The organism is Microvirga makkahensis, assembly GCF_009830105.1.
GTDB lineage: Bacteria > Pseudomonadota > Alphaproteobacteria > Rhizobiales > Beijerinckiaceae > Microvirga > Microvirga makkahensis.
This window is the reverse complement of sequence record NZ_WURB01000033.1, coordinates 1-40745: the sequence shown is the minus strand read 5'-3', so window position 1 is coordinate 40745 and position 40745 is coordinate 1. Positions and strand designations below refer to the sequence as shown.

Genomic DNA, 40745 nt, shown 5'->3' with positions numbered 1-40745 from the left:
GAACATGATCGAGACGGGCAAGCTCAGCCCTCAAAAGCTCGTCGGCAGGAGGATCAGTCTGGAAGAGGCGCCCGCGGCCCTCATGAACATGGACCGTTTCGAGGGGATCGGCATCAGCGTCATCACGCAGTTCTGACGACGGGGTTCGCACGGTTCATGCCGGAACCGCGCGAGCCATGCTGAGACTATTGCTTCGGCAGCGCATAGGCGATCACGTAGTCGCCCGCCTTCGTTCCGAGCGATCCGTGCCCGCCGGCCACGACGAGGAGATATTGCCGCCCGTCCTCGCCGGTGTAGGTCATCGGCGTCGCCTGGCCGCCCGCAGGCAGGCGGTCCTCCCACAACTGCCTGCCGTTCGAGACGTCGTAGGCGCGCACGTAGTAATCGATGGTGCCCGAGAGGAACGCCACGCCGCCCGCGGTCATGATCGGCCCGCCGAGATTGGGCACGCCGAGCGGGAGCGGCAGCGGCACGGGTGAGGCGTCGCGGGTCGTGCCGTTCTTGTGCTGCCAGATGATCTGGCCCGTGGTGAGATCGGCGGCGGCCACATAGCCCCATGGCGGCGCCTGGCACGGAATGCCGAGCGGCGACGTGAAGGCATAGAGCTTCACCGCGAAGGGAGCGCCGAAATTCTCGTTCAGCGCAGGCAGGCTGCTCTCCGGACGCTCCTCGCCCTGCACATACAGGGTCGTGTCGTCCTGCCGCGGAACGAGTTGCGACACGAAGGCGAGATAGGCCGGCGTCGTGAACGCGATCTGACGCTCCGGATCGACCGCGATACTGCCCCAGTTGAAGACGCCGAAATTGCCGGGATAAACCAGAGTTCCCTGCAATGACGGCGGCGTGTAGCGGCCCTCGTAGCGCAGCTGCTTGAAAGCGATGCGGCAGGCGAGCTGATCGAACAGCGTCGCGCCCCACATGTCGCTCTCCTTCAACGGCGGAGGATCGAAGGACAGGGCGGAGACCGGCTGCGTCGGCGCGGTCCTGTCTCCTTCAGCCGCGCCCTGCGGCGCGGGCTTTTCGGTGACCGGGAGAATGGGCTGGCCGCTGCGCCGGTCGAGCACATAGAGTTCGCCCTGCTTCGTCGGCTGCACGAGCGCGGGCACGTTCTGCCCGCCGACGGTCAGGGTGACGAGACTCGGCTGCGAGGGCACGTCGTAATCCCACAAATCGTGATGCACGGTCTGGAAGACCCAGCGCAATTGCCCCGTCGCGATGTCGAGCGCCACCACGGACGACGAGAACCGGTCCACGTTCTCGCTGCGGTTGCCGCCCCATTGGTCCGGCGGCTGGTTGCCGAGCGGCACGTAGATCATGCCGAGTTCCTCGTCGACGCTGGAGATGGTCCAGCTGTTCGGCGAGTTCGGCACATAGGTCTCGTCGGGTCCGATCGGCGCGGTGACGTCGGGATTGCCGGAATCCCAGTTCCACACGAGAGCGCCGGTATTCACGTCGAAGGCGCGGATGACGCCGGACTGCTCGTTGGTCGACACGTTGTCGAGAACCGTTCCGCCGACGATGATCAGGCCCCGCGCCACCACGGGCGGCGACGTGGAATAATACGCACCCGGCTTCACGTTCGGCATGTTGCGCCAGAGATTGATCTGTCCCGTGCCGCCGCCGAAATTCGCGCAGACGGCGCCGTTTTCGGGATTGATGGCGATGAGGCGTCCATCGGCGGTCGGCATGAAGAGCTTCGCGTCGCACTCCGGCGCAGTCTGCGTGCTCGCGGTCGCGGCCACCGGCAGGTCCGGCACGGGCTCGGCCGCCGCCGTCCGAGGAGCCGGCGGCGCGGCCGGAGCGGCCGCCGTCGCCCCGTTGCCGGGATAGTAGGACAGCCCGCGGCAGGTGAGATGCTGAAGCGCCAGCTCGCCGCGCACCTGAGGCTCGTACCGCCAGATCTGCTGGCCCGTCGTGGCGTCGAGAGCGATGACGTCCTGGTGCGGCGTGCACAGGAACAGCCTGTTGCCGATCTTCAGCGGCGTCACCTGGAACGTGGTCTCCTCAGGATCTCCCGGCTGCCCGCGCATGTCGCCGGTGCGATAGGTCCAGGCGACTTCGAGATTGCCCACATTGGCGGGGGTGATCTGGTTCAGCGGCGAGTAGCGCTGACCGTAGCCGGTCCGTCCGTAGGCGTGCCATTCGCCGGCGGGAACGCCGAGCGCGTCGGGGGAAACCCGCGCCCGCGCCTCGGGCGCGGTGCCTTCGATGGTGTGAGGATCGGTGAACCAGGAGGCGATGGCCACCACAAGAGCAACACCGAGGATCGCGCTCAGGGGCAGGCCTGCGCCGCGAAAAGCCGATACGCGTGGCGGAGCGGCGCGAGCGGCGGAAGGAGGATTGTCGGATCCCGCCCTTAAGGCCCGCCTGACCCAGGGCGTCAGCAGGAAGAGGCCGATCAGGAAGACCACGCCTCCCCGCGCGCCGAGGGGCCACCAGTCGAGGCCGACCTCCCACAGAGCCCAGATCAGGGTGCCGGCCACGACGATCGCGAAGACCCACAGGGCCGCCGGGCGCGCGGTGACGAGAAGATAGGCGGTGAGAAGAAAGCCCAAACCTGCAAGGAGATAGTACCAGGATCCTCCGAGGACGATCAGCCAGAGGCCGCCCGCTCCCAGCGCCAAGCCCATCAGTGCGATCACGATACCCGTTCCGAGCAGAACAGGACTCCAGGACATCTTGTTCATGAGGGTCCTCCGACAGGCATCGGGCACCCCGCTAACGCTAGCTCATAGGAATTGTTCACCTACATCCGAGTTCTTCCGAAGGAGTTGAGTACGCTGCGGGACTAGAATCCGCCCGCGCCCGACACAGCTATGCTTCCTGTGCCAGCCTGCCTTGCAACGAAATCCTGGAGGAATCCATGGCCTACCAACCCGCAGCCGACCGCTATGACGGGATGATCTACAATCGTTGCGGCCGAAGCGGTTTGACCCTGCCGGCGATCTCGCTGGGGCTCTGGCACAATTTCGGAGAGGACAAATCGGCTGCCACCGCGCGGGAGATCTGCCGGACGGCCTTCGACCTCGGGATCACCCATTTCGACCTCGCCAACAATTACGGCCCGCCTCCCGGGTCCGCCGAGACCCTGTTCGGCGAGATCCTGCGCAGCGACTTTCATGGGCTGCGCGACGAACTCGTGATCTCCACCAAGGCGGGCTACCGCATGTGGCCGGGACCGTACGGCGAATGGGGTAGCCGCAAGTATCTCCTCTCCAGCCTCGACCAGAGCCTCAGGCGCATGGGGCTCGACTATGTCGACATCTTCTACTCGCACCGGTTCGATCCGGAGACGCCGCTGGAAGAAACCATGATGGCACTGGACTCCGCCGTGCGGCAGGGCAAGGCGCTCTATGTGGGCCTTTCCTCCTATAACAGTCAGCGCACGCGCGAAGCTCTTGCCATTCTGCGCGAACTGAAGACGCCCTGCATCATCCACCAGCCGAGCTATTCCATGCTCAACCGCTGGATCGAGGAGGATGGGCTTCTCGATACGCTCGACGATCTCGGCATGGGATCCATCGTGTTCTCCCCCCTGGCGCAGGGCATGCTGACCACCAAATATCTCGGCGGCATCCCGGAGAGCAGCAGAGCGGCCGCAGGAAAGTCTCTCCGAACGAGTTTCCTGAGCGAGGATAATCTCTCCCGCATCCGCAGCCTCAACGACATCGCGGGACGGCGCGGGCAGACGCTCGCACAGATGGCCCTGGCCTGGGTGCTGCGCGGAGGACGCGTCACCTCCGCCCTCATTGGGGCCAGCCGTCCCGAGCAGGTGGTCGATTGCGTCGGCGCGCTGAAGAACCTGTCGTTCACCCCTGACGAACTCACCGAGATCGACCGCCATGCGACGGAGGGCGGCCTCAACATCTGGGCCGCATCCTCGGAACGCCCCGGCCCGTCCCGCTAGCGCGATCCCCGAGGACGCAGCCGCCGGTCCTTGCGCAGCGCGCGGACACCATGATCGTTCCTTGTTCAGCGAGTGACCCGCGGCAAGGCATTCCCGAGGCTCGGCTTCGTTGCCGCTGACGGCAGGCGAAGTACCATCGGGATGTTCACGGCAGCCATGGTCATGGGACCTGGTCATGGGAGAGGACCCACGCGGCCGGGGCGGCAACCGGGAATTGTCATCGCTTCGTCATTCGAGGTGCATAAGTCTCAGGCGCGGGGGCAAACCGGGATGGGCTTCACGGAAGGTCTGACGTTCACCCCTCCCCCACACCCGAGAGATGAAGGGGAGCACGACAGCGGATGAATCTCGACGAGCCGACCTCCTGCCCCAAATGGTTTCCGATCCTGCTTCTGGGCATGGGGGCCTTGGGTGCCTTTGCGCGCCTGATCCTGGTCTAGAGAATCGGGCGTGAAATGTGGATTTGCACTCTTGGGTCCGATTCGATGGTCCCACCTTGGATGAGCGCACCGCTGAGAGCGGACCCGAACGGGCAATAGCGCTCTCGCGCCTGTGGATAACCGGCCCGGCAGCCGCGTTGGCCTAAAGTCCTAATCGGGATATCCGGAAGGGGCATTGGAAAATGGTTAACGCAACGTTAAGACCAAGCGTGGCGTTAACCATTTCAACAGGTCGGGTCCATGGGCTCTTGCAGCCAGATTGCCAATCGCAGGCAAGCCAGGCGCTTTCGCGCGCAGCACCTCGCCAAGATCGTGCTGGGCCCCGATTCCATGATCTCCTGCCACGTCGAGGATATCTCCGCCGGCGGCGCCAAGATCGCCCTCGATCAGCATCTGCACCTGCCTGAGGATTTCGAACTCTTCATCGCCGCTCACGACCTCCAGGTTCACCGGGCACGGCTGTGCTGGCGCAATCACAATTCTCTCGGCGTTTCCTTTATCCGTTCATCCGATCAGCCCGGGCAATGGCGCTCCCTTCCGCACCCTGCGGCCCAGCTCCGCACCACGTTTCAGGACGAGTTCGACAAGGTGCGGGTCGTGATCGAGCGTGAGGAGAAGGATGTACGCGTTCGCACTCTTCGGGGCGCCGCCTGATTCCGGAGCGCCCGCTCGGCCGTCCCTTCAACGCCGCCCAAACAGGCGCTCGATATCACTGAGCTTCAGCTCCACATAGGTGGGTCGTCCGTGATTGCACTGTCCGGAGAGGGGCGTGGCCTCCATCTCGCGCAGCAGCGCATTCATCTCTTCAGGCCTCATGCGGCGCCCGGCACGGATGGAGCCGTGGCAGGACATGCGCGAGAGCACGGCATCGAGCCGCTCCTCCAGCGGATTGGCGGCTCCCTGCCCCCATTCGGCCAGCGCATCCGCCACGTCCTGCACCAGCGCCTTGATGCGTCCGCCGGCAAGCGCTGCCGGCACTTCGCGCACCAGCAGCGCGCCGTGGCCGAAAGGCTCGACGACGAGACCTAAGCTTTCGAGCGTGGAGGCTTCCGCAAGCACGCGATCCGCATCGACGGGATCGAGATCGACCACCTCGGGGATCAAGAGCAACTGGCGCGCGATGCCGGACGACGCGCGCTCGCGCTTCAGGCGCTCGTAGACGAGGCGCTCATGCGCGGCATGCTGATCGACGATGACGATGCCGTCCTGTGTCTGCGTGACGATGTAGGTGCCGTGCAGCTGCGCGCGCGCCGCGCCGAGAGGAGCGGCCTCCATCTCCGGCTCGATCTCGGTGAGCGTGGCGCGGCTGTCGGCGGAGGGTGCCGCGAGATCGGGCAGGCTCGCCTGCGCCTCCGCCAGGCCGGAAGCGGCTGAGTGGACGCTCGAGGCGGGATCGAGCGGAGCCTGCCAGTTGGTGAAACCGCCCGACGGGCGAATGACGGAAGGCCGGTGATGGCCGTACGCCGGGCGTGACGACAGCACGCCTTGCGGGCGCAGGCTCTCCAGCGTGCGCGTGCCCACCGTCGAGGAGGCGCGCATGCCGAAGCGGGTGATCGCTTCCTTGATCGCCGCCACCACGAAGCCGCGCACGAAGGCGGGATCGCGGAAGCGCACTTCCGTTTTGGCGGGATGCACGTTCACGTCGACCGCGCGTGGATCGAGATCGATCATCATGGCGAGAACCGGGTGACGGTCGGAGGCCATCACGTCCGCATAGGCGCCGCGCACCGCGCCGAGCAGGAGCTTGTCGCGCACGGGCCGTCCGTTCACCACGAAATGAACCGAGGCGGACGTGCCGCGATGATAAGTCGGAAGGCTCGCGAAACCGGTGAGCCGCACGCCCTCGCGCTCCACGCCGATCGCCATGGCGTTCTCGTTGAAGTCGGAGCCGAGGACCCGCGAGATGCGGCGCAGGAATCCATGCTCGCCGGGCTCCTCCGGCGGATGCGTGAAGGACGTGATGTGCTCGCCGGACAAAGTGAAGCGCACGGTCGGATGCGCGATCGCGAGGCGCTTCACGATCTCCGCCACCGCCTGCGCCTCGGAGCGGTCGCTCTTGAGGAACTTCAGGCGCGCGGGCGTGGCTGCGAACAGGTCCGTCACCTCCACCCGCGTCCCCTTGGGCGCGGAGACGGGCCGCACGGGATGCTTCACGCCGCCCTCGACCACGATCATCGAGCCGGTCTCCGCATCCTTCGTGCGCGTCGTGATGCATAAGCGCGCCACCGCGCCGATGGACGGCAGGGCCTCGCCGCGGAAGCCCAGCGTGCTGATGGAGAACAGGTCGCCGTCCGGCAGCTTGGAGGTGGCGTGGCGCTCGACCGCGAGTTCCAGATCCTCCGGCGTCATGCCCTGCCCGTCGTCGACGATGCGGATCAGGCGGCGGCCGCCCGCCTCCACGGTGATCTCGATGGAATTGGCGCCCGCGTCGACGGCGTTCTCGACGAGCTCCTTCACGGCCGCCGCCGGGCGCTCGACAACCTCGCCCGCGGCAATGCGGTCGACGAGAATGGGATCGAGACGGCGGACGAGCATGTGGCGCTCTCTCGTTCGAGGATTCGAGATTGATCAAGATAGAGGCTGGCTACTGCCCCTGCCAGCGGCCGCGACGCTATTCCCGCACCCGTCCACCGTCGTTCCGGGGTCGGTAAGAGGATCCGGTGCGCCCCGTTCCGACATGGCCGGACTGTCCCGGCCATCCATGTCCTTGAACCACCACGCCACAAAGACGTGGATCCCCGGGGCAAGCCCGGGGATGACGAAGGAGGGCACGGGCCATGACGACAAGGAATACGTGCCGTTACCCCTGCGCCAGGTATTGCTTGGCGAGGACCTTGCCCTCTTCCACGGCCGGCTGGTCGAACGGATCGACGCCGAGCGCATAGCCGGTGAGGATGGTCTCCAGCATGAAGTGCATCAGCAATTCGCCCACGGCGCGCTCGTCGAGCTTCTCGATGTGGATGCGCCGGGTCGGGCGGCTGTTCCTGGCGAGCGTATCGGCCGTGGCGCGGCCCTGCGCCGCCACGAGATCGCCGATGTGCTTGCCCCCGAAAGCGGCCTCGCCGGCGCGCTTGGCGAGTTTCTCGTCCATGAGCGGCCCCTGCCCCGCGACGCCCGTGGTCAGCACGGTGAAAAGCTTGTCGTTGGGGCCCGCGAGATAGAGCTGGAGCTGGCTGTGCTGATCGACCGGGCCGATGGCGGCCACGGGCTGGGTGCCCTTGCCGTCCTTGCCGATGCTCTCGGCCCAGAGCTGCACCCACCAGCGGGTGAAGCGCTCCAGGCGGTCGGCATAGGCCATGGTGACGGCGATGCCTTTGCCCTCCCTGGCGGCAGCCACGTTGAGAGCGGCGCCGAGGGCGGCCGGCGCGTCCGCGGCGGATCTGCCGTTGCGGAATGGTTCGTAAGCCTCCGCCGCGCCCTGCCGGATGGCCGCGACGTCGAGGCCCAGGACGGCGGCGGGCAGAAGGCCCACATTGGTGAGCACGGAATAGCGTCCGCCGACACCCGTGTGATGCTCCAGGAAGCGAACGCCCTCGGGTTCGAGAAGATCACGAAGAGCGTTCCTGCCGCCGTCCTTGCGCGGTTCGGACAGGCCGAGGAACATGTCCTTGGGCAGGGCCTTCAAGCCCGCCTTGTTGAGGGCGGAGAGCACCGCGATCGTCTGCATCAGGGTCTCGCCCGTGCCGCCGGACTTCGAGATCGACACGAAGCGGGTCGAGGACAGCGGCAGCTTGTGCAGCACGCGATCGAAGGTGATCGGGTCGAGGTTGTCAAGGAAGTGAACCCGTGGGCTCTCCGTGAAGCGGCCGGCCCCCGGCACGGCGAAATCCTTGAGCTGAGCCAGAGTCTGCCCGCCGAGGCTCGATCCGCCGGTGCCGAGAAACACCACATCCGTCGCATCCAGGCGCAGCCAGGCGGCCGCCTCCTTGATGGACGGGAGGTCGTCGGTGGCGCGCGTCATGTGGAGCAGCGGCAGGCGACCGGACGAGTCGTCGTCCGAGAGGCGTGCCATGGCCTCGCGCACAGCCTCCAGGGACGCCTCGAACGCCCGCTGCGAAAGACCGCCCTCCCCGATGGTGGTTTCCAGAGCGAGATCGATCGATTGCTGTAAGGCCATACGGGAACTCCAACTCGTTTCATGAAGATGGAGGAACTGTAGGGCAGAGAGCGGGTGGCGGCTAGAGGATGAGAGAATGATCCCATCTGCGCGCCCCTGATATGAAAAGGGAGCCCGTGGGCTCCCTTTTCTCGTATCCTGCTCGGGTGGGCTTAGAGCATCGTGCGGAGCGGAAACCCGGATCCGCTCTCTCGTGCGATGCGCTAGAGCCCCGTCGGCCGTCCTGCGATGACGGTCAGCATCCTGCCGTCGCCGAAGATGCGTTCCGCGGCCGTGCGGATGTCGTTCTGCGTGACGGCGGCGACCAGGGCATTGCGGCGTCCGATATAATCGATCCCGAGCCCCTCGAAGGCGATCTGCGCCAGGGTGTGCGCGATCTTGGTGGAGGTGTCGAAGCCGAGCGCATAGGAGCCGATGAGATAGTCCTTCGCCTTCTGCAGCTCCTCGTCGGAAGGGCCCTCTTCCTTGAGGCGCGCCATCTCGCCTGCGATCACGTCGAGACATTCCGTCACGCGCTCGTTCTTGGTGGCAGTGTAGCCCCAGGTCATGGAAGCTGCGCGATAGCTCACGAGGGAGGTGCCGACGCTGTAGGCGAGGCCGCGCTTCTCGCGCACTTCCTGGAAGAGCCGCGAGGTGAAGGAGCCGCCGCCGAAGATGTGATTGAGCACATAGGCCGGAATGAAGCCGGGGTCGCGCCATGCGATGCCCGGCGTGCCGAAGCGGATGACGGATTGCGGAACGTCGAGATCGACGACGATGCGCGAGCCGATCTTCTGCAGCGCCGCCGTCTCGACGGCGGCGAGCGGCTTCGCCTCGGGCAGAGAGCCGAAGACCTTGTCGAGCAGCACCGACAGACCATCGGCCGAGATGGCGCCGACGACCGCGATCTTCACCCGCCCGCGCGCGATCAGGCTGCGATGCATGGCAACGAGGTCGTCACGGGTGATCGCAGCCACGCTCTCGGGCGTGCCCGAAGTTGGGCTGCCATAGGGATGGCCTGCGAAACCTTCCTCGAAGAAGCGGCGCGTGGCCATGACGCCGGGATCGTTCTGCTGGTAGCGCAGGCCCGCGATGGTCTGGGCGCGCACGCGCTCGATCGCATCCTGGTCGAAGCGCGGCTCGGCCAGGGCGAGACGGAGCAGTTCGAAGGCTTCGTCCGCATGTTTGACGAGCGTCTTCAGCGAGCCGCCGATGGCATCGTTGCCCGCGTTGAAGGACAACTCGATGGCACGCGCGGCCAGACGCTCCTGGAAGGCGTCGGAATCGTAATCCCCCGCACCCTCGTCGAGCAGGCGCGCCAGCATCTGCGCGACGCCGGGCTTGGTCTTGGGATCATGCGCAGAGCCACCTTCGAAGATGAAGGACGCTGCGATCAGCGGCACCACGTCGGATTCCACGTGCCAGGCCTCGACGCTCTTTGCGGTCGTCAGGGCCTTCACGGTCGTGGGGGACGAGGACAGGGTTTCAACGGAAGCGGTCATCTTTACCTCGAATCTCAAGCAGGCGGTCAAGAAGCCGACTTCTGCAGATAGCCCGTCACCGAGCGACGGGGGACGAGATAGCGCTCTGTGACGGAGGCTAGATCCTCCTTGAGCACGGTTTCGATCTCCACCGGCCAACGCCGTACGTCCTCGATCGTCTCGCCGATGGCGAGCGCCGAACCGTAGATGCGCGCAAGCGACGACTGGCTGTCGGTGGAATAGATCGTCTCGGCCACGAGGCGCGTCTTGGCGCGCTCGATGGAATCGGCATCCAGCGCCTCGGCGGAAATGGTTTTGAGCACCGCATCCACCGCCTCTTCGAGGGCGGACAGCGAGACGCCCTCGGCCGGAACCGCGTAGACGCAGAAACGCGTGTCCTCCATGGAGGAGGACATGTACCACGCTCCCGCATTCACGGCGATGCCGCGCTCCATCACGAGCTTGCGGTACAGGTACGACGTCGGGCCGCCGCCGATCACCTCGGCGAGAAGCTCGAGGGCATAGCAGTCACGCTGCGTAGCCGTGCGGCAGGAAGGCACGAGGTAGAGCCGCTGCAACGTGGGCTGCTCCACCTTGGGATCGGCCACCGTGATATGGCGCGCGGCCACGGGCTCGGGCTCACGCGGACGCAGGCGCACCGGGCGCTTGCCCTGCGACGGGATGCGGCCATAGGTGGTATCGGCCAGGCGGCGCACCTCGTCGGCCGTCACGTCGCCGGCGACCACCAGAATGCCGTTCTCGGGCGTATAGAAACGCTTGTAGTAGTCGAGAGCATGCTCGCGGTTGAGGGTCTCGATCTCGTGCATCCAGCCGATGATCGGAATGCCATAGGGATGATGCACGAAGAGCGAAGCGGCCATGGCTTCGGACAGCTGAGCCGAGGGATCGGTCTCGACCCGCATGCGGCGTTCTTCCAGCACGACGTCGCGCTCGGGGCCGATCACGGATTCCTCGAGCAGCAGATTGGTCATCCGGTCCGACTCGAACTCCATCATGACCTTCAAGTTTTCGCGCGCGACACGCTGAAAGTATGCCGTGTAGTCGAACGAGGTGAAGGCGTTCTCCTGGCCGCCGAGACCGGATACCACCTTCGAGAACTCGCCCGCGGGATGCTTCTCGGTCCCCTTGAACATCAGATGCTCGAGAAAGTGCGCGATGCCCGACTGGCCGATCGGATCATCCGCGGAGCCGTTGCGGTACCACATCATGTGCGTGACGACGGGAGCGCGGTGATCGGGGATCACCACCACGTCGAGACCGTTGTCGAGCGTGAACGAGGACAGGTTCGGGCCGCTGCCTTCCGTGCGCCCGAAGGACGAGGCGTCGGCTCTGAGGATGGGCTTGGAGGCAGTCTTCATGACGGTTCAACCTTGGAAGCATCAAATCGTTTCGTAGGGCACGCCCTAGGGGGATAGTCGAATTGGGCGAGCACGCAAGCGAGGCAGAGCACCTTTTGGTGCGACATGGTCTGCGTTTGGGGGCGCGAACAGGCTTGGCCTTGTCAGGCCCCTGGAACGTTTTCAGGCGAAGCGGGGGGAGCCCGTTCGCCTGAAAGGTAGAGAGAGCGCGCTGGCACTGCGCTATTGCCTGCGCTGCTGCTGTTGCTGGATGAAGGCCTGCGGACTGTCGGGATTACCGGTCGGCTTCGGGTCGGCGGACATCCTGAGAGGCGCGCCGGGGGCGGCCTTCAAAAGATTCTGCGGCGGATCGCTCAGGTAGCGGCGCTCCAGGCCATCGCCCTCGAGCTCGACCTTCTTGCTCGTTGAGAACGAACGCAGCTCGTCCGGCGTCATGCGGCTGTTATTCGTGGTCCAGCCCCCCACGGGTTGCGGAAGCGAATCCCGGCTGTTCGGGTTGCGGCCGGCACGGATCTCGTCGATGGAGAGGCGCTTGCCTTCGCTGAGCTTGGAAAGCTCGGTTTCCGAGGCAGGCGTCCTGGCCTCTCTGGCCGCCTTGCGGCGGGCCGCCACATCCGGATCCCTGGGCCAGTTGACGCTGTTCGCCTCGGCGCTGTTGGGAGCGGCGGGCGGCGGCAGATCCATGCTGGGCGGCAGCACGAGGGGCGCGCGCTCGTTGTAGATGATCGGCTCTTTGTCCTTGGGGATGATGCCGATGCTGCCGAGCAGGCTCTTCACGGCCTCGCCTTCCTGCGCCGAGGCGGAGGATGCGGCGAACAGGAGCGCGACAGCGCCCGCGAGGCCAAAGATTCTCATTCCCTTCATGGCACACCCACCATTGTTTCTCATTATGCCTGGAACGCCTGATCGCTTTTTAGGGCGAACATAAGGCAGCTTGTCCGGCAGCTCGGAGCTTAGCGGCCCCTTCGCGCTTCCAGCACGAAGGAGTCATAAAGCAATCCAATCACCCCCGCAACGATGGCCGCGTCCGCGACATTGAACACGTACCAGGACCAGTCCCCGACATGGAACTGGATGAAATCGAACACCGCCCCGTAGGCCAGCCGGTCGATCACATTACCGATAGCCCCGCCCACGATCAGCCCGAGGGACGTCGCCAGGAGCTTGGCCCCGGTGCGGCGAATCCAGATGGACAGGCCGATGGAGGCCAGGATCGAGACGACGATCAGGACCCAGCGCCCCAGGTCCCCATCCTGTTGGAAGAGGCCGTAGGAGATGCCCCTGTTCCAGACCACGATCAGGTTGATGAAGGGAGCGAATTCCACCGGCTCCTTCAGAGGCAGATCGTAGACGAAGAGGGTGTAGAGCTTGGTCGCCTGGTCGAGGATCAGGGTGATCAGGGCCGCGGAGAATCCGAGGATCGCAGCTGCCGAGAAGCCGTTCCGGGCCGGGCGGGCCTTCGCTCCCTCCCTGGAAGCGCGGGGCTTGCCCGCAGCGCGCGGGCGCTGCGGAGCCTTTTCGGGGGCATTGGGGCCGGGGACAGGCGCCCGGGAGCCTTCGCCTCTGATCATTCCGCAGCCGCCTTCAGCCGGTCCCATTCGCGAAGGGCCGCCGCATCGCGGGGCGTCACGTCCGGATAATCCGGATCGCTGCCCACCTCGGGCGTGACCTTCCAGGAGCGGGCGCATTTGCGGCCCATGGCGAGTTCGGGCACCACGGCAACGCCCTTCACGTCCTCGAGACGGAAAGCCTCCGCGGGTCCCTCGCCCTGCACCACCCGGATGGCCGAGGTGATGCAGATTTCGGCCATGTCGAGCCCCTGAACGGACTTGAAGAGGCCCTCGTCGGCGATGTGCACGACGGGAGCGGCTTCAAGGCTCGCGCCGATGCGCTTTTGCGCGCGCTCGATTTCCAGCGCGCCGGTGACGACGCGGCGCACGCGGCGCACCTTGGCCCAGCGCTCGGCGAGCGCATCGTTGCGCCAACCGGCCGGCACTTCAGGGAAGGTTTCGAGATGGACGGATTCCGCGTTCGGGAAGCGCGCGAGCCAGGCCTCCTCCGCCGTGAACGCCAGGATCGGGGCGATCCAGGTCACCACGCAGCGGAAGGTCTGGTCGATGACGGTCAGCGCGCTCTTGCGCGCGACGCTCGAGATCGGATCGCAGTAGAGCGTGTCCTTGCGCACGTCGAAGTAGAACGCCGACAGATCCGTGGTCATGAAGGAGTTGAGCAGCGCGACCACGCGCTTGTAGTCGTAGCTCGCATAGGCCTCGCGCATCTCGCCGTCGAGTTCCACGAGGCGATGAAGAACGAAGCGCTCCAGCTCGGGCATGGCGTCGAACGCCACCTTGTCCGTCTCGCGGAAGTGCGCGAGCGAGCCCAGCATCCAGCGGATCGTGTTGCGCAGCTTGCGATAGGTCTCGGCGGTCGTCTTGATGATCTCGGGACCGATGCGCTGATCGTCCCAGTAATCCACCGAGGCCGTCCACAGCCGCAGGATATCGGCGCCGTATTCCTTGATGACGGCCTGCGGCGCGACCGTGTTGCCCAGCGACTTCGACATCTTGCGGCCCTGCTCGTCGAGCGTGAAGCCGTGCGTGACGACGATGTCGTAAGGCGGGCGGCCGCGCGTGCCGCAGCTTTCCAGAAGCGACGAATGGAACCAGCCGCGGTGCTGGTCCGAGCCTTCGAGGTACATGACCCGGTCCGGGCCGCCGTCCACCTTGCGTCTCACCTGCAGGTCGGGGCGCCTCTCGAGCGCGAAGGCGTGCGTGCAGCCGGAGTCGAACCACACGTCGAGGATGTCCTCGATCTTCTCGTAGTCGCTCAGATCGTAACCGCCCGCCTTCAGGAAGCGCGAGCCGTCATCCGCGTACCATGCGTCGGCGCCCTCCTTCTCGAAGGCCTCGGCGATGGCCTCATTGACCCGTTCGTCCTTCAGGATCTCGTTGGTGCCCTTCTTCACGAAGACGGCGATCGGCACGCCCCAGGCGCGCTGGCGCGAGACCACCCAATCGGGACGGTTGGCGATCATGCCGGTGATGCGGTTCTCGCCGGATTCCGGTACCCACTGCACGCTCTCGATGCCGCGCAGGGCGCGCTGGCGGAGCGTATCGCCCTTGTCATCCAGCGGCTTGTCCATCGAGATGAACCATTGCGGCGTGTTGCGGAAGATGAGCGGGCCCTTCGAGCGCCAGGAATGCGGGTACTGATGCTTCAGGCGGCCGCGCGCGATCAGCGCGCCGGCCTCCACGAGCTTCCTGATCACCGCCTCGTTGGCGCCCGCATCCTTGCCCTTGTCGTCATAGATGCGCTCGCCCGCGAAAAACGGAATGTTGGGGAAGTAGGACGAGTCCGGCGCCACTGTGTGCGGCACCTCCCGGGTGCCGCAGGCCGCGAACACGTCGCGATGTTTCACGTAAGTATTGTAGTCGTCCGCGCCATGGCCTGGCGCGGTATGGACGAAGCCCGTGCCGGCATCGTCGGTCACGTAATCGGCAGGCAGCATCGGCACCGGGTAGTCCCAGAAGCCGTCCGCGCCGTCGAGACCGCGGAACGGATGCGCGCAGCGCTCGATCATCACCGGCAGCACGTCCTTCACGCGCTCGTACGCGGCAACGCGGGCCGCCGCGAACACGTCGGCGGCGAGCTTGTCGGCGAGAACGAAACGGTCGCCCGCCTTCGCCCAGTTGTCCTCGGCGGCTTCAGTGACCTTGTAGAGGCCGTAGGCGATGTTCTCGCCATAGGCGATGGCGCGGTTCGCCGGGATCGTCCAGGGAGTCGTCGTCCAAATGACCACCGACGCGCCGTCGAGATCGCCGTCGAGGGTGTTGGTGATCCTGAACTTCACCCAGATCGTGGTGGAGGTCTTCTCGTGATACTCCACCTCGGCTTCGGCGAGTGCGGTCCTCTCGACGGAGGACCACATGACCGGCTTCGAGCCGCGGTAGAGCTGATCGCTCGTCGCAAACTTGATGATCTCGCGGGCGATCTGGGCCTCCGCGTCATAGGACATGGTGAGGTAGGGGTGCTCCCAGTCGCCGCCGACGCCGAGGCGCTTGAACTCCTCGCGCTGCACGTCGATCCATTTCTCCGCGAACGCCCGGCACTCCCGGCGGAACTCGACAATCGGCACCTCGTCCTTGTTCTTGCCCTTGGCGCGATACTCCTCCTCGATCTTCCACTCGATGGGCAGGCCGTGGCAGTCCCAGCCCGGCACGTAATTGGAGTCGAAACCCAACATCCCCTGCGAGCGGACGATCAGGTCCTTCAGGATCTTGTTGAGGGCATGGCCGATATGGATGTTGCCGTTGGCATAGGGAGGGCCGTCGTGCAGCACGAAGCGGGTGCGGCCCTTCTGGACCTCGCGCAGACGCTCGTAGAGCTTCATCTCGTTCCAGCGCTGGAGGAACTGGGGCTCGCGCTGAGGGAGGCCCGCCCGCATGGGAAAGTCGGTCTGCGGCAGGAAGAGGGTTTCGGAATAGTCGCGAGCGGCGCTCTCAGGTCTGTCGGTCATGACGGTCAATCGATCCAAGCGGCCCCCGATGGGGGGCTCCATTCAGGCTGTGTTTGAGGCGAACGGCAGAGATCCCGGACCTTCGCGGGTCACGCGAGGGCCGGGCCGATAATTCGCGAAGGCCGGAAACGGGCCGGAGCTTGAGCCTGAAAATCCATGGGCATGGGAGCCTTTTAGCAGCGCCGGGCCGGATAATAAAGCGTGGTGATTCAGGCGCCCCCTGCCTATGTAAGGAACCAGACCCCACCCGCCGTTAGGAGTGACCCATGGCAGAGATGACCACCACGGAAGGCAAGCGCTCCCGCGCCGGCTTCGACCTGACGCCCCCCTCCCCCGAGGAGTTCCGCAGGCTCGTGGACGATCTCGACGACGAAGAGCGGCGCGTTCTCCTGGAGCATGGAACCGAGCGCCCCTTCTGCGGCGTCTTCAACGAGGCCAAGGAGAAGGGCACCTATTGCTGCCGCCTCTGCGGCCTGCCCCTGTTCAAGTCGGGCACCAAGTTCGAATCCGGCACCGGATGGCCGAGCTTCTTCGACCCCATCGACCGCGCCCACATCGCCTTCGTGCGCGATACGAGCTACGGCATGATCCGCACCGAGATCCGCTGCGCCCGCTGCGAGGGGCACCTGGGCCACGTGTTCCCGGACGGCCCTCCCCCCACCGGCGAGCGCTATTGCATGAATTCGGTGTCCATGCGCTTCGTCGCGGAAGGCGACCCGCTGCCGGACGATCTCGGCCGGGGCGCGCCCGAGGGCGAGGTCGTGGCCTCCTAAAGTGGCCTGGAAGCCGTTAAGACCTCTCTTGCCGCCATAGCCGGCCTCATGCCGGCCATCCCGCCCCTGAGAAGCGCAAAGATTGACTGATCGGGATCACCGGCCCTGTGCCGGTGACGACGCGGGAATGTCATCCCCGGCCTTGGATGCCGCTGGGATGACACCATTGAACCTACCCTATCATCGAGGGGGACCGGTCGGCCCTCAGCATCCGCTTGGCCTCCTCCGAATCCCGGTCCATCTGCGCGATCAGCGCCTCGATCCCGTCGAAGCGCTCCTCGCCGCGGATCCAGCCGACGAACTCCACGTCGAAGGTCCGGCCGTAGAGATCGTCCTTGAAATCGAAAAGATGCGTTTCGAGCAGCGGCGCGCCGTTGTCGAAGGTCGGGCGGCGGCCGAAGCTGGCGACGCCGTCGACCGGCTGCCCGTTCACGAAAGCGCGGACCGCATAAATCCCGTGCCGCAGCCGGCCATCGTCCGGCAGGCGCATGTTGGCCGTCGGGTAGCCGAGTTCCCTGCCCCGCTTGTCTCCGTGTCGCACCTGCGCATGGACGAACCAGCGATAGCCCAGGAGCCTGTTGGCGGTCGCGACGTCGCCCCCCTCCAGGGCCGCGCGGATGGCGCTGGAGGAAACGGGCTGCGTGCCCTCCACGATGGCGGGAGCGATGAGGCAGTCGAGCCCCAGCCCGCGGCACAGCTCACGCATCCTTTCCGGATTCCCCTCGCGCCCGCGCCCGAAATGGAAATCGTGGCCGATGACGACACCCGAAAGCTCGAGATCCCGCTTCAGGAGGCTCACGAACTCCTCGGCGCCGAGAGACGCGAGCCTTCCATCGAAGCGGAGGACGAAGGCACCGGTGAGCCCCAGGCGCGCGAAGATCTTGAGCTTCACCGGTTCGGGTGTCAGGCGAAACAGCGGCTTGTCCGGCTGGAAGAAGCTGCGCGGATGCGGCTCGAAGGTGAGAGCGGCGGCGGGCCTCCCGGAGCCCAGGGCCATGTCGAGCAGATGCCGGTGCCCGCGATGCACCCCGTCGAAATTGCCGATCGCCGCCACGGCCCCCTTGAGGCTCCGGGGCACGGGCTCGCCATCGCGGCGGACCACGAAGGAGGACGGCACCGGGGCGAGAGGTTGAACGGAAGGCATGAAGCGGGTCTCTACCTCAACCGGTTGCGGGGTCAAGGGAGGCGCTCACGCCTCCCAGGCGAGCATGTCCATGAGGGCGGTGGGGGTCACGGGCTGGCGATCCGCCCAGTCCTGCACGTGATCGGAAACGAGGTCGCCCTCGTGAAGCCCGAGTTCCTTCGCGTGGATGCCGCGAGCGATGAGCAGGGAGTCGATGCCGAAGCCGACCGCCCCCGCGATATCGGTGCGGATCGCGTCGCCTACGGCCAGCACCCGCTCCTTGGGGATGGAGCGCCCGCCGAGCTGGGACGCGATGGCGAGCGCCCTCTCATAGACCGGGGCATGCGGCTTGCCCGCATAGAACACCATGCCGCCCATCTCCTCGTACGCGAGGGCGATCGTGCCCGCGCATGGCAGGATCATATGGCCGCGCTCCACGATGAGATCGGGATTGGCGCAGACCATGAGCAGGTCGCGGCGGCGCATGGCCTCCAGACGGGAGCGGTAATCCTCCACCGTCTCGTTCTCGTCGTCGTCGAAGCCGGAGCAGACCACGTAATCCGCCTCCTCGATCCTACCGAAGCGCACATCGAGGCCGTCGTACATCCCCATGTCCCGGGGCGGACCGATGTGATTCACGACCTTGTCGATCCGCTCCTCGATGGCCAGACGCGTCAGGTCGCCCGAGGTGACGATGGCATCATAGGCCGTGCGCGGAACCTTGAAGCGGTCGAGCTGCGCACCGACCGCCGCGCCGGGGCGCGGAGCGTTCGAGACGAGGACGACGCGCCCTCCTTTCGCGCGAAACCGCGTGAGCGCATCGCCTGCCGTCTCGTAGGCCGTGACGCCGTTGTGCAGCACACCCCAGACGTCGCACAGGATGAGGTCGTAATTCTCCGCAAGAGGTTTCAGACCCTCGACGAGAGCGGGACGGGAAGAGGCTGCCATGGGATCTCGCTGCTGGTGGAACCGGGCGGGTAGGCCCTTGCGCCGTGCAAGTCAACCGGTCGTGTTCATCCGGTGCGTCGCAGGAGGGGCCGCGCGCCTTCCGGCGCGGCCGGCCGGCCGGCCGCGCCCAGCACCTCGGATCTCACCGCGCGCGGCGCGGCGAACACGAACCCTTGGGCCAGCGGCACGCCGATCTCGGCCAGGACCGGCACCATGTCCTCGTTCTCCACGTGTTCAGCCACGAGCCTGATGCCCTCGCGGCGCAGGGCCGAGGCCAGATCGCGCACACCCAGCTCCGGGTTCAGGTGATGGCTGTCGTCGTGCCCGGCCGCAACCAGAAGGTCGGCCGGCAGCTTCACGAAGCGTATGCCGAGAGCGGCGAGTTCGCGGGGCTCGAGGCCGAGATCCGTTGCGGAATCGAGGGAGAGCGGCACGCCCTTGTCGCGCAGGACGCCCAGGGCCTCCTTCGCGTCGGGGTCGAGCTCGCGCCAGCATTCCTGCGGGAATTCGAGCACGACTTTGCCCAGGGTTTCGGGCGCCGAATCCATGACGCCCGTCAGCGACCACAGAAAGCCCGGCTCCCGGACGGAATGGGGCGTCAGGTTCACTCCGACGATGGCCTCGCTGCCCTTGGTGATGAGGTGGTAGGCCACCGCCATGGCGCGGTTCAGGACGCGACGGTCGAGCTCCGGAGCGCGCCCCAGACGTTCGAGAGTGCCGACGAACTCGGACGGGCCGAGGAGCGTGCCGTCCGCCAGACGCAGGCGCGCCAGAGCCTCGTAAAACCGGATCTTACGCTGGGGCAGCGACACGATGGGCTGAAGATGCAGCTCGATTCCGTCCGCCTCGAAAGCCTGCATGATCAGCCGCATCCGGCGGATCTCGTCCTCGGGCCTGCGGCGCGCGGGCTGCTGGGTGGGCCTGCTCGCGGCGGAAGGCGGAAGGGCGGTCTGAGGCAGCAGAACGGGTGCCATCCTCTCCTGCGCGGCCTCCTCCTGCTTCTCCTCCCCAGGCTCTGAAGCAGGCTTCAGGCGGCCCTTCAGCTCGGCCATGTCGCGGTTCTGGGTAGCGACGTTCTTCGCCAGTTCGCGCACCACGCCTCCGAGGAGCCCCACGGTCCCCGTCACCTCGGCCATGGTCGTGCGCAGGGCGGGCGCGGCTGCAGGAGCCGCCTGCAAAAGCTCTTCGAGTTTGAGGAGACGCTCGCCCATGAGGGTCAGCTCCTCCCTCGCGAGCTGAGTGGTCATCGACGCCTCACTGGCCTTCCTCCAGGCGAGAACGAGGCCCGCGGAAGCCGCGATGCCGAGGAAGGTCACGACCGGCACCATGGCCGAGACGGGCAGAATCCCGACGGCTGCTCCGGTCATGGCAAGGCTCGCAAGCGCAAGAGCGAACAATTTCGCCCTCAGCTCCTTATCAATCTGGACCTTGTCGGTCACCATGGGTGCCCCCGCTCCCCTGGTTTTGCGCAAACCGGCGAATCAGTATTGCAACAACGTTTTACAGGCGGAGAATCGCGCCACAAGAGTCCCTTCACAAGAATAGACAACTTTTCCGCTCTGCTGTTGCAGAACTCCCACGACTCTGAAAGGAAGTCCCGATGGAAGAACCTCGCAAGGACCTGCTGATGCAGGTGGACGGCATGACCTGTCAGGGCTGCGTCAACGCGGTCACCAAGGCTATCCAGCGAGTCGATCCCAACGCCCGGGTCGACGTGGATCTGGACCATGGCCGCGTTCATGTCGTCACCCATGCGCAAAGCGTCGAGGTTGCCCGCGCCCTCGATGCGGCGGGTTACGAAGCTCATGCCATGACAGGCTGATGCGGGGCTTGCGGCAGCTCCGCGGCTCTGACCAAAGTTCCTTTGCGGCCTTCGGAAGCGGCTGATAGGCTCCGCGCCGCCAGCTTCGTTCGAGGACTAACATGACCGCTCAGACGCCGAGAGCCGCCAACGACATCTCATCGCCGAACGACATGGAAGCCTGGTGGCTTCCGTTCACGGCCAACCGCTCCTTCAAGCGGCGCCCCCGCATGATCGCCCGTGCGAAAGACATGTACTACTACACGCCCGACGGGCGGGAGGTGATCGACGGCGCGGCCGGCCTCTGGTGCTGCAATGCGGGCCACAACCGGGACGAGATCACCGCCGCCATCCAGGCTCAGGCGCAGGAGCTCGACTATTCGCCCGCCTTCCAGTTCGGCCATGGCAAGGGCTTCGCCATCGCCTCCCGCATCGCCCAGCTCGCCCCGGGGGATCTCAACCACGTCTTCTTCTGCAACTCGGGCTCCGAGGCGGTGGACACGGCCCTCAAGATCGCCCTCGCCTATTGGAACGTGCGCGGACAGGGCAGCAAGACGCGCCTGATCGGGCGCGAGCGCGGCTATCACGGCGTCGGCTTCGGCGGCATCTCGGTCGGCGGCATCGTCAAGAACCGCCAGTTCTTCGGCACCCTGCTGGCGGGCGTCGACCACCTGCCCCACACCTACAACCGCGAACAGCAGGCCTTCACGAAGGGCGAGCCCGAATGGGGGGCCCATCTCGCGGACGAGCTCGAGCGGATCGTCGCCCTGCACGACGCCTCCACCACCGCGGCCGTGATCGTCGAGCCGATGGCCGGCTCCACCGGCGTCATTCCCGCGCCCAAGGGCTACCTGCAGCGCCTGCGCCAGATCTGCGACAAGTACGGCCTCCTGCTCATCTTCGATGAAGTGATCACGGGCTTCGGCCGTCTCGGCACAGCCTTCGCCGCCGAACGCTACGGGGTCGTCCCGGACATCGTCACCTTCGCGAAAGGCGTGAATTCCGGCACCGTGCCCATGGGCGGCGTGGTCGTGCGTGAAGGGCTCTACGATACCTTCATGCAGGGTCCCGAGCACATGATCGAGCTGTTCCACGGCTATACCTATTCCGGCCACCCGCTCGCCTGCGCCGCGGCCCTCGCCGCCCAGGACATCTACCGGGACGAGAAGCTGTTCGAGCGGGCGAAGGCTCTGGAGCCGGTCTGGGCCGATGCGATCCATTCGCTGAAAGGTCAGCCGAACGTGCTCGACATCCGCACCGTCGGCCTCGTGGGCGCCATCGACCTCGCCTCGCGCCCGGACGCGGTCGGCGCCCGGGCCTTCGAGGCCATGGACCGCGCCTTCAACGAATACGGCCTGATGATGCGCGTCACCGGCGACACCATCGCCCTCTCCCCACCCCTTATCGTCACCGAAGAGCAGATCGGCGAGATCGTCGACAAGCTCGCTAAGGTGATCAGGGCGGTCGCGTAGGAAACGCAACGGGATCGGCCTCGAGACGTTCGCCGAGAATGCGGCTGCCTCCCGGGGCCTTTCTCATTCGCCGCGCCAGGCCGACCGGGTCCTCGTCATCAGGGCCTCAGGCCTCACTCGAAACGGCTGACCTGCTTCATCGTTCTCGAGCCCCCGGAAACCCGGGTGAACGATCCGCAATTCGGACAGGCGGGAGCAAGCCGAGGAGTTCCTCGGCCGGCTGCGGCCTGCCGAGGCCGTATCCCTGTCCTCTCTGGCACCCCAACTGCCGCAGGGCGTCGATCTGTTCCTGCGTTTCCAGTCCCTCGGCGACGACCCCCATGTCCAGACTGGCGGCCATGGCGATCACGGCCTGAACGATGGCCACCGCCTCCCTGTCGCGGGGCACGCCGAGAATGAAGGAGCGATCGATCTTGATCGTGTCGATGGGGAATTTTCGGAGATAGCTGAGAGACGAGTAGCCGGTGCCGAAATCATCGAGCGCAAAGCTTATTCCGAGGGTCTTGAGCCTGCTCATGATGGCCTGGACGGGGGCGTTCTCCCGAATGAGGAGAGACTCGGTGATCTCGAGTTCCAGCCGTTGCGCCGAAAGGCCGGATCGGGCGAGAGCGGCGGCGACGATCTTGGTCATATCGCCGCGCGAGAATTGAGCCGGAGACACGTTGACGGCAAGTTTCACCGTCCCTGGCCAACGGGCGACCTCCTCGCATGCGCGGTGCAGAACCCACTCGCCGAGGGTATCCATCAGGCCGATTTCTTCCGCCACCGGGATGAACTCGCCGGGAGGAACGAAGCCGCGTTCGGGGTGGCGCCACCGCATGAGCGCTTCGACGCCGATGAGCATGCCGCCGGCGAGGTCGAACTGGGGCTGATAGAACACCTGGAACTGCTGGCCCGCCAGCGCATCCCAAAGCTCGACCTCCAGCTTCTGGCGCGCCTGGAGAGCCGCATCCATCGAGGCCTCATGGAAGCAGTGGGAGCCGCCCCCGGCCCTTTTCGCACGATGGAGGGCCGTATCGACATTCTTCATGATGATGGCGGGGTCGCGCTCGGCCTCGCCGAGCATCGTGATGCCGACGCTCGCGCCTACCGAGAGCCGCTTGCCGTCGACCTGATAGGGATCGCTGAGATGCTCGACGAGGTGCTGCGCCATCAGCTCAAGCTCGTCGATCCCCACCGGTCCCAGCCAGAGCGCGGCGAATTCGTCTCCGCCGAAACGCGCCAGCAGATGCGGCGGGGGCAGCAGTTCCTGGCTGCGGCGGGCGACGGCCTTCAGCAGCAGGTCTCCCATGCCGTATCCGAACGTGTCGTTGACGATGTTGAACCGGTCGAGATCGAAGAAGAGAACCGCACCGGAGCCCTCCCGGTCGAGGAGGTCCCCGAGTGCCTCCATGAAGTGATCGCGGTTCGGCAAACCCGTCAGCGTGTCGTATCGGGCAAGGTATTCCAGACGCTTTTCCGCAAGCCTGCGATCCGTGATGTCCCTGAAGCTGAGGCACACGATGAAGCGATCTGCGGAGGCAAGGCCATCCGCGGTCACGCCGCCGGACAGGCGGGAGGGCGTTACCATGTACTCGATCACGCGCTCGCTCGATCCGCTCCCGCGCAAGGACATCTCACACAGCGCCCCCTCCTCCCATAATCCCTGGGAGCAGGCCGACACGGCTTCGCGCATGGGGATCGCCAGTTCCGCCGGCACGAGGTCCTTGACGAGGTGCCCCTTCCAATGGCGACGCTCGCCCGGCTTCAGGATCTTGGCTGCGGCACGGCTGACGGCCTGGATATGGCCCTCGTCGTCCGCGACAACGATGCCCTCGAAGCTGTCCATGATGACCTGATCGAGCACCGCTTGCGCATGAAGCTTCTCCATGTTCGCGACGAGGAGGAGAATCCGGCGCAGATCGATTTCCTGTCCGATTGTCAGCATCGCGTAGCCGAGAACAGCGACATGCCAAGCCGAAGTATCCAGGATAATGGGGCGCCAAGCCTGCAGGACGAAGGCGCCTGCTTCGGCGAAGGCGGCCGCGAGGGCGAGTCCGAGGAGGACGATACGCCACTTGCGCCGCCGCACCGCGAACATGAGGAGTGCCATCAGCGCGAGCCCGGCCACGGTCACGGTCCGATCCGTTGCTTTCAGCGCCCGCCCCTGCAGGACCGTCTCCGTGCCGATCGCCTGAAGAAGCGTCCCGGAAATGAACCCATGCTTCGGCACTTGAAAGAAATCGCGCAGCTCGATCGCGGTGGCGCCGACGATGACCTTTTTTCCTTGCAGCCGCCGGGCCTCGATACGCCCCTGCAGGAGGTCGACCACAGAAATCCGGTCGATCTTCTGAGCCGCGATGCCGAAATCGACGAGGAAGGTTGCCGTCGTGGGCAAAACGCCACCGTACAGGGCCGCCACGGACGGCAGGATCTCGCCGCCGATGGCGTTTCCATAGGAGTAACGCCGCACATATCCGTCGGAATCCGGCTCTATGTTGACGCTGGCAAGCCAGGAATGCGCCCGGAACCGATCGAGCGGGCGGTTGGCAACGATGCCGTCATCCCGGAAGCCCGCCGCCCGCTTCTGGTTGAAGGCCGCCATGACGACGGTGCTTCGCGCATGGCGCAGCGCCTCCTCCAGAGCGCTGTCATCGATTTCGTTCGAAGGCGTGCTGAAATCGACGTCAATCGCGATCTCGGACGGGTTCAGGCGATCGATCGATCCGATCAGGTCCGCATGGATGCGCCTGGGCCAAGGCCACACGCCGAGTTCCGCGATGCTCTTCGCGTCGATCTCGACCAGCACGATCGCGCCGGTGGGGGGCCGGGACAAAGCCGAGAAGCGGATCTCGGTCAGCGCATCCCCTAGCGGCTTGAGGATTCCTGCGTGATGAAGCCATCCGGCGAGGAGCCCGATGATGCAGATGGCGAGGGCATGTCGGGGCACGAACGTCTCTCAGGACCGAGGATCAGGAGCGCGCGACCGCCGGCGGGACGATCGGCCAGCCTGAACGGGATCGTCCCTTAATGGCGCCCTCCTCTCCCATGGCCGCCGTTCCCGCCATTGCCGCTGTTGCCGGACCCGTTGCCGTTGCCGCCTTTACCACCGCTGTTGCCTCCTTTGCCGCCGGCTCCGTTCCCGCCTGCATTGCCCTTCCCGGCTCCCCCCGCATTGCCGCCGCCCGTGCCGTTGTCGCTCTTACCGCCACCGGTATTGCCGCCCTGGTCGCCACCGCCCTGGTCGCCACCGCCCTTGTCGCCACCGCTCCTGCCGCCCCCTTTTCCGTCGCTGCTCTGGCTGCCCTTGTCGTCGGCATTGCCCTTCGCGGAACCGTCACGCCGTCCGGTCCTTTCCGTGTCGGCGCGGGAGCGCCTGGGTGCACCGTGATGGGACATGACCTCATCTTTCCTGCTCCTCCCTGTGATCTGAAGCCCCTTCTGGTCGGATGGATTGAGCTTAGCCCTCTGGCCTGCGGCGATGTCGGCGGTCGAACCGGTCCTGAGATCGGACACCTCGACGAGCCCACGATCGACTTGGACGTCTGCGCTGCGGGCGGATACCGACACCGTGAAGCGGGTTCCCTTGACGATGGCGGCGAGAAAGGGCGTTTCGACGGAGAAATGCCTGACGTTGCGCTCCTCGACCTCGTACTCCGCCCGTCCCTTCGGCTGCCGGATGGACGTCGTTCCGAAGAATGACGAATGCCGTGACGAGATGGTCGAGTTGGGATTGACCATGATCGCCTCCGCGCCGCGCTCCAGCTTGGCGCGGGCGTTATGCCCTGTCGAGAAGGTCGCCCCGTCCGGAAGCGTCATCCCCCTGACGGCCCGCATCGCCGGGGCATTCGGCGCCTTCACCCACGCGTCTCCGGACACCTTGGCGATGGTCCAGTCGCTCGCCAGAACGGGAGAGACCGAGAGGAGCAAGGCGACGAGCAGCGAGATTCGAGACAGCACCGGAAAGCTCACGAAAGTTGGCGACAGACGGGATCCCGGGCAAGGATCCGACATAATGATCTTATAACATTGCGTACATGGCGCGGGTATCTTTGTCGATAGGCCGTTCGGCCGGATCGGGCAGCCAAGGCCCTCAAGGCGGCAGGCTGAGGCGCCGGGGCTTTCGGCTTCTTCAGAGCCGGAGTTGACCCTCGTGCCCTCACCAAGCATAATGTTGTTTCGTCACCGGCCGCGACCTCCCATGATCCTCAGCATCAAAGAGCGGGAATTCTCCAAATCCGATCTCGGGATGCTGCTTCTCGCCATCCACTGCCTCGCCGTTCTCGGCTTTTTCTTGATCGGCTCCGGAGCGATATGGCTGCGCGCCTCGGGACCGGCGAAGTTTCGGATCTTCTCCGTGCCGTCGGGATCGATGATCCCCAACTTCAATCCAGGGGATTTGATCATTGGAGCCATGTATTCATGGCAGAACCCCAAACCGCGGCGGGGAGACGTCGTCTTTTACCCCAGGAGAGGACAGCCGCATTCCCTTGTCTATGTGTCGCGCATGGTCGGACTTCCCGGAGACCGGGTCCAAGTCATTTCCGGTCGCCTCCACATCAATGGCGTCGCGGTGCCGCGGGAACAGGTGGGAGTTTATCCGACTCTCGATGAACTTGGACGGCCGACTTCCGCTCCGCGCTATGCGGAAAGCCTGCCTGAGGGGAGCGGCCGCTTTGTCATCGAGGTGAAAGGGAACAAGGGCTCTTTCGATAAGACGAGAGCCTTCCGCGTTCCGAAGGGAGAAGTTTTCGTGATGGGCGACAATCGGGACAACTCCTCCGATAGCCGCGACAGCAGCCTCGGAACCGTGCCGATATCCCACATTCTGGGGCACCCGGTTGTCATCGTGGGGCCAACAGCCTCAGCCGGATCGGGTCCGCTCCGCGCTAGATGGCAACCAACCCTTGCCCCTCTTGTCCGCACGGGTTAGGACGCAGCACGTTTTCTCTGTAACGGCTGCTGTTTGAACCCATGTCCAAGGCCGACAAGATCAAGGCCCGCGCGCCGCGCGGCTTTGCCGACCGCACTCCCGCCGATCTTTCCGCCACCGAGCGCATGCTGGCGGCGATCCGCGAATCCTATGAACTCTACGGCTTCGAAGGCGTCGAGACGCCCTTCGTCGAGTACACGGACGCGCTCGGCAAGTTCCTCCCCGATCAGGACCGTCCCAACGAGGGCGTATTCTCCTTCCAGGACGACGACGAGCAATGGCTGTCGCTGCGCTACGACCTGACGGCGCCCCTCGCCCGCTATGTCGCCGAGAACTTCGACGCGTTGCCGAAGCCTTACCGCAGCTATCGGGTGGGCTGGGTGTTCCGCAATGAGAAGCCGGGCCCGGGCCGCTTCCGCCAGTTCATGCAGTTCGACGCCGACACCGTGGGCGCGGCCTCCGTCGCGGCGGATGCGGAAATCTGCATGATGGCGGCCGACACGCTGGAGAAGCTCGGCCTCAAGCGCGGCGATTACGTGATCAAGGTCAATAACCGCAAGGTTCTCGATGGCGTGCTCGAGGCCATCGGCCTCGGCGGCGAGGACCAGGCCGGCCAGCGCCTCACGGTGCTTCGCGCCATCGACAAGCTCGACCGCCTCGGCCCCGAGGGCGTGAGCCAGCTGCTGGGCGCCGGCCGAAAGGACGAGAGCGGCGACTTCACGAAGGGCGCGGAGCTGTCTCCCGACGCCATCGAGCGCGTGCTCGCCTTCACCGCGGCCAAGGGCGCGGACAATGCCGGAACGGTCGAGAACCTGCGAAAGGTCGTGGGCTCCTCCGCGCGCGGGCTCGAAGGTGCGGACGAGCTTGCCGAGATCGCGGCGCTCGTGGCGGCCTCCGGCTACGAGGACCGCGTCATCATCGATCCGGCCGTCGTGCGCGGGCTCGAGTACTACACCGGCCCGGTCTACGAGGCGGAATTGACCTTCCAGGTCCAGGACGAGGACGGGCGCCCGGTCCGCTTCGGCTCCGTGGGCGGCGGCGGGCGCTACGATGGCCTCGTGGGCCGCTTCCGCTCCGAGCCGGTTCCGGCCACCGGCTTCTCCATCGGCGTGTCGCGCCTGCTCTCGGCCCTGCAGATGATCAAGAGCCCCATCGTCTCGGGCTCCGAGCAGCCCGGCCCGGTGGTGGTGCTCGTCATGGACAGGGACCAGGTCGCCGCCTATCAGCGCATGGTCTCGGCCCTGCGCCAGGCCGGCATCCGTGCCGAGCTCTATCTCGGCTCCTCGGGCATGAAGGCCCAGATGAAATACGCCGACCGTCGCAAGAGCCCCTGCGTGATCATCCAGGGCTCCAACGAGCGCGAGCGCGGCGAGGTTGAGATCAAGGACCTCATCGAGGGCGCCAAGGCGGCCGAGGCCATCGCCTCCAACGCCGAATGGAAGGCGGCCCGCCCGGCTCAGGTATCGGTGTCCGAGGACAAACTCGTGGAAGCCGTCCGCGATGTTTTGAGCCGGCATTTCGGGTAAACCCCGAGCCCCCGGGAACCCTGTCGCTTTTCCTGGGGTTGTCTTCTGAAGCTTGACTATCAGGAGACCCCTATGGCGAAGGCCAAAGACAAAGAGAAGAAGAGCGGCAAGAAGAGTACGGGCACGAAGCGGGCGAAAAGCGCCAAGAAATCGGGCCTGATGGATCTGATCAACACGGATCTCGGCCGCGAGATCCTGGCGGATGCCCTGATCGCCGCCGCCGGGGCGGCGGCCGCCACCCTGACCAAGACCCGCACCGCCAAGAAGGCCGGCGCCGCCGTGGCCGATGCGGGCTCGCAGGGTGTGGATCTCACGCAGACCGCCGCCGGCGCCGTCGCGGGCGTCGTGACCGAGGCAGCGCGCCATTTCCTGCCCGCCAGCCTCACCGGCGGGGCGGCCGACGAGGACGAGGGCGGCAAGGGCAAGAAGGTGAAATACGTCCACCGCTCCAGCGACCACAGCAAGCGCAAGACTTCGAAGGCCAAGGGCGACACCGCACAGAAGGAGTGATCGCTTCTCTCCTTCCCCGGGACGACGCTCTCCCTCCTCACGTCCTGCCCCTTTGTCATCCCCGGCCTTGTGCCGGGGGTCCACGTCTTCATGACGTGACGCCTTCAGGATGGGGATGGTTGGGACAAGCCACGCCATGACGGAAGGAGCCCCTTTTACTGACCGTCCTCGTCATCACCGGCCTCGTGCCGGGGATCCCGATCCGCGGAGCGCCATGCCCGCCCGATCGGGGCGGTCGGGACGAGACAGGGCCATGCCGCCTTCTCCAATCCATCCCTTCATTCACCCTTCCCGCTGAAAACGGTCGCCTTCCCGGCCCGGCGTTGCTAGAGAGCATGCCGGAAAAAGGATTAGGCGACGCCAGTGACGGAGACGGATGCCATTGTTGCGCTGATCGCGCTTTTCGAGCGCGAGGGCTATGCGCGTGTCGAACCGCCGGTTCTGCAACCTGCGGATGTGTTCATCGACCTCTCGGGCGAAGATATCCGGCGGCGCATGTTCGTGACGCAGGACGCCTCTGGCGCGGAACTGTGCCTGAGGCCCGAATACACGATTCCCGTCTGTCTCCAGCATCTCGCCCACCGCGGGGCGCAGCCCTCCGGCTATGCCTATGGCGGCCCGGTCTTCCGCATGCGTCCCAACGAGAGCGGCGAGTTTCTGCAGGCCGGCCTCGAATCCATCGGCCGCGGAGACATCGCGGCGGCCGACGCGGAAATCCTCGGGCTTGCTCTCGAAGGCCTCGGCCTCATCGGCGCCCCCACTCCCACCGTGAAACTCGGCGATATGGGCCTGCTCCATGCTCTCATCGACGGCTTAGGGATCGCGCCCGCCGCGAAGCGCCGCGTGATCCGGACCATCGTGTCCGGACAGGACCTGGCGAGCCTTTCCGAAGCGGACGGTCCGGGCAACCAGGAACATGCGGGCCTGCTCGCGGCCATCGAGGGGCAGGCGCCCCAGGCGGCCAAGGCCTTCGTGGAAGACATCCTCTCCATCGCCGGCATCGCTAGTGTCGGCGGACGCAGCCCCGGCGAAATCGCGGAGCGCTTCCTCGCCCGCGCGGCCAATCGCACTGTTCTCTCGAACGATGCCTGGCAGGTGCTGGAGCGCTATCTCGCGATTCAGGGCGATCCGGACCAGGCGGCGGAAGCCGTGAGAGTTCTCGCCAAGGAGACGGGGCTCGACCTGAACGCGGCGGTCGGCCTCTTCGAGGAGCGCACCGGTTTCATGGCCGCGCGCGGGCTCGATGTCGGCGCCTTCTCGTTCGCGGCCACCTTCGCCCGCAATCTCGACTACTACACGGGCTTCATCTTCGAGGTGCAGGACCCGCGCCGCAGCGACGGCAAGCCTGTCGTGGGCGGCGGCCGCTACGACCGGCTGCTGGAGCACCTTGGAGCGGACAGCCCGATCCCGGCGGTGGGCTGCTCCTTCTGGCTCGACCGCATCGTGGGGAGGCCCTGATGACCGATTCCCCTCTCATCCTGGCGGTGCCTTCCAAGGGCCGCCTGCAGGAGAACGCGGCTGCGTTCTTCGCCCGCTCGGGCCTGGTCTTCTCCCAATCGCGCGGGGCGCGTGACTATCGCGGCACACTGAAAGGTGTGCCCGACGTGGAGGTGGCGTTTCTCTCGGCCTCCGAGATCGTGACGCAACTCGCCACGGGCGCGGTGCATCTCGGCATCACCGGCGAGGACCTGATCCGCGAGCAGATCGCCGATGCGGACGAGGCGGTGGAGCTGCTCACCCCGCTCGGCTTCGGCCACGCCAACGTGGTGGTGGCCGTGCCGCAGGCCTGGATCGACGTGCGCACAATGGCCGACCTCGACGAGGTCGCGGCCGACCTGCGGGCCCGCCACGGCCGCAAGATGCGGGTCGCCACGAAATACGTGAACCTCACCCGCCGCTTCTTCGCCGAGAAGGGCATCGCGGATTACCGCATCGTCGAAAGCTTAGGGGCCACGGAAGGCGCGCCGGGTGCGGGGTCGGCGGAGCTGATCGTGGACATCACCACCACCGGCGCCACGCTCGCGGCCAATGCCCTGAAGATCCTCGACGACGGCATCATGCTGCGTTCCGAGGCCAATCTCGTGGCCTCCGCGCGCGCGCCCTGGTCGGCCAGTGCCCGCGCGGCCGCCACCGCGGTGCTCACGCGCATCGCGGCGGAGGAAGAGGCGCGGGAGACCCGCGAGATCCGAGCGAGCCTCGATCCGGCCAAGGTTTCGTCCCTGACGGCCCTTGCACGGGATTTCGACGCCACATTGCCCTACGGCCATGCGCTCGGCCGCGAGGTCGTTCTCCATTGCCGCACCGCGGCGATGTTCGATATCGTGGCGGCCTTGCAGGGGATCGGAGCGCAGGACATCACCATCCGCACGTTCGATTATCTGTTCCGCCCCACAAACGCTCTGACGGAGCGGCTTCTGAGACGGATCGGCTGATCGTTCCGGCAGGCCTTTCCGGCGAAGAGCCTCTTCATCGAGGCTTCAGCATCCCTGTGGCAAATGCGGCCACAGGACAAGATCACTCAAGGCGTTGCCCTTAAGGTCAAGGCCTCTTATGGTTCCGGCGTTTTTACGATGAAGAGGTTCCGATGAACGCCCTTCGACTTGCAGCACTTCTGGCGGCCTTCGCCACTGTTTCCGTGGCCCACCTTCCCGTGGCCGATGCCCAGACGGCGGCAACTCTCGGCCGGCCCGCCGGTCCGACCCGTCAGGTGGATCCCAAGGTTCCGCAGCCGGGCGCCCAGGGCAAGATCTTCCCTCTCGGCTCTTCCTGGGTGGCCGTGAGCCTGAACGGCAAGCCCTTCACCGGCGAGCGCCCGAGTTTCCGGCTCGACGACCAGCTGCGCGCCACCGGCTTTTCAGGTTGCAACACCTATTCCACCACGGCCTACCCTCTGCGCGAGCAGGGCCTGGCCGTGGCGCCCTTCGCCGTGACGAAGAAGACCTGCGACAAGGCCGCCATGGCGACCGAGCAAGCCTTTCTCATGGCCTTGCGCACCTCCGGGAAGTGGGACATCCAGGGCCGCAACCTGATCATCAAGAGCCAGACCGGCGAACTCGTTCTCGAGCGCTCACTCTAGGAAAAGGCTCTGATCCTTCATGAAAATGGCCGGCGATGCGCCGGCCTTTTTCATGTTGCGATCCTGCTTCCCGCTCCGCCTCGAACGCCGCTCCCACCGTCATCACCGGCCTCGTGCCGGTGATGACGGTTATTCGCTACACGGCATTTTTCGACGCGGGATGGCCGGGACGAGGGAACTGCGTCAGCCTTGGGCGACGCCGGCGCTACTCGGCCGGCTGAGGCTGCATCATGTCGACAGGGGTCGAGAGACCGTTCTCCGCCCGCTTCAGATCGATGCGCCGGTCATGATAGTCCAGCAGCGTCGAGCGGTGGCCGATGGAGACCACCGTGGTCTGCGGCAGCTTCTCCTTGATCACCTGATAGATCTCGGCCTCCGTCGGCTCGTCGAGGGCGGCCGTCGCCTCGTCCAGGAACAGCCAGTCGGGCTTGGCGAGAAGCGCCCGGGCCACCGCGAGGCGCTGCTGCTCGCCAAGCGACAGGGTCTGCCCCCAGGCCCGCTCCTCGTCGAGCCTGTCGGCGATCTGCGGCAGCTTCGCGACGCGCAGGGCATCGGCGATGTCCGCGTCGCTGTAGGCATGCTCATGGGCGGGATAAGTCACCGCCTCGCGCAAGGTGCCGATGGGAATGTAGGGCCGCTGCGGCAGCAGCATCATGGTCTGCCCCTCGGGCACCAGCACCTCGCCCTCGCCGAAGGGCCAGATGCCTGCGATGGCGCGGAACAGGGTCGACTTTCCGGAGCCGGAAGGCCCCGTCATCAGCGTGCGTTCGCCCGGACGGAAGGCAAGGCCGTCCGCGTGCATGAGGGCGCGGCCGTCGGGCAGGCGGACATTGAGATTGCTGAGCCGCAGCTCACGGCTGGCCGCGGGCGTGACCGCGAGCTTGCTCTCGCCGCCGACGCGTTGCGCCGAGGCGATCGCGCCTTCGAAAGTGGTCAGACGGTCGAGAACCGCCTTGTAATCGGCAAGCGTGGTGTAGATCTGGATGAAGTAGGTCAGCGCCGATTCCACGCGCGAGAAGGCTCCCACCACCTGCTGCATCTGGCCGAGGGAGATCTTGCCGATGAAATAATAGGGCGCGGTCAGGATGTAGGGCACCACCACGTTGGCCTGGAAGTAGGCCGCGGTGAAGGTGTTGAGCTTGATGAGGCGGATCACGATCCGCATGTAGTTGTCGACGATCTGGCCGAAGCGCCGGCCCAGCCCCTCCTTCTCGGCCGGCTCGCCGGAGAGCAGCGCCACCTGTTCCGTATATTCGCGCAGCCGCGCGAGCGAGAAGCGGTAGTTCGCCTCCACCCGCTCCTGCTGGAAGTTGAGGCCGATCAGGGGACGGCCGATCAGGTGCGTGACCCAGGTGCCGAGAATGGCATAGCCGGCGCAGACCCACACCAGAAGGCCCGGAACCTCCACATTCGTTCCGGGAAACGTGAAGCCCGCCGAGATGGTCCAGAGGATCGCGACGAAGGATACGAGCGTCGCGGCCTGGTTCATGAGTCCGACGGACAGCGAATAGGTGCTCTCGACGAATTTGCGCAGATCCTCCGAGATGCGCTGATCCGGGTTGTCGGCGCCGCGGCCGATGAGCTGCATCCGGTAATGGGCGCCGTCGCCCAGCCATTCGCCCACATAATAGGTGTTGAGAAAGGCGCGCCAGCGGATCGTGAGCACGTTCTGCAGGAGGACCTCCGTGAGCGCGATGGCGACGAAGACGGCCGCCAGGGGCGTGAAGATGACGAAGAGCTGATACCAGAACGCCGCCGCATCCTTCGCTTCGAGCGCGTTGAACATGTCGCGCGAGAAGAAGCTGAGGCGGACATTGAGCGCGACCTGAGCGAGGTTGATCGCGATGAGGATCGCGATCATCCAGGTGCCGATGGTTCCCTCGCGCGCCCGCACGAGACCGATGAAGGGGATTCGGATGACGCTGTCGGCCTGGGAATCGAGATAGCGGTCGGTGATGGTGCAGATCGTGCGGACCACGCGCACGAAGGACAGGCCGTAGATGAGTGCTCCGAAGCCCGTCGCACCCAGGGCTGCGGACGGCGGCGGCACGTAGCCCGTGTAGTCGCCCGTGATCGCGCCCGACACCGCGCCGAGAATCAGCAGGACGAGCACCACGTGGGTCGTGGCGAGCATGACCAGAAAGATGCGCAGGAAGGTGGGTATGTCGCGGCCGGCCACCAGGATCCCGGCGAGTACCAGGGTCGAGAGCGGCAGGTAGAACGGAACCTCGACCGCTCCCGAGAGAGAGCCCCCCAAGACAGCCAGACCGATGAGCGCCAGCGCAATGCTCGCCTTGATCATTCTTTTCTCCCGACGGGGAACCGTTCTTCGGCTCCATAGGAACATAGCGCAGCCCGATCAACCGCGCTCATGGCGAAAGCAAGGAGAAATGTCCGCATCTCAGCGGCGATCTCCGGGTTGTGATGTCGCGGCAGAGGAACCCTGTGCATCCGGACAAAGGCGAGGACGCCATTCAGAACGAAAATCCTTTTTAAAGAACAATTCAGTTGACATAGAGAACGCCATCCCTCATGTGTCCTCATGACCACATGATGACTCGAAGGCGACCCTATGAACGCCCCCCTCGGATATCTCGGCGATCAGCCGTCGCAGCGCCTGGTCCCGGCGGAGCCCATCGTGCGCCTGGAGAAGATCTCGAAGACCTTCCCCGGCCGTGACGGCCAGCCCGTCACGGCTCTGCGGGAGATCGACCTTGCCGTCCCGCAGGGCTCGATCCTCGGCGTGATCGGCCGCTCGGGCGCCGGCAAGTCGACCCTGATCCGCCTCGTGAACGGGCTGGAGAAGCCCACGACCGGAAAAGTGATCGTGGACGGCGCCAACATCGCGGCGCTGCCGGAATCCGCCCTGCGCCATGCCCGCCGCTCCATCGGCATGATCTTCCAGCACTTCAACCTGCTCTCCTCCCGCACGGCCGCGGAGAACATCGCCCTTCCTCTCGAAGTTGCGGGCTATGACAAGGCCGAGATCAGGGCGCGGGTGGACGAGTTGTTAGCTCTTGTCGGTCTATCGGACAAGCGCAACCGGTATCCGTCGGAATTGTCGGGCGGGCAGAAGCAGCGCGTCGGCATCGCCCGCGCGCTTGCCACGAAGCCCAAGGTTCTGCTCTCGGACGAGGCGACCTCCGCGCTCGACCCGGAGACCACCCGCTCCATTCTCGACCTGCTCTCGCGCATCAACGAGGAGCTCGGCCTCACCATTCTGCTCATCACTCACGAGATGGCGGTGATCCGCAACATCGCCCGCGAGGTCGCGGTGATCGAGGGCGGACGCATCGTCGAGCAGGGCGACGTGTTCGAGGTGTTCACCCGCCCGCAGCATGAAGTGACACGCTCCTTCCTCGGCGACGAGGCCGGACGCGCCCTGCCCCCCTACGTGCAGAAACGGCTGCGCAAGGAGGCGACCCCCGACAGCCAGGCGGTGATCCGCATCGGCTTCCGCGGACCGCACGCGACGGACCCGGTTCTGGCGCGCCTCGCGCGCGAGCACGGCATCGAGGCCAACATCCTCTCCGGAGCGGTGGACGAGATCGCCGGCCGTCCCTTCGGCACCCTCGTCGTGAGCGTGCCGGAAGCTTCCGCACGGCAGACCCTCGAATTCCTGAAACTTCACGGTCTCGACACGGAGGTGCTCGGCCATGTCGCCTGAGATGATCCGCCTCATCGCCAGCTCCACCGGCGAAACGCTCTACATGGTCGCCGTCTCGGCGCTGATCGCCACGCTCTTCGGGCTGCCGCTCGGCGTGTTTCTCGCCACCAGCGGCAAGGGCGAATTGTTCGCCGCCCCCTGGGTGAACCGCGTGCTCGGCGTGATCGTCAACGCCACCCGCTCGACGCCCTTCATCATCCTCGTCGTCGCAATCATCCCGTTCACCCGCCTGATCGCGGGCACCTCCATCGGCACCAACGCGGCCATCGTGCCGCTGACCATCGCCGCGGCGCCGTTCATTGCGCGCCTCATCGAAGGCGCCATCCGCGAGGTCGATCAGGGCCTCGTGGAGGCGGCGCGCGCCTTCGGCGCGAGCCCGCTGCAGATCGTGCTGAAGGTTCTCATCCCGGAAGCGCTGCCCGGCATCGTGCTCGGCCTGACGCTCGCCATCGTCTCTCTTCTCGGCTTCTCGGCCATGGTGGGCGCGGTGGGCGGCGGTGGGCTCGGCGATCTCGGCATCCGCTACGGCTACCAGCGCTTCATGCCGGAGATGATGCTGGCCGTAGTCTTGGTGCTGATCGTGCTCGTGCAGGCCGTGCAGAGCATCGGCGACCGCCTCGCCCGCCGCCTCAACAAGCGCATCCGTCACGGCTGATCATTCTTTCCCATCAGGACCTCTCACCAGGAGTACCCACATGTCCTTGAAGAAACTGGGCCTCGTCGCCCTGCTCTCCCTCGCCGCCCTGCCCGCCGCCGCGCAGACGCAGACCATCCGCATCGGCGCCACGCCCGGCCCGCACGCGCAGATCCTCGAAGCCGTGAAGCCCATCGCGGCTAAGAAGGGCCTCGACCTCAAGATCGTCGAGTTCTCCGACTACGTGGTACCGAACGAGGCCCTGGCCTCGGGCGAGCTGGAGGCCAACTCCTTCCAGCATCAGCCCTATCTGGACAACCAGAAGGAAAACCGCGGCTACAAGATCGAGACCGTGGCGCAGACCGTGAACTTCCCGATCGGGATCTATTCCAAGAAGCACAAGGCCTTCGACGCGCTGCCCGACGGCGCACGCATCGCGATCCCGAACGACCCGACCAATGGCGGCCGCGCGCTCCTGCTGCTGCAGGACAAGGGCCTGATCAAGCTGAAGGACGGCGTGGGCTTCAAGCCGACGATCCTGGACATCACGGCCAACACCAAGGACCTGAAGTTCACGGAGATCGACGCGGCCCAGGCTCCGCGCGTGCTCGACGACGTCGACGCCGCCGTCATCAACACCAATTACGCCACCCAGGCCGGTCTCGACCCGGTCAAGGACGCCCTGACCCGCGAGAACCCGAAGGGTCCCTATGTCAACGTCATCGCCGTGCGCGCCGAGGACAAGGACAAGCCGTGGGTGAAGGCCCTCGTCGAGTCCTATCGCTCTCCCGAGGTGAAGAAGTTCGTCGAGGAGAAGTTCAAAGGCGCCGTTCTCACGAGCTGGTAAGCGCCGCGGCATGATCGACAAGAGGCCGGGCAATCGCCCGGCCTTTTTCGTGGTCCCTGAACAGATCCGCCGCGCCGTCATGTCCCCGCTTATTTCTGACGCGGCTCCTGCAGGCGCTCCCCGGTCTTGGCCCGGTACCCTGCCCTCTTCGACGTGACGGCGTCCAGCAGCGTCCAGGCGGCGTTGCGGATCTCGGCCTGCACATCGAGATCGCGGTCCAGTTCCTCGTGGCTGGTGGCGTAGGGCTTCCAGTAGCCGATATAGCGGTCGAGCTCGGCGAGGTTGCCCGCCGGCGCAAGGTCCATGGCCCGCAGCCAGTCCGACAGGCTTCGGCGGACGCCCTCCGCCCCCTCGGCATCGCCGTGCACGACCACCGAGAACAAGCGGCCCGACAGGTGCCTGGGATAGTCCCATCCCTTCAGCTCCAGTTCCTTGGCTTCGGCCACCGTCTTGCCGTGGGTCGATGTCGGGTCCGGGTTACCGCCATCGGCGCAGACGAGGCGGTCCATCATCAGCTTCAACGGAGAGGAGACCTGATACCAGTTCACGGGCGTGACGATCATGATCCCGTGCGCCTCCACCCATTTCGGGTAGATGTCGTTCATCCAGTCCTGCACCTGCCCGAGGGAGTAGTTGGGATAACAGGAGCACGGCCAGTGGCAGAGCGCGGCCGCGGTCGAGAAGCAGGTCTTGCAGGGATGGATGTGGCGGCCATATTCGGACGCCAGCCTGCTGAGATCAAGAACCTCCACCTCAACGTTCTCCGCATCGGCGATGACCTGCCTTGCGATGTCCATGAGCCGATAGCTCTTCGACATCTCACCGGGACAGGTGTGCTCGCTGCGCGATGCGGATGAGATCAGCAGGAACCGCGACGGTCCCCCGGGATCGTCATGCCGCTCCTGCGCCCTGTCGATGGCTTCCTTCGCGGCGATCCAGTCGATGGCGAGATCGTAATCGGGATCGGCGAAGCCCGGCCCCGCCTTGCGGGTCCTCGGGCTCTTGCGATAATGGCTGTAGGCGTCCCACGCCGCATCGGCGATGCGTCGCAGCTCCTCGGCCAGGGCCTCGAAGGCAGGATCCTGGAACTGCTGCAGAAAGCGACGGCGAAACTCGGTTTCATCGAGCGTCGGGTTGGGAGTGCCGGTTCTTGCTTCAGGGATGGACAAAGGGCGCTCCCGTTCCTAGATCGCATCGATGTTAAGCTGCGCAACGCCGGCCAAGTTGCACGGGTTCCCTCAGCCCATGGCCTCGTCGCGGTTTGCTGTCTCGCGAGACGAGCCTTCGCTCCGTCTTTCACCCTTCCCTCTCCAGGAGCAGTCGATGCCGACCACCCCACCCCTTCGCCTGAACGATGGAAACACGATGCCTCAGCTCGGCTATGGCGTCTGGCGGGTCTCGAACGAGGACGCCGTCGCCTGCGTGACCGAGGCCATCAAGGCGGGCTACCGCTCCATCGACACGGCGGCGATCTACGAGAACGAGGAAGGCGTCGGCCATGCGCTCGCCGCCTCCGACATTCCGCGCAACGATCTCTTCATCACCACGAAGCTGTGGAACGACAGGCGCAGCTACGATGGAGCGCTGTCTGCTTTCGACGAGAGCCTCAAGCGGCTGAAGCTCGATTTCGTCGATCTCTATCTCATCCACTGGCCCGGCGTCAGCGGCGAAGGATTTCTCGACGCGTGGCGCGCCCTGATCCGCCTGAAGGAGGAGGGGCGCGTGAAGTCCATCGGCGTCTCGAACTTCCAGGTGAAGCATCTGCGCCGCCTGATCGACGAAACGGGCGTCGCTCCCGCTCTCAACCAGATCGAGCTGCATCCACGCTTTCAGCAGAAGGAACTGTGCGCCTTCCACGCGCAGCACGGCATCGCCACGGAATGCTGGGGGCCTCTCGGCCAGGGCAGCCTCGTAGCGGACGAGAAGCTCGCCGCCATCGGGCGCAAATACGGCAAGACTCCCGCGCAGGTGATCCTGCGCTGGCACCTCGACAGCGGCTTCGTCGTGATCCCGAAATCCGTTACGCCGTCGCGCATCCGCGAGAATATCGACGTGTTCGACTTCAAGCTGGATGCCAACGACATGCGCATCATCGAATCCATGGACGACAAGGGCGGGCGCGTAGGCCCCGACCCCGCCGTCTTCGGCTGACCGCGCCGGTCGCATGCGGCCCTTTGCGGGGCCGCTTGCTCCTTCAGGCTGGACCGACGATCTCGTCACTCGGCAGGAGCCGTGCACGGTCGTGGCGCCCCCGCAGCGGACCCGCCGCGAGAACTCGTCAGCGTCCCGTAGGGTTGAAGCCGCCGCTTTCGTCGATCGGCTCGCGCAGCTCAATCCGGTGGCGCCCGTTGTCACGGATCTGCGCGGTGCGATAGCGCCCGTCGAGCTCGTCCTGCGGATCCTGAAGCACCTCCACCCCGGCCTTGCGCAGGCGCGTGATCTCCTTGTCCACGTCCGGCACGAGGAGACTGATGACGGGGATCGGCGTGACCCCGGGGGAGCTGCCCTGCGGATCGCCGGTTTCGTGAGGAACGTGATCGACCTCTGCGATCTCGAGCAGGAATCCGCTCCGCTCCAGAACCGCGGTCCGCCCCTGCACGAAACTGGTCGAGCCGATCATCCGGAAACCCAGCTTGTCCCGATACCATCGGACGCTCTCGTCGAAATCCGCCGTGCGGATGGAGGTGGAACTCGAATGGCTGCGGAGCGAAGGCTGCGCCATCGTCGCGAATGCCCCAATGGAGAAGAGTACGGCCGCGGCCAGAAGGGCGAAGCTCGCCGGAACCTTGCGGCAAAGGTTGGACGATGAAGGGGGGCATGGTCTCACGGGTCATCCCTCGCCGGCCGCCGAAACTTAGCCGTCTTCTCTTATAAACACCCGTCAGTCCAGTTCGTTCTTCGAAATGCTCCCAGGCATTCCCGCGACACCGAATCGAGATCACGAAAAGCCCCGGAGTTTCCTCCGGGGCTTCTTCATTTCCGAATGTCGGCCTGGATCCCAGATCGTACCGCGGCGCTGAGCGCCGCGATCCGTCCGGGACGCCCCGAGGGATCGCTTAGAAGTCCATGCCGCCCATGCCGCCCATGCCGCCGCCGGGCATGGCCGGAGCGCCGCTCTCCCGCTTGGGAGCGTCGGCGACCATGGCCTCGGTGGTGACGAGGAGGCCGGCCACGGAGGCCGCGTCCTGGAGAGCCGTGCGGACGACCTTCGCCGGATCGACGATACCGGCCTGGAGCATGTCCACGAACTCTTCCGTCTGAGCGTTGAAGCCGAAGGTGTCGGCATTGTTCTCGACGATCTTGCCGACCACGATCGAGCCCTCGACACCAGCATTCTCGGCGATCTGACGGAGCGGAGCCTCGAGAGCGCGCAGCACGATGTTGATGCCCGCCTTCACGTCGGCATTGTCGCTCGTGATCTTGGCGACCGCAGCCTTGGCGCGCAGCAGAGCCGTGCCGCCGCCGGGGACGATGCCCTCTTCCACCGCAGCGCGGGTGGCGTTCAGAGCGTCGTCGACGCGGTCCTTCTTCTCCTTCACCTCGACCTCGGTGGCGCCGCCGACGCGGATCACCGCGACGCCGCCCGCGAGCTTGGCGAGGCGCTCCTGGAGCTTCTCACGGTCGTAGTCCGAGGTGG

32 protein-coding genes and 1 pseudogene are annotated in these 40745 nt (G+C 65.8%); 16 read left to right on the top strand and 17 right to left on the bottom strand.

Annotated elements, in window-relative coordinates; translation table 11 throughout:
- Nucleotides 1-136: pseudogene (locus GR328_RS27760) on the top strand (alcohol dehydrogenase); the annotation flags it as partial.
- 49 nt (nt 137-185) lie between these two features.
- On the opposite strand, the gene GR328_RS23715 reads toward GR328_RS27760, so the two are convergent.
- Nucleotides 186-2687 (bottom strand): glucose/quinate/shikimate family membrane-bound PQQ-dependent dehydrogenase, encoded by a 2502-nt coding sequence (locus tag GR328_RS23715; RefSeq protein WP_160888140.1) that lies wholly within the window; start codon nt 2685-2687, stop codon nt 186-188.
- A gap of 176 nt (nt 2688-2863) precedes the next feature.
- Between GR328_RS23715 and mgrA the strand changes: the two genes are divergently transcribed.
- Complete coding sequence (gene mgrA, locus GR328_RS23710) at nt 2864-3907, top strand: L-glyceraldehyde 3-phosphate reductase (protein WP_160888139.1); 1044 nt, start codon at nt 2864-2866, stop codon at nt 3905-3907.
- Nucleotides 3908-4587: 680 nt separating this feature from the next.
- The gene (locus GR328_RS23705) at nt 4588-5001 is read left to right on the top strand and encodes a PilZ domain-containing protein (RefSeq protein WP_160888138.1); all 414 of its coding nucleotides are present in this window, start codon (nt 4588-4590) and stop codon (nt 4999-5001) included.
- 27 nt (nt 5002-5028) lie between these two features.
- Here GR328_RS23705 and mutL read toward each other — a convergent pair whose 3' ends face one another.
- The 7 genes from mutL to ileS all read right to left on the bottom strand — a co-directional run bounded on the left by mutL (nt 5029) and on the right by ileS (nt 15819).
- Nucleotides 5029-6882, bottom strand: coding sequence for a DNA mismatch repair endonuclease MutL (gene mutL / locus GR328_RS23700; protein WP_160888137.1), 1854 nt, complete (start codon nt 6880-6882; stop codon nt 5029-5031).
- A 265-nt stretch (nt 6883-7147) separates the two neighbouring features.
- Nucleotides 7148-8464 carry a glucose-6-phosphate isomerase gene (locus tag GR328_RS23695; protein ID WP_160888136.1) on the bottom strand — a complete coding sequence of 439 codons (1317 nt, stop codon included), beginning with the start codon at nt 8462-8464 and terminating at the stop codon, nt 7148-7150.
- A 203-nt stretch (nt 8465-8667) separates the two neighbouring features.
- Nucleotides 8668-9945, bottom strand: a complete 1278-nt coding sequence (locus GR328_RS23690; RefSeq protein WP_160888135.1) for a M16 family metallopeptidase — start codon at nt 9943-9945, stop codon at nt 8668-8670.
- 26 nt (nt 9946-9971) lie between these two features.
- Nucleotides 9972-11303 carry a M16 family metallopeptidase gene (locus GR328_RS23685; protein ID WP_160888134.1) on the bottom strand — a complete coding sequence of 444 codons (1332 nt, stop codon included), beginning with the start codon at nt 11301-11303 and terminating at the stop codon, nt 9972-9974.
- Nucleotides 11304-11525: 222 nt separating this feature from the next.
- A complete protein-coding gene (locus tag GR328_RS23680; RefSeq protein ID WP_160888133.1) occupies nt 11526-12167 on the bottom strand; it encodes a hypothetical protein in 642 nt (213 codons plus the stop codon).
- A gap of 89 nt (nt 12168-12256) precedes the next feature.
- Nucleotides 12257-12724: a signal peptidase II gene (gene lspA / locus GR328_RS23675; RefSeq protein WP_343039469.1), complete on the bottom strand. Its 468-nt coding sequence runs from the start codon at nt 12722-12724 to the stop codon at nt 12257-12259.
- A 146-nt stretch (nt 12725-12870) separates the two neighbouring features.
- Nucleotides 12871-15819 (bottom strand): isoleucine--tRNA ligase, encoded by a 2949-nt coding sequence (gene ileS, locus GR328_RS23670; RefSeq protein WP_160888131.1) that lies wholly within the window; start codon nt 15817-15819, stop codon nt 12871-12873.
- Between the two features lie 266 nt (nt 15820-16085).
- Between ileS and msrB the strand changes: the two genes are divergently transcribed.
- On the top strand, nt 16086-16592 hold the full coding sequence (msrB, locus tag GR328_RS23665; RefSeq protein ID WP_160888130.1) for a peptide-methionine (R)-S-oxide reductase MsrB: 507 nt from the start codon (nt 16086-16088) through the stop codon (nt 16590-16592).
- Between the two features lie 172 nt (nt 16593-16764).
- Here the strand turns inward: msrB and GR328_RS23660 are convergent, their stop codons facing one another.
- The 3 genes from GR328_RS23660 to GR328_RS23650 form a co-directional block, all read right to left on the bottom strand.
- Nucleotides 16765-17736: a bifunctional riboflavin kinase/FAD synthetase gene (locus GR328_RS23660; RefSeq protein WP_160888129.1), complete on the bottom strand. Its 972-nt coding sequence runs from the start codon at nt 17734-17736 to the stop codon at nt 16765-16767.
- 45 nt (nt 17737-17781) lie between these two features.
- Nucleotides 17782-18663, bottom strand: coding sequence for a TIGR01459 family HAD-type hydrolase (locus tag GR328_RS23655; RefSeq protein ID WP_160888128.1), 882 nt, complete (start codon nt 18661-18663; stop codon nt 17782-17784).
- A 65-nt stretch (nt 18664-18728) separates the two neighbouring features.
- Entirely contained in the window at nt 18729-20105 is a 1377-nt protein-coding gene (locus GR328_RS23650) for an EAL domain-containing protein (protein WP_160888127.1), read from the bottom strand.
- A 158-nt stretch (nt 20106-20263) separates the two neighbouring features.
- Between GR328_RS23650 and GR328_RS23645 the strand changes: the two genes are divergently transcribed.
- Nucleotides 20264-20485 (top strand): heavy-metal-associated domain-containing protein, encoded by a 222-nt coding sequence (locus GR328_RS23645; protein WP_160888126.1) that lies wholly within the window; start codon nt 20264-20266, stop codon nt 20483-20485.
- A gap of 101 nt (nt 20486-20586) precedes the next feature.
- Nucleotides 20587-21936 (top strand): omega-aminotransferase AptA, encoded by a 1350-nt coding sequence (aptA, locus tag GR328_RS23640; RefSeq protein WP_160888125.1) that lies wholly within the window; start codon nt 20587-20589, stop codon nt 21934-21936.
- 136 nt (nt 21937-22072) lie between these two features.
- On the opposite strand, the gene GR328_RS28390 is transcribed toward aptA, so the two are convergent.
- Together GR328_RS28390 and GR328_RS23630 are read right to left on the bottom strand one after the other, a co-directional pair.
- The gene (locus GR328_RS28390; RefSeq protein ID WP_160888124.1) at nt 22073-24865 is read right to left on the bottom strand and encodes an EAL domain-containing protein; all 2793 of its coding nucleotides are present in this window, start codon (nt 24863-24865) and stop codon (nt 22073-22075) included.
- A 77-nt stretch (nt 24866-24942) separates the two neighbouring features.
- On the bottom strand, nt 24943-25875 hold the full coding sequence (locus GR328_RS23630; protein ID WP_160888123.1) for a FecR domain-containing protein: 933 nt from the start codon (nt 25873-25875) through the stop codon (nt 24943-24945).
- Nucleotides 25876-26116: 241 nt separating this feature from the next.
- Here GR328_RS23630 and lepB point away from each other — a divergent pair, with 241 nt between their 5' ends.
- The 6 genes from lepB to GR328_RS23600 all read left to right on the top strand — a co-directional run bounded on the left by lepB (nt 26117) and on the right by GR328_RS23600 (nt 31960).
- Nucleotides 26117-26848 (top strand): signal peptidase I, encoded by a 732-nt coding sequence (lepB, locus tag GR328_RS23625; protein WP_160888122.1) that lies wholly within the window; start codon nt 26117-26119, stop codon nt 26846-26848.
- A gap of 41 nt (nt 26849-26889) precedes the next feature.
- Nucleotides 26890-28374 (top strand): histidine--tRNA ligase, encoded by a 1485-nt coding sequence (gene hisS, locus GR328_RS23620; RefSeq protein ID WP_160888121.1) that lies wholly within the window; start codon nt 26890-26892, stop codon nt 28372-28374.
- Nucleotides 28375-28446: 72 nt separating this feature from the next.
- On the top strand, nt 28447-28884 hold the full coding sequence (locus tag GR328_RS23615; RefSeq protein WP_160888120.1) for a hypothetical protein: 438 nt from the start codon (nt 28447-28449) through the stop codon (nt 28882-28884).
- A 363-nt stretch (nt 28885-29247) separates the two neighbouring features.
- Entirely contained in the window at nt 29248-30342 is a 1095-nt protein-coding gene (locus GR328_RS23610) for an ATP phosphoribosyltransferase regulatory subunit (protein ID WP_160888119.1), read from the top strand.
- Nucleotides 30342-31316 (top strand): ATP phosphoribosyltransferase, encoded by a 975-nt coding sequence (hisG, locus tag GR328_RS23605; protein ID WP_160888118.1) that lies wholly within the window; start codon nt 30342-30344, stop codon nt 31314-31316. The genes GR328_RS23610 and hisG overlap by 1 nt, the downstream gene beginning before the upstream one ends.
- 152 nt (nt 31317-31468) lie before the next feature.
- The gene (locus GR328_RS23600; protein ID WP_160888117.1) at nt 31469-31960 is read left to right on the top strand and encodes an META domain-containing protein; all 492 of its coding nucleotides are present in this window, start codon (nt 31469-31471) and stop codon (nt 31958-31960) included.
- Between the two features lie 205 nt (nt 31961-32165).
- Here GR328_RS23600 and GR328_RS23595 read toward each other — a convergent pair whose 3' ends face one another.
- Nucleotides 32166-34262 (bottom strand): ABC transporter ATP-binding protein/permease, encoded by a 2097-nt coding sequence (locus GR328_RS23595; protein WP_160888116.1) that lies wholly within the window; start codon nt 34260-34262, stop codon nt 32166-32168.
- Nucleotides 34263-34532: 270 nt separating this feature from the next.
- Between GR328_RS23595 and GR328_RS23590 the strand changes: the two genes are divergently transcribed.
- The 3 genes from GR328_RS23590 to GR328_RS23580 are packed head-to-tail and all read left to right on the top strand — an operon-like array spanning nt 34533 to nt 37108.
- Nucleotides 34533-35627, top strand: a complete 1095-nt coding sequence (locus GR328_RS23590) for a methionine ABC transporter ATP-binding protein (RefSeq protein ID WP_160888115.1) — start codon at nt 34533-34535, stop codon at nt 35625-35627.
- Complete coding sequence (locus GR328_RS23585) at nt 35617-36282, top strand: methionine ABC transporter permease (RefSeq protein ID WP_160888114.1); 666 nt, start codon at nt 35617-35619, stop codon at nt 36280-36282. The genes GR328_RS23590 and GR328_RS23585 overlap by 11 nt, the downstream gene beginning before the upstream one ends.
- A 40-nt stretch (nt 36283-36322) precedes the next feature.
- Entirely contained in the window at nt 36323-37108 is a 786-nt protein-coding gene (locus tag GR328_RS23580) for a MetQ/NlpA family ABC transporter substrate-binding protein (RefSeq protein ID WP_160888113.1), read from the top strand.
- 89 nt (nt 37109-37197) lie between these two features.
- Here GR328_RS23580 and GR328_RS23575 read toward each other — a convergent pair whose 3' ends face one another.
- Nucleotides 37198-38277 carry a flavodoxin family protein gene (locus GR328_RS23575; protein WP_160888112.1) on the bottom strand — a complete coding sequence of 360 codons (1080 nt, stop codon included), beginning with the start codon at nt 38275-38277 and terminating at the stop codon, nt 37198-37200.
- Nucleotides 38278-38431: 154 nt separating this feature from the next.
- Here GR328_RS23575 and GR328_RS23570 point away from each other — a divergent pair, with 154 nt between their 5' ends.
- On the top strand, nt 38432-39259 hold the full coding sequence (locus GR328_RS23570) for an aldo/keto reductase (RefSeq protein ID WP_160888111.1): 828 nt from the start codon (nt 38432-38434) through the stop codon (nt 39257-39259).
- A 127-nt stretch (nt 39260-39386) separates the two neighbouring features.
- Here GR328_RS23570 and GR328_RS23565 read toward each other — a convergent pair whose 3' ends face one another.
- Nucleotides 39387-39935, bottom strand: a complete 549-nt coding sequence (locus tag GR328_RS23565; protein WP_160888110.1) for a VOC family protein — start codon at nt 39933-39935, stop codon at nt 39387-39389.
- 229 nt (nt 39936-40164) lie between these two features.
- Nucleotides 40165-40745: TCP-1/cpn60 chaperonin family protein (locus GR328_RS23560; protein ID WP_281352086.1), on the bottom strand; the 581-nt coding region annotated here is incomplete at its 5' end.

What these genes read in the sequence shown, in the direction of transcription:
- GR328_RS23715 (WP_160888140.1), bottom strand. Translation starts at nt 2,687, where the DNA reads ATGAACAAGATGTCCTGGAGTCCTGTTCTGCTCGGAACGGGTATCGTG.
- mgrA (WP_160888139.1), top strand. Translation starts at nt 2,864, where the DNA reads ATGGCCTACCAACCCGCAGCCGACCGCTATGACGGGATGATCTACAAT.
- GR328_RS23705 (WP_160888138.1), top strand. Translation starts at nt 4,588, where the DNA reads ATGGGCTCTTGCAGCCAGATTGCCAATCGCAGGCAAGCCAGGCGCTTT.
- mutL (WP_160888137.1), bottom strand. Translation starts at nt 6,882, where the DNA reads ATGCTCGTCCGCCGTCTCGATCCCATTCTCGTCGACCGCATTGCCGCG.
- GR328_RS23695 (WP_160888136.1), bottom strand. Translation starts at nt 8,464, where the DNA reads ATGGCCTTACAGCAATCGATCGATCTCGCTCTGGAAACCACCATCGGG.
- GR328_RS23690 (WP_160888135.1), bottom strand. Translation starts at nt 9,945, where the DNA reads ATGACCGCTTCCGTTGAAACCCTGTCCTCGTCCCCCACGACCGTGAAG.
- GR328_RS23685 (WP_160888134.1), bottom strand. Translation starts at nt 11,303, where the DNA reads ATGAAGACTGCCTCCAAGCCCATCCTCAGAGCCGACGCCTCGTCCTTC.
- GR328_RS23680 (WP_160888133.1), bottom strand. Translation starts at nt 12,167, where the DNA reads ATGAAGGGAATGAGAATCTTTGGCCTCGCGGGCGCTGTCGCGCTCCTG.
- ileS (WP_160888131.1), bottom strand. Translation starts at nt 15,819, where the DNA reads ATGACCGACAGACCTGAGAGCGCCGCTCGCGACTATTCCGAAACCCTC.
- msrB (WP_160888130.1), top strand. Translation starts at nt 16,086, where the DNA reads ATGGCAGAGATGACCACCACGGAAGGCAAGCGCTCCCGCGCCGGCTTC.
- GR328_RS23660 (WP_160888129.1), bottom strand. Translation starts at nt 17,736, where the DNA reads ATGCCTTCCGTTCAACCTCTCGCCCCGGTGCCGTCCTCCTTCGTGGTC.
- GR328_RS23655 (WP_160888128.1), bottom strand. Translation starts at nt 18,663, where the DNA reads ATGGCAGCCTCTTCCCGTCCCGCTCTCGTCGAGGGTCTGAAACCTCTT.
- GR328_RS23650 (WP_160888127.1), bottom strand. Translation starts at nt 20,105, where the DNA reads ATGGTGACCGACAAGGTCCAGATTGATAAGGAGCTGAGGGCGAAATTG.
- GR328_RS23645 (WP_160888126.1), top strand. Translation starts at nt 20,264, where the DNA reads ATGGAAGAACCTCGCAAGGACCTGCTGATGCAGGTGGACGGCATGACC.
- aptA (WP_160888125.1), top strand. Translation starts at nt 20,587, where the DNA reads ATGACCGCTCAGACGCCGAGAGCCGCCAACGACATCTCATCGCCGAAC.
- lepB (WP_160888122.1), top strand. Translation starts at nt 26,117, where the DNA reads ATGATCCTCAGCATCAAAGAGCGGGAATTCTCCAAATCCGATCTCGGG.
- hisS (WP_160888121.1), top strand. Translation starts at nt 26,890, where the DNA reads ATGTCCAAGGCCGACAAGATCAAGGCCCGCGCGCCGCGCGGCTTTGCC.
- GR328_RS23615 (WP_160888120.1), top strand. Translation starts at nt 28,447, where the DNA reads ATGGCGAAGGCCAAAGACAAAGAGAAGAAGAGCGGCAAGAAGAGTACG.
- hisG (WP_160888118.1), top strand. Translation starts at nt 30,342, where the DNA reads ATGACCGATTCCCCTCTCATCCTGGCGGTGCCTTCCAAGGGCCGCCTG.
- GR328_RS23600 (WP_160888117.1), top strand. Translation starts at nt 31,469, where the DNA reads ATGAACGCCCTTCGACTTGCAGCACTTCTGGCGGCCTTCGCCACTGTT.
- GR328_RS23595 (WP_160888116.1), bottom strand. Translation starts at nt 34,262, where the DNA reads ATGATCAAGGCGAGCATTGCGCTGGCGCTCATCGGTCTGGCTGTCTTG.
- GR328_RS23590 (WP_160888115.1), top strand. Translation starts at nt 34,533, where the DNA reads ATGAACGCCCCCCTCGGATATCTCGGCGATCAGCCGTCGCAGCGCCTG.
- GR328_RS23585 (WP_160888114.1), top strand. Translation starts at nt 35,617, where the DNA reads ATGTCGCCTGAGATGATCCGCCTCATCGCCAGCTCCACCGGCGAAACG.
- GR328_RS23580 (WP_160888113.1), top strand. Translation starts at nt 36,323, where the DNA reads ATGTCCTTGAAGAAACTGGGCCTCGTCGCCCTGCTCTCCCTCGCCGCC.
- GR328_RS23570 (WP_160888111.1), top strand. Translation starts at nt 38,432, where the DNA reads ATGCCGACCACCCCACCCCTTCGCCTGAACGATGGAAACACGATGCCT.